Here is a 57,671-nt window from a genome sequence, read left to right as displayed (position 1 = left end):
TTTGATCATATGGTGCGACGATGCGGGCTTCATTGCTGCTAATCTTCGAAATTTTTTATGGGTCAGTTTTACAAGATGTAATCCATCACACGACATATATGGTATTGATAGTTTTATCTCTCATAAGCATTGGGGTTGTAATGGCCCGATTGTAATTGATGCCCGGATAAAACCACATCATGCACCACCTGTTGAGACCGATGCCGCAACTGAAAAAAAAATAGATCGAATATTTGCTAAGGGAGGAAGTCTTTCCGCCCTATGATTAAATCTACAATCTATTACTGCACAAATTCAACCGTTGGAATTCCTGTATAACCACAATTACGGACTACAAATAGTTTACCAGCGTGAGGCTGTTGAATTAATTCATTATCAGAGAGGCCCTCTTTCGAAGAACTAATATAAAGGTCAGTTAGGTCATCTCCCCCGAAGGTGCAGCAGGTTGGCCTGGCCACTGGCATCGGAATTTGAAGGAGTTTTTCACCTGTAAACGGATTCCATCTTGTTACTTGCCAGCCATCCCAATGAGCAATCCACAACATGCCTTCGTTATCGATTGTCATGCCATCGGGAGACCCATCTTCCTTAGGCACCATGATCACAATTTTTGGGTTTGAAATGTCGCCATTCGAATTATTATAATCATAAGCTGTTACAGTCATTGTGGGTGTATCAATAAAATAAAAACGGTCTTTCTCCCTGCTCCAGGCCATTCCATTTGAAATAGTAGTTTTTGATATTTTTAGTTTTGGGTAAAGTTCTTTATCCACCATATAAACTTCTCCAATTTCCTTTGTATCTGTCATGGACATGGTACCTGCCCAAAATCTGCCAGCAGGGTCACACTTTCCATCATTAAATCGAATTTCCTCCTCAAGGTTAAGCGTATCCTCAATCATTTTTACCTCGCCATTTGCTCTATCAACAAATGCGAGTCCTTTTTTTAAAGCGGCGATATAATTTCCGTTCCTGCAAATAGCCAAAGATCCTATCATCTGGTTAACCGGAATGGTTTTCATTGATCCGGTTTTCACGGATAATTCATGAATCTCCCCCTTTACAATATCAACCCATATGATTTGGCTAAGGGCTGTATTCCATACAGGACTTTCGCCCAATAAACAGCTATGATGAGATGCTACAGAGACATTTGCTTCTATTGCTCTAATTTTCATAAAAATAATTTAAAAAGGAGAAGGGCTTATGCAACTCCATCCTCCATCAACAACAATAGTTTGGCCGGTTATATGTTTCGCTCCATCAGAAACCATAAACAGTGCAATTCCAGCTATATCATTAACCGTTGCCGGCCTACCCATAGGTGTTAGCTTAGACCAGGTTTCTATATAATCCGGATCATTAAGTGTTCTCTCCGTTAGTGTAGCACCAGGTGCAATCGCATTTACATTTATCCCATAGGGAGAAAGTTCAATTACAAGGTTACGTGCCAGCATTTCCACCGCAGCTTTACTCATGCTATACGCTGCGAGATCTTTATGAGCCTGGTGCCCCGTAACAGAAGATGTAAATAAAATTGTTCCCCCATTTACCTGGTTACGCATTTGGAGTGCTGCAGCCTGGGTCAAAAAAAATGTGCCGCTGAGATTCACCGACATCACCCTATTGAAATCCTGTGATGAATAGGTAAAAAAATCGCCAAACAGAGTGATCCCCGCATTTGCAATAACGATATCTAATTGCTCAAACCGGGATATTGTTGTCTCTATCATTCTGGTTATAAAACCGGTATCACCGCAGTCACCGGGAAACGAAATACAAGAGCCAGGTAATTCCTTATTTATATTATTTGCTGCTTCTTCCGCAAGTACAGAGTCTATATCATTCAGAACTACGATTGCCCCCTGTGAAGCAAGCTGACTGCAAATCTCAAAACCGATCCCCTGCGCGGCACCGGTTACCAGAGCTACTTTATCCTTAAACTTCATATCAGTATTTTTTATCTCAATGAGAATCCCGGCTGAGCTTGCTCCCCGAGTTACCACGTAAAAAATCCAGGTCTGCTCCCAAATGAGCTTGCTGAACATGATTTATATAAAGGCTAACATAACCTCTTTCTGTAAGTGCTGGTGCGGGTTCAAAAGTACTTTTCCTTTCAGCGAGTTCTTCTTCAGTAAGGGCAACGGATAGGGCGCGGTTTGAGAGATCTAGTGTAATAATGTCGCCAGTTCGAATAACAGCGAAATTACCGCCCAATGCTGCTTCAGGTGACACGTGCAAAACCACTGTACCGAAGCCCGTGCCACTCATCCGCCCATCTGAAATGCGCACCATGTCCTTTATTCCTTTATCGAGCAATTTTTTTGGCAGGCCCATATTACCAACTTCTGGCATTCCAGGATATCCTTTAGGGCCTACATTCTTCAATACAAGTATAGACGACTCATCCACTTCCAGATCATCACTATCAATTCTTGCTTTATAATCTTCTATATTTTCAAATACAACCGCAGCACCCGTATGTTGCAACAGGTGGGCACTAGCAGCCGATGGTTTAATAACCGCGCCATTCTCACAGAGATTTCCTTTAAGTACTGCCAAGCCACTGGATAGATTAAAAGGACTATCAATCTTTGCAATAACTTCTTCATTATAACCTATTGCGTCATTATTATTTTCCTTCACTGTTTTACCGTTTGCAGTTATACAATGAGGATGAAGATGTTTCTCAAGAGCCTTCATTACTACTGGCAATCCACCCGCATAATAAAAGTCTTCCATGAAAAAATTGCCTGAGGGCTGGAGATTAACCAGCAGAGGGATGTTAGCCGAAAGTGGGTCTAACTCGGAGAGTTCAAGTGGTATACCCATTCGACCAGCTATTGCTAATAAATGAATTACAAAATTGGTTGAACCGCCAATAGCAGCATTAACCATTATTGCATTTTCAAATGCCTCTTTTGTAAGAATTGAAGAAAGTGTTAGATTTTCCTTAACCATTTCCACAATGCGAAGCCCTGATCTTTCAGCTAAAACCTTACGACGCGCATCTGCAGCTGGTATAGCAGCATTGCCAGGGAGAGATAATCCCAATGACTCAACCATGCATGCCATCGTGGATGCAGTTCCCATTACTGCACAACTTCCCCTACTCCTGCACATCGCCGATTCAATTTCCCTTAACTCTTTTTCCTCCATCCTATTTCCACGCAACTCATCATGGTAGCGCCACACATCACTGGTACCAATATGCTGACCTTTATAATTTCCGGTTAACATCGGCCCCCCGGAAACAACTATTGCTGGTATGTCAACACTGCAGGCTCCCATTACTAAGGAAGGAGTAGTTTTATCACAGCCGCATAGCAGTACTACTCCGTCAAGTGGATTAGCCCTGATAGATTCTTCCACATCCATACTCGCGAGATTCCTGTAGAGCATAGCCGTGGGTTTGATAAGTGTTTCGCCGAGCGACATAACAGGAAACTCTACGGGAAAACCACCTGCCTGCAGGATACCCCGCTTAACCGATTCGGCCAATTCGCGGAAGTGCGCATTACATGGCGTAAGCTCGCTCCAGGTATTACAAATACCTATGACGGGTCTATTATTAAAGGTTTCATCAGGTATGCCCTGGTTTTTCATCCAAGCCCTGTAAATGAACCCATCTTTACCCTCCCGGCCAAACCATTCTGCGCTTCTCAAGGTTATCTCTTTCATATGTTGCTTTAAATTAAGCATTCAGCAGCAACTCCCGACCAAATAATAGTATTGAAAAATTATTGCAACTTTGAAGTATGCTTCAAAAATCAACTGTCATTTACCTGAAATCATTAAAGAAAAACAACAATAAGCCCTGGTTCGATGAACATCGAAAGGAATATGAGCATGCTAAAAAAGATATGGAACAGCTGGTTCAGTCGGTTATTGATATGCATGGTAAAAAGGATCCTTTGATTGCCAACCTGAAAGCAAAGGAGTGTATGTTTCGTATCAACCGCGATGTTCGTTTCAGTAACGATAAATCCCCCTACAAAACAAATTTCGGAGCCAGTATAAATGGGGGTGGAAAAAAATCAGGTCTGGCTGGCTACTATATTCATATCGAACCAGGCCAAAGTTTTACAGGTGGCGGATTATATGTACCTATGCCTCCTGCACTTAAAAAAGTTAGGCAGGAGATCGATTATAACCTCGAGGAATTCACTAAAATCCTCCAATCCAAAAAATTCAAATCGGTATTCGGTTCTCTTTCTGAATGGGAAGGTGTTAAGCTCTCCCGAGTTCCGCAGGGTTTTGACAAAGACAGTTCTGCGGCACCCTACCTTTTGTTTAAAAGCTATATAGCTGACAAACCATTATCTGATGATGATCTGGTTGATAAAACACTCGTTAAAACAATTCTAGATTCTTTTGAAACTTTGCAGCCTCTTTTGCAGTTTCTGAACAGGGCTTTGGAAGACTGAGGCAGGTAAGAAGTAAGAGGTAAGAGGTAAGATTTAAGATCTATATGGTTAAATCTTAAATCTTACTTATTCCTTTTTAATTATAAAAGGTTTTTTCCGAGTAGATATTCTGCTATCTGAACCGCATTGGTAGCAGCACCTTTGCGCAAATTATCACTGACGATCCACATGTTTAATGTATTTGGTTGTGACTCATCACGACGAAGCCTGCCAACAAATACATCATCCTTTTCATGTGCATCTTTTGGCATAGGATATTGTGCATTTGCAGGATCATCTACCAAAATAACGCCCGGAGCCTCAGATAGGAGAGACCTGATTTCAGTGAGATCAAAATCCTTATTGAATTCCACGTTTACACTTTCGCTATGACCTCCCATTACTGGTATTCGTACCGTGGTAGCAGTAACTCTTATACTATCATCACGCATTATCTTTTTAGTTTCATTTACCATTTTCATTTCTTCTTTAGTGTAGCCATTATCCATGAAAACATCAATCTGAGGAATAACATTTAGATCGATAGGATATTTATATGCCATCTCCCCTCCGATGCCCTCGCGTTCGTTCATTAATTGAGTAACCGCTTTCACGCCTGTTCCGGTAACGCTTTGGTAGGTAGACACAACCAGTCTTCTGATACCATATTCTTTGTGAAGGGGGTTCAGTGCTACAACCATCTGAATGGTAGAACAATTGGGATTGGCAATAATCTTGTCCGCAGATGTCAAAACATCAGCATTGATTTCCGGTACAATAAGTGGTTTTGAGGGATCCATACGCCATGCGGAAGAATTGTCAATTACCGTTATCCCTGCTTCTGCAAATTTCGGTGCCCATTCCAGAGAGGTACTACCCCCTGCTGAAAACAATGCCACATCAGGTTTAGCTGCGATAGCATCTTCCATACTAACTACTTTGTATGATTTTCCCTTAAACACCACTTCTTTTCCAACTGACCTTTCAGAGGCCACGGGCACTAGATCGGTGAGGGGAAAATTCCGCTCTGCCAGAACCTGTAACATTTTGGTGCCAACAAGACCGGTGGCACCCACAACTGCGACTTTCATTTTTCGTTTTGCTTGCTTTTTTGTTTAAAAAAAAGCCTTCCCTGATGGGAAGGCTTGAGTCTATTTATACGAATATATACGACTATCAAACACCTTCCTGCTCTGGGAGCTGTTTCTTAATCTTCGTAGTATGTTTCATCATTGCCATGAATACGAAAATACAGTGAAGGGTTTTTTCACCCAAATATTATTTTGCTATTGCATATCATCCGGGCAAAAACGAGCTTTATGATATGTTTGGTAAATCTATTATAGCACTGTTCATTCTCTGTACTCAAACTCTTTATGGGCAAGGGTTAAAGGTAGTAATAACAGAAATTATGGCAGACCCGGTTCCGGCGGTGGCACTTCCTCCGAAGGAATACATAGAGTTAACAAATATTAGCGGTGAGCGAATTGATCTCTCGGGTTGGCGACTGGGAACCGGGCATAATCCGGCTATTATTGAGGATGGCGTTATACTCGAAAAAGACAGTATAATTATTATCTGTAGTAAAGAATCAGTATCTCATTTACAGGTATATGGAAGAGTTTGGGGTATCGAGCGGTTCCCCATCCTATTGAATGATAGCGATACCCTTTTTCTTTATGATAGAGATTCGGCAATACACCATGCAGTCAGTTATAATCCCATAATTATGCCTGCCAATAAAAGAGATGGTGGCTGGAGCTTGGAGCTTGTGGATTTAAAAGCAGCCTGTTCCATCCAATCTAATTGGATCGCTAGTAATAACCCTTTGGGTGGAAGTCCGGGCATACCAAATAATTCTCAAATTTCAATACCTGATTCCAAACACTTCAGCTTATTGCATGCATATACATTGGATTCCATGCATATAATATTGGTATTTAATGACGCTGTTGATACAGCTTCTGCAAGATTGAGTGAAAGATACTTTCTGGAGCCGCCAATAACGATTAATAATGTGGTTCCATTATCACCATTATACAATTTGATCCGCATAGAGTTAAACGATGCTATGGAGCCTGGTAAGATTTATAATATCACTGCCAGAGACCTGCAAAATTGTTTACAGCAACCATTAAGTACTTTCAATCAGACCAAAACCGGGATTCCCCAAACTCATCCGGAAAATATCATTATCAACGAAATCATGAATGACCCTCCGTCTGGAGGAAGTGATTATTTTGAGATATATAATAATGGCAATAAAATAATAGACCTAAACTATTTACTGGTAGGGAACCGCAATAGCAGAGCAGAGATCAGTTCAGTGAAGCCTCTCGGGGAGTCTACACGTTATCTTTTCCCAGGCGATCATATGGCGTTCACGACAGATCTTGCATGGGTTGGCAAGCAGTATCATCTTAAGGCTCCATCACAGGTGGTGCTGATTGCAGATCTTCCATCATGGCCTAATGAAACAGGAAATATAGTTCTGCTGGATACGGCTATGCAAGTTATTGACGAGCTGAAGTATCATGAAAACTGGCATTCTGAACTAGTGAGAATAAAAGATGGTGTATCACTGGAAAAGATCGATCCCCGCGCTGAAACACAAGACAAAAACAATTGGCACTCGGCCGCAATACATTCAGGATATGGCACTCCCGGATACCAAAATTCTCAACATTTAAATTACCAGATCCATGACGATAAAATATGGGCAGAACCCTCCCTATTTTCACCTGATGGTGATGGAATTGAAGAGGAGTGTAAAATTAAATATCGTTTTCAGGAAGCAGGAACAGTTGCTACCGTCCGCATCTTTAATCGGAATGGTCAGCTTCTCCGGCAATTGGCGAACAATGCTCTCTGTGGCAGGGAAGGGAATTACAGCTGGGACGGCCGGGATGACAAAGGCAAAATTTCAGGACCGGGAATCTATATTATTTCAACTGATGTATTCCATTTAACAGGAAAAACAAAGCGTTACCGATTTGCGGTAACGCTTGCCAATAAAAATTTCTGAAGCTCAAATATTATTCGTCAGTGTAATGTCGAAGTTTACAAGGTCAACAAATTGTTGTACACGTTGATCAATATCCGAAATAGTAATTTCTTTCATTCTGGTGGTGCCAAATTTCTCCACGCAAAAGGATGCAAGTGCAGAACCTTTTATTATTGCGGTTTTCATATTTTCAAAAGAGATGTCTTTAGTAGCAGCAAGATGACCAATGAAACCACCAGCAAAGGTATCCCCAGCTCCTGTTGGATCAAATACATCTTCGAGAGGCAAGGCAGGAGCAAAGAATACATTCTCCTCGTGGAATAATAGTGCACCGTGCTCACCCTTTTTTATAACAACATATTTAGGGCCCATCTTCCTGATCTCTTTTGCAGCCCTTACCAATGAGAATTGACCACTCAGCTGACGCGCTTCGCTATCATTCAACATCAAAACATCCACTTCCTTTAAAACTTCTTCCAGATCGGGCATAGCAATATCCATCCAGAAATTCATTGTATCCATTACTATTAACTTCGGACGTTGCTTTAATTGCTTTATCACACTCAGTTGGAGACTGGGCATCAGGTTTCCTAACATCAGAAATTCTGAACCCTGGTAACTGTCTGGTACAACAGGATTAAAATTGGCCAACACATTTAATTGGGTGTCTAACGTATCACGGGTATTCATATCCATGTGATATTTTCCCGCCCAGAAGAACGATTTCTCGTCCTGTTTTATTTGTACCCCTTCTAATTGTACTCCCCTGGCGGCCAGCGCATTAAGCTCCTCCTGAGGAAAATCATAGCCTATCACTGAAATCTGGTTAACCGGACGAACAAAATTGGAAGCACTCCAGGCTACATAAGTAGCGGACCCACCAACGATCTGGCCACTTTTTCCGAAAGGCGTTTCAATGGCATCAAAGGCCATGGTACCCACAACTATTAAAGACATATAAGAGGTTTGTTGTTTGAGATTTGAAGCTTACGGTTAAAAATGTAAATCCAGCCCTTAGAAATTGCTGCGGAACCGGTTTAAAACCATAAACCGGCGCAAAACTAGCCGATTTTTTCCAAAATATTGGGTTTGGGGGGAATAGGGACATGCAACTAACAGCTGTTCGTTTGTATATTTGGATGTTATGGCTAAGATCAAAAGCAAAACCAACGGTACCAAGAAAGAAGTGATTGTGGATGCTGCCACCAGACTCTTCCGGGAAAAAGGCTTTAAGGCCGCTTCCATGCGTGATCTCGCAGAAGCAGTAGGTGTTGAGGCCGCTAGTCTTTATAACCATATTCAGAGTAAAGAGGAACTATTGCAGGAGATATGTTTCAAGGTGGCCAACGCCTTCAATCAGAAATGTGATGAAATCGAAGCAAGCGGCATCGCTAATATCCGAAAGGTGGAGGCAATTCTGCGATTTCATATCCAACAAATGTTCAATCATTATGAAATGGTGATTGTGGCCGATCGTGAATGGCGACACCTTTCCGACCCATATCTTTCAAACTACCACAACCAACGCCGGGCATACAGAAAAAGGATTGCCGGAATCATTGAAGAAGGCATTGCTAACAAAGAGATCAAGGACGTGGATGCCCCTACCGTTGTACTAATAATGCTACATGCTGTGAATGGCATAGAAAGCTGGCATCGAAGCAAGGAAAAGATTAGCCCCAAACAACTTGAAGAGAATATGGTCCTCATCATGATCGAAGGCCTTAAAGCATAATCACCTTCACACAAGGTTATTCACGTTATTATTAGAACGATTGCAATGTCTATCCATTTCCACAAGCTTACTATCAGCGATATTCGAAAAGAAACCAATGAATGTGTTTCAATTGCCTTTGACATACCGGATAACCTAAAGGAGACCTTTCGATTCAGGGAGGGACAAAACATTACACTTCGTACCCACTTAAATGGTGAAGAGATCAGGCGTTCTTATTCCATTTGTTCTTCCCCGTTTGACAATGAACTCAGGGTGGCAGTTAAATCAGTAAAGGATGGTCGTTTTTCAAAATTTGCTAATGAAAAGCTTCGTAAGGGTGATAGTCTTGAAGTGCTTCCTCCCACTGGAAAATTTCATACTGACCTGGATGCCAATCACAAGAAAAGTTATCTGGCCTTCGCCGCAGGTAGCGGAATCACACCCATACTATCTATAATCCGCACAACCCTTGCTACTGAGCCTAAAAGCAATTTCACTCTTGTTTATGGAAACCGTAACCGAGGGTCCATCATTTTTAAGGAAGCCCTGGAAGCGTTGAAGAACCGATTCATCAACCGCTTCCGTGTGATCCATGTACTTAGTCGTGAACGCACCGATTCAGCTATTAATGCTGGCCGTATCAATGCAGAAAAAGTGGCCCAACTTTCAAAGAAGTTGGTGAATATTCCGGCAACTGATCAGTTCTTTATATGTGGACCGGAAGAAATGATATTTTCTGTTCGTGATTATTTATTGGATAACGGAGTTGCATCCCCTAAGATGCATTTCGAACTCTTTACAACTCCAGGACAAAAACTAAAAGATAACGCAGTAACGGCCGCGGATAAAACAAATAATGGACCAGTTGCCAGGGTCTCGGTAAGGCTCGATGGTGTTGGGTTTGATTTCGAACTTCCCTTTAATAGCATCTCCATTCTGGATGCAGCATTAAAGCAAGGCGCCGATCTGCCCTATGCTTGCAAAGGTGGAGTTTGTGCCACTTGCCGGGCAAAACTTGTTAGTGGAGAGGTGTCTATGGACATGAACTATGCACTTGAACCCGATGAGTTGGCGGCAGGGTTTATACTAACCTGCCAGAGTCATCCACGAACAGATTCTGTTGTGGTGGATTTCGATTCCAAATAATATCCGTCTGACATATGTCAGGACATACGTTCGAATTTAAGTCGCGACATAGGTCAGATGGGTACTAACAATTGTTAGTTTAATTTCCTAAATTTGAAGGATGGAAACAACGCAAATGAACCAAAGTCAGGAGCAATATTTTCAAGGTAAGATCGATGAGGAGATTAGGATTGAACCCCGCGACTGGATGCCGGAGAAATACCGCCAGACCCTTGTCAGGCAAATTTCACAACATGCCCACAGTGAAATAGTAGGCATGTTGCCTGAAGGAAACTGGATTACCCGCGCCCCTTCCCTCAGGAGAAAGGCAACACTTATTGCTAAAGTACAGGATGAAGCAGGGCATGGACTCTATTTGTATAGTGCCGCTGAAACGCTCGGTACAAGTCGCGCAGAAATGATCGACCAACTCCATTCTGGTAAAGCGAAATATTCCAGCATATTCAACTATCCAACATTATCATGGGCGGATATTGGTGCCATAGGGTGGCTTGTGGACGGTGCAGCTATAATGAACCAGGTTCCACTTACCCGCACTTCATACGGACCATATGCCAGGGCCATGGTTAGGGTATGTAAAGAAGAAAGTTTTCACCAGCGTCAGGGTTTCGAAATTTTATTAACCCTAAGCAGGGGTACTGAAGCGCAGCGTGCAATGTGCCAGGATGCCATAAATCGCTGGTGGTGGCCGAGTGTGATGATGTTTGGTCCCTCAGATGATGCATCGCCACATACCGCGCAGAGCATGAAATGGAAAATCAAAAGATTCACTAATGATGAACTGCGACAGAAATTTGTTGATGTATGTGCAGAGCAGGTAAAGATGCTGGGCATGAGCCTCCCTGATGATAATTTAAAGTGGAATGAGGAAAAGGGTCACTATGATTTCGGCACTATCGACTGGCAGGAGTTCTGGAATGTGGTTAGTGGTAACGGCCCATGCAACCGCGAAAGGCTTGCAGCACGCATAAAAGCTCATGAAGAGGGTGCCTGGGTAAGAGATGCTGCAATGGCATATGCAGAGAAGCAACGTATGAAAACAGAAAGATCAGTGGCCTGATAGCAACCATAAAATATAGAGCTATGAAATACTATATCAAAAATCAATTATATGGTGATTTTGGAGACCGGGAGGGGGTAAAATCATCAGGTACAGGTATGGGCGGTGGCTTTGAGGATTTAACCCGCGACTGGCCACTCTGGGAAGTTTTTATCAGGAGTAAGCAGGGGCTTGACCATAAACATGTAGGTAGCCTGCATGCAGCCGATGCACAAATGGCCATAGAAAATGCCCGTGACGTATATACTAGACGACAGGAAGGGGTAAGTATATGGGTGGTGGAAAGCAAATACATCCATGCTTCTAACCCGGATGACGCTGAAAGTTTATATGATCCTGCCAATGACAAAGTATACAGACATCCCACATTTTATGATTTGCCCGATGAATTGAAACATATGTAACAGAAGTAGATATAGTAATATTATGAATCGAGAACTTTTCCTGTATACACTTCATCTGGCAGACAATGCGCTTATACTTGGTCATCGCAATAGCGAATGGACTGGTCATGGGCCCAACCTCGAACAGGATATCGCCATTTCCAATATTGCGCTCGATCTTATTGGACAATCAAGAAATCTCTATCAATATGCAGCATTAGTATTCAATAAGAATAATGATGCATTATCATCGATCATTAACTCACCTGCTTTCCAAAAGGTTCCCGGTGAAATTGATGAAGATGACCTGGCCTATTTACGTGATGTAAATGAGTTCAGGAACTGTTTACTGGTTGAACAACTCAATGGTGATTGGGCCCGCACTGTAACCCGGCAGTTTTTATTCAGCGCGTACCAGGAACAACTTTACAGGGGGATGCAGAAAAGCTACGACTTGCAATTAGCTGCTATCGCGGAGAAATCTTTGAAAGAAGTTTTATACCATGTTCGTTGGAGTGGAGAATGGATAATCCGGCTGGGTGATGGTACCGATGAAAGCAGGCAACGTTTGATCAACGCAATAGAAAGCCTTTGGGCTTTCACGGGCGAATTATTTCATCCTGCCGACTATGAAAATGAAATTGCCTCAGCAGGAATAGCTCCTTTCGTAAGTGAAATGAAGCAGGCGTGGATGGAAAAGATCAGCAATACATTTAAAACAGCTACATTGGAATTGCCATCAAACACCTGGATGCAGCAGGGTGGTAAGAATGGTGTACATACGGAACATCTTGGATTTCTTCTTGCAGAGATGCAGTACCTCCAAAGAGCTTATCCCAATAGTGAATGGTAAATGGAAGCTATAAACGATAATAAGCAATCGGCTATTAATGATCCAGGAGCTTACACGGTATGGAAATTGCTGGAAGAAGTTCCTGATCCTGAAGTACCTGTGCTTTCGGTTATTGATCTTGGTATTATTCGTAATGTCATTGTGTCCGGCAAATCTGTTGAGGTAACAATTACGCCTACCTATACTGGTTGTCCGGCCATGGATGTAATCAGCATGAATATAAGAATGATATTGTTGGAAAACGGATTTGGTCCAGTGATTATAAAAACCGTTCTATCACCTGCCTGGACTACTGAATGGATGACAGAAGCTAGTAAGGAAAAGCTTCAGGCTTATGGTATTGCTCCACCAAATGCTAAACAACAGGTCTGCACGCCGGAGTATTTCCAAAGAGAAGAAGCAGTTCAATGCCCGCATTGCAGGTCATGGAATACCAGGATGATTAGTGAATTTGGTTCTACCGCATGCAAGTCTCTTTATAAATGTGGTGATTGCCAGGAGCCTTTCGATTATTTTAAATGCCATTGATTCAACATTGTTTCCAATACATCACTAATTTCAGATCATCATGTCATCCATACTATTTGAATCCCACAGTGGAATTGCCAGGATCGCCTTTAACAGACCTGACAAACTAAATTCATTCAATCGTGAAATGGCTTTAGAAATGCAGGATGTACTAAAGCAATGCCAATCTGACGAGATCCGCTGTGTGGTTATAACTGGTATGGGCAAGGCGTTTAGTGCAGGACAGGACCTTGCAGAAGTGGTGGATCCCCAGGGCCCAGGCATGGCAAGGATATTATCAGAACACTATAACCCCATAATTTTAGCCATCCGTGATCTACGCAAACCAGTTGTAGCTGCTGTGAACGGGGTAGCTGCAGGTGCAGGTGCTAATATTGCGCTTTGCTGTGATATTGTTTTAGCCTCACGTTCAGCATCATTCATACAGGCCTTTTCTAAAATCGGGCTGATACCTGACAGTGGTGGCACCTTCTTCCTGCCCCGTTTGGTGGGCCACCAGAAAGCAAGTGCTCTGATGATGCTGGGTGATAAAATAACCTCAGAAGAAGCAGAACGATTGGGAATGATATATAAATATTTTGATGATGAAAGCTTTGCCTCAGAGGTAGATAAAATAATATCTACACTGGCTTCCATGCCCACAGTTGGTTTAGCTCATACTAAAAAAGCTTTGCAATGGTCACAAACCCATACGCTCATAGAACAATTGCAGAATGAAGATAAACTTCAGCAGCGCGCGGCTACTTCAGATGATTTTAAAGAGGGTGTTCAGGCATTCTTAGAAAAGAGAGTGCCGGTTTTCAAAGGAAAATAATTTATGGATACTAATATAAGGTCTGAATTCCAGCAGGTGGTTGATCATATGATGGAGAATGATTTCTTCAGTCAATGGCTTGGAATTGAACTCCTTTCTGTCAGCGAAGGTTATAGTCTAATACGTATGACAGTTAGAAAAGAAATGGTGAATGGATTCGGCATAGCGCATGGTGGAATTGCTTTCAGTCTAGGAGACAGCGCCTTTGCATTTGCCTGCAATAACCGCAATAATCTTTCAGTAGCTCTGGATGTTACCACCAGTTTCATAAAAGCTGTAAATATTGGAGACACCCTCACTGCGGAAGCCAAAGAAATTCATAATGGAAGAAGTACCGGAGTGTACCTCGTAACCATAACTAACCAGCGCGGCCAGCAAGTTGCACTTTTCAAAGGCACATGTTTCAGAACAGGTAAAAAGCTAAGGAATTAATTGTACCTTATAGTATCCCCGTTAACACGAATTAACGCCGGATATTAATGCCAACCCATAAACCATGTTATATGAAAAGGATATCCCTGTGGGCAAAAAATCATGTGTATGCTGCTCGCGTTCTCATTACAATAATCCAGATTGCTTTATTCTTTCTGGTCGACAGGATGGCAAACATTCTGGGAAAAGCCGGCATCGAATTACCTGCCAGTCTGGTATTTATTTCTTTGGCTGTGATAGGACTCTGCGTTCTTCTTTACCCACGCTACAAAGCAAGGTTGAGCTACCAGAGCAGCTATTACAAGAGAAAGGGATTGGAAATAACTGTTGCCATCAGCAGTTGCATAATAATAGCTACATGCCTTAATAACAATGCAATTTTGGCAAATTCAAGACAAACTACAAACGCCGCAAATGTTACGGGAGATCAGCCAAAAGGGTCAGCGCTGGTATCAAACCCTTCTTCACAAAAAACAACAATCCTGTCAAAATCCTCTAAAAAGAAAGAACTACGTACCCAGTGGAAAGCTTTAAAAAAGGCAATTCGGGAAGGGAAAGATGATGAAGGAGTTCAGATATTTTTGATTATTCTGCTAGGACTTGGGCTTGCACTTTTATTGAGTGTATTAGTCTGTTCAATAGCCTGTAGTGGCGCCGATGCAATTGCTGTTTTAGTTGCGATAGCTGGAACGGCTGGAATTATATTCCTTTGTACCCGACTTATTCAAAACGCAACCGGAAAAAGGCCATTCAAAAAAAGGAAACAGGAATCAGCTCCTTCCACGGCAGCTGTATTTGAACCAAGTTTGTAGTTTTACAATATGTTCTATTCATTCAAGGGCTTTGTTCCCGTAGTGCACCCCTCCTCTTATGTACATCCACAAGCATGTGTAACCGGAAATGTGATAATAGGAAAGAACTGTTATATTGGCCCTGGTGCAGCACTTCGTGGCGACTGGGGTGGAATTATCCTGGAAGATGGTTGCAACGTGCAGGAGAACTGTACCATTCATATGTTCCCGGGTATTACAGTAAGGCTCAAAGAAGGTGCACATATTGGACATGGGGCCATAATTCATGGCGCACAGATCGGAAGAAACTGCCTCGTAGGGATGAATGCCGTGATCATGGACAATGTGGACCTGGGCGACGGTTCCATTGTTGGCGCTTTATCTTTTGTGAAGCAGGGAGAAAATATTCCGGAGAGAAGTCTGGTGGTTGGTAACCCGGCCAGAACCATCGGGGAGGTTAATGATGAAATGCTTGAATGGAAAACAAAGGGAACGGCTTTATATCAGGCTTTACCCGCTGAGATGCATGCGCAGAGTCAGCCATGCGAACCTCTTTCGGTTATACCAAATGACAGGCCATCCCAGGAAATACTCTACGAAACCTGGCAATCTTTAAAGCGGAACGATAGCTAAGCCAAGGTTCTGGGCTTAATAGAATTAGGTTTACCTTCGCAAATCAACAGCGAATAATCGTGTCAGAAAAATCAAATTTTGTAGACCAGATCAAGGTATTTTGCCGCAGTGGCCATGGCGGCGCGGGTAGTAAACATTTTATGCGCACCAAGTTCAACCCGAAGGCTGGTCCTGACGGTGGCGATGGTGGAAGGGGTGCACATATCATATTAAGGGGAAATAAAAATCTCTGGACTCTTCTACACCTTCGTTATCATAAGAATATTCTTGCCGAGAATGGCGAAAGTGGAAGTGGTAATAACTCTACCGGCCGCAGTGGAAAGGATATTTATATTGATGTGCCGTTAGGTACAATCGTAATGGATGATGAATCGGGTGAAAAAGAAGCGGAGATCCTGGAAGACGGCCAGGAAATCATCCTAATGAAAGGAGGGCGTGGCGGACTTGGGAATGCCCACTTTGCAACTGCCACAAATCAGGCACCAGAGTATTCCCAACCAGGTGAAGAAGGTGTTGAAGGTTTTAAGATACTTGAACTGAAAGTTCTGGCCGATGTTGGACTCGTTGGTTTTCCCAATGCCGGTAAATCCACTTTGCTCAGTGTTATAACAGCCGCAAAACCAAAAATTGCTGATTATGCTTTTACAACAATAAATCCACAGCTTGGAATGGTGGAATACAGGAATGGACGCTCATTCTGTATAGCAGACCTGCCTGGAATTATTGAAGGAGCTGCAGAGGGCAGAGGGCTGGGGCATAGATTCCTTCGGCATATTGAACGGAATTCAATTTTGCTCTTCCTGATTCCGGCCGACAGCAAAGATCACCGGAAAGAATTTGAGATCTTGCTGAATGAGCTTCGGGAATATAACCCGGAAATGTTACAGAAAGAATTCGTTATCGCAATCAGCAAAAGTGATATGCTTGATGATGAATTGAAAGTGGCCATCAGCAAGGAAATGCCAGCAGGTATTCCGCATGTATTCATATCTTCCCTAACGCAGCAGGGCTTAATAGAATTAAAAGACCTTCTCTGGAACGTTATGAATAAACCTGCGGAATAATAAGTTTTTACTGGATTCACAGTCGAACAGCCGTACCGCTTGCAATTACCATAAGCATGCTTCCGTTTGCTCCAATGGTTTCAAAATCGAGGTCTACTCCCACAACAGCACTTGCTCCAAGGCCTTGTGCTTTATGCATAAGTTCCTGCATAGCGGCATTCTTTGCTTCCTGTAACACCTTTTCATAAGTTGCTGAACGACCTCCAAAGAAATCGCGAAGTCCGGCAAAAATATCTTTTATAACATTGGCGCCTATAATGGTTTCCGCTGTTACTATGCCAAGGTACTGCTGAACGGGCCGACCTTCAATGCCGGGTGTGGTAGTCATGATCATGGGTTTTTTTCAATAGAGATTGAAAAACTCAATCGGAAGTTGCATTCTTAACAGGAGCGGCATCTTTCCAGTTCCAAAGGTGCAGGCAGGCGTATGTGCGGTATGGTGACCATTTTTTTGAAATCTTAAGCATCCTCTCCCTGAAATCCTTCTTGTTAGAATCATCCAGTTTATAAAGCTTTTTCATTGCTGTTTGTATTCCAAGGTCATCAACAGCAAACACATCTTCTCGCCCAAGGGCAAACATCAGCAGCATTTCAGTTGTCCACCTTCCAACCCCTTTGATTTGTATGAGGTGACTAACCACTTCTTCATCATTCATTTTCTTCAAAAGATCCCAATTCATCCCCTGCTCCATTGTGAAACGTGCAACATTCTGAACATAATTTGCTTTGGCATTCGATAGACCAATTCCTCTTAGCGTTTCATAAGGAATTGCAAGGATTTGTTCGGGGGTTGGACTATCATCCTCAAAAAGTGCGAGAAAGCGTTTCCAGATAACGGCAGCAACCTTAGTTGATAACTGTTGACTCATAATGGAACCACAGAGATGCAGGTAGACCAGTTTCTGCTTCTTTAATTTGTACGGTGTGCCATTGAGTATTGGCGCAAGTTTCTTGTCTTTGGAAAGATGTTCAAAATAGCCCATACCCGAAAGTAAATAATAACTTTACAGTATGGAAAGAATCCTTCGAACAACTGCAGATGGATCACATACCATTGCCATCCCTTCCATGCAGGTCACCTATCATTCCACCCATGGTGCAATACAAGAGTCAAAGCATGTTTTTATTGAATCCGGTCTTGATATCATTGCAACGAAACATAATAGCATAAATATTCTGGAAATGGGTTTCGGAACCGGACTGAATGCCTTACTGACAATGGCTGAAGCGGGTGATAGATCTATTCACTATGAAACAGTTGAAGCATATCCATTGGATATGGAAACAATATTCCGGATAAATTATTGTACTCTTTTAAAAAGGCATGAACTATCACAATTATTCCTTGAAATGCATACAGCTGAATGGAATAAGCAAATCAGGATCCATGAAAATTTTCAAATAATAAAACATCAATTGCCCTTATCGGAATTGCAAACAGAAACCCGTTTTCACCTTGTATATTTTGATGCTTTTGCTCCTAAGGTTCAGCCGGAGTTATGGACAGCTGATATTTTCCGTATGATTTTTGAAAAGATGGAGAATAATGGCATCTTGGTTACTTACAGCAGTAAGGGATCGGTGAGAAGAGCTATGAAATCGGTTGGATTTACTATTGAAAAAATACCTGGCCCACCGGGAAAATGGGAAATGGTGAGGGCACACAAAACAAGCTGAACTAACAGTGCGCCCAATTCCTGAAAGCCGACATCCTGTCTCGGCTAACTATAAATTCACCCGAGGAGAGCCCTGACCTCAATATAATTTTAAGCCGGCTATTAATATGAGGCTTCACATGCTCTATGGCCTGCGTATTAACAATAACGCTTCGGTTAATCCGGAAAAAATAACGAGGGTCCAGAATCTCTTCAAGATGTCCATTTTTTTGATTATGAATATAACGCGTACCATCAGGCGTAATTATAAAAACAATCTTATTATCCGCCTGAAAAAATGCAATGTCCCGGGGGTGCAAAATAAACTGTTTCTTTCCGATTGTTCCCGTTAATCTTGATTCATAAGCAACAAGTGAACACAATCGAGGCGTAATCCTTTCAAGAAGGTCAAGGGTCTCATCAATTGACCTTATACCCTCAGTTTGCTCTTTCGGTAAAAAACAATTGAGAAAGAACCGTCGTTATAAAGGAGTGAATCGTTAATTTGGAATAATGATCTTATGAAAGCAAATTTCACTACTAATTAATAATAAGAATGTTTGGTGTGCTTTTTTTTATTCTGGTTGTCATTGGGTTTGCCTGGTGGAAAAGTCGGCCAATAAACCCAAATCCCGATCTTCCAGTGTCGGATATAGAAACAATCCTCAATAAAGAAGTCCATTATTTTACTAAACTATCAGAACTGGATAAGTCCCGCTTTATAAAAGAGGTGATTTCTTTTCTGAATGGTACCCGCATCGAGGGAATAGGTACTGAAATTGACGATACAGATAAATTGCTGGTTGCAGCCAGTGCAGTTATTCCAATCTTTGGATTTCCGGAATGGCATTATCGTAACCTCACTGATGTTCTCATATATAAAAATCATTTCAATGAAGATTTCCAGGCCGAAGGACGAAATCGTCCCTATATGGGCATGGTAGGTAGTGGCTATATGAATGGAAAAATGTTATTGAGCAAAACCGCTTTACGTGAGGGTTTTACTAACAGAACTGACAAGAACAATACTGCAATTCATGAGTTCGTTCACCTTCTTGACAAAGCCGATGGTTCAATAGATGGAATTCCTGAAATTTTATTGGCAAAACAATATAGTATCCCCTGGATAGATCTTGTTCATAAAAAAATGCAGGAAATAATTGAGGACGATTCAGATATTAACCCCTATGCAGCTACTGATAAAACAGAATTCTTTGCAGTTGCAGCAGAGTATTTTTTTGAAAGACCGGACTTGCTTAAAATACATCATCCCAAATTATACGAAATGCTGGGTAAGATTTTCAGGCAAGAACACCTTGCGACGGATGAATCATAAATACAACTATCACGGAAGATGAAATGTTTCTTCAAGATGCAAGCCTTTTCATATTTCCAAATTACCAACCTTGTGCCAATATTTCATTAAATTACCATAAGATGAAATGTATAATATATGCGTTATTGGCTTTGACAGTTTGTTCAGGCTGTGTCGCCCCACAAAGAAGCACTGTAAAGTCCATTCAATTATTCAATGGTAAAAACCTCAATGGTTGGCATATTGATGTCCCCGATATGGATAAGGACCCCAGCCTAAAAAGTCCATTCCTTGTCCGTAATAAAGAACTGATTAGTATGGGCAAACCGGGTGGACATCTTATTACAGATTCCATTTACAAGGATTATACGCTCGAAGTGGAATATCGTTTTGTAAATACACCAGGCAATTGTGGCGTGCTGGTACATGCATCTACACCCAGGATACTGTATAAAATGTTTCCCAAATCTATTGAGGTGCAAATGATGCATGAAAATGCCGGTGATTTCTGGTGTATTGGAGAAGATATCACCGTACCTGATATGGAAGCAAGGAGAGGGCCCAAAGAAAATTGGGGAAGTACGGAGGGGAAGGAAAGGAGGATAAAAAATCTTACTGATGGCTCTGAAAAGCCATTGGGGGAATGGAACCACCTTAAAATTGAATGTAAAGGAAATACAATCAAAGTGTGGGTCAATTCCATTCCCGTCAATGAAGGATATGATTGCACAGTAAACTCAGGCCAAATTGCTCTGCAGGCAGAAGGTGCAGAAGTAGCATTCCGTAAAGTTCAATTGACCTATTAGGCTTATTTCAATTTATCAACCTGTTCCTTATAATATTTTGCTGTCTCTACAACGGCAGGAAGATTACTGGGCTTTCCTTCCACGTCCATTTCAATATATATATTCCCTTTAAAACCCTGCCGCTTTAACTCTTCGAAAACGCCAGGAAAATTAACTACTCCTTTCCCTACTGGAACATCCTGAATTTTTGTGTTATTGAATTCTGCGATATCCTTCAGGTGAATAGCAATGATATGCCCGGCCAGTTTCTTCACACCATCAACAGGATCAATGCCACTTTTAGGCCAATGTCCCAGATCAGCGCAAGCCCCGAAATTAGGGTGGCCCTCTATCGCAGCCAGAACAGAATCGGGGTGCCAATATGCACTCACTCCCTTCCAATGATCGTGAATCGCAACCTTCAATCCATAAGCTCCCGCCAGACTATCGATCTGGTCCCACATTTTAACTGGTGGTTCTGCCGTAACAAATTTTACGCCGAGGGCTTTAGCGATATCAAACTCCTTTTTCCAGGACTCAAAGGTATCACCACCCCCAACATAAATAGACTCGAGTTTCAGACCTTTGTCAGCGATCATCTTTTTTAGAGTCGCAACCCCTTCCGGTGAAAGTTGACCAACCATTGTATCCTTTAAAGTTGGGCCTGTTTTGTGAAATGTATTTGCTTCAATATATTCAATGCCAGCACTGTCAACCTTATCAAGCGACTCGGGAAAATTGAATGTGTGGAATGTCCAGAGGGCAACACCCAAATTCCATTCACTGGTTGAACTGACAGTATCAGTAGCATTTGAAGTTTGCTGTTCTGTGGTGGCCTGGTTATTACAAGCTATAAAACCCATCACAGTCATAAGTAGCACAGGCAAATAGATGATTGATCTTTTCATTAATGAATATTTAACGTTGATTGATTATTGCAATTGGAATTTGTTAAGACCGGAATTCAAAGGAATATGCTTTCCCTTCCAGATAAGTTTCCCTTTGGTTTCTGATGGCAATTTTACCTGAATAGTCCATTGCCCTTCCTGGTATATATACTGCGCTGATAATTCACCGTTAGGGTGAGGGATTGAACCCTGAATATTCTTTAGTGAACCAAGATGTGGCTGGATCCTTATAGTACTGAATCCTGGTGCATCACTTTCAATTCCAAGTATGGTTCGGAAAAACTCAATGTTTGGGCTCGATCCCCATGCGTGACAATCAGATCTGGATTTACTGACGTCCGACATCTCGGCCCAGGTACTCAGTCCGGATGATATATTTTCACGCCATTTGTCAAGCCAGTTCAGGTAGTCATTTCCTCTTCCCGCTTTAATCAATGCCTGGTGAAGATAATAGCGGAAATAGATGGAGGCTGCAGCCATAGTTGTATCCCTCAATAATTTCTCAGCAATCGAATTTGTTTCCGACTTGTTTGTTACACCTGTTAGAATGGCCAACGAATTTGCATGCTGTGAGTAGAGGTCTTTCTCTGGCCTGTCGGAGAAAAGTCCGCGGGTTTGATCCCAATATTTGTTTCGTATGGTCTTCTTCAATTTTGCCGCTTCCTCAAGATACTTATCCTTAAATGAACGCATCCCATTCCGGCCTTCCATATCCGCAGCCAGTTGGTATGCCCACAATAGTGTAAGGTCGAGGATAGAAGAACTTCCATCTTTGCCTCGCGGCGCAACGCCCGATTTCCATTCTGGTGCATTAACCCAATCCGTGAACATCCAGTTCGGAACGTTTTGTATGGATCCGTCTGAAGCCTGGTAATTATTGAAATATTGGAGGACCTGCCTGGTGCCGGGAATTTTCTTTATAACAAATGAGGTGTCTTTTGCATACATCCAATAATCATGTAGCATGCCTATATACCATAATGAAAAAGTTGGAATGATCTGTGGCGTAAAAGAGGGGTGGCGACTCAGGGTAACTCCTTCAGGCTGCCTCGAATGGTCCATAAGATTTAATGCATTACGCACCAACCTGTCATCACCACTATTATACAAGGATATCAAAGCCTGAATTCTCCCATCACCAATATATTGTAACTGCTCATAGTAGGGGCAATCCATATAGGTTTCCACAGCACATAATCTGGCTGTACGCCAGCCAATATCAATCATTGTCTTTATTTCCTGCAATGGTGCATCTAATTTAGCATTGAATTGAAAAGGATAGCCGGTGAAAGATGAACTTATATCATTTAATACAAGTGGATCTGCACCCGTTTTTATGTCTAGTTTAATATACCGGAAAGTCCTCCAGTTCAAAGATTCAAAAACCTGGTTTGCTTTTCCGTTAGAAATGATGCTATCCATCCGCCCAAGGAAATGTTTTCCGGCAACTTCATTCCTGTTCCCCTTATCCGGGAATTTTGTATATAGTGCTTCTGTATATCGCAAAGCTATAGTAGAACCTGCACCATTGCTAAACCGCATAATTGGATAAGCATTGGTTAGTTCACCCTGGTCAAGTAAAACGCTGGCAGTTGAATTAGCGGGAATATGGATGTCAGTAGTCTGAACAGGGAATGATTCGGGAATCTTGACCCCACTGGATTCACGCACTGCGCGAAATCTTTGAGGACTCATTTCCATGGCGGGAATAATTGATGGAACCAACATCCATCCATTGGATGTACCATAACCTCCCCTTATATCTTTGGGTATACCATGAAATATAGGCTGTGCATACTCCCACAATTCATCATTAAAGTTAACTGAACCAAAGTCGGTCATGTGATGACGCATATCGATAAATTCACCAGCACCCGAAACATAATAAAAGGGCCCGGTAAAAGGAATAGGTCCATAACTGCTATCCCTGCTACATTTCCAACTCTTGTCCGTATTCAATGATATATCCCCCGCACTACCCTGGAGAATAAAACCTGTTTGCAAAGAAATCTGCGCCTCGGGCCGGTATGCAGCTTCATTCCAGACCCTGGCAGAAATTATATTTTGCCCTGGCTGCAGGTATTGTGCAATATCCACTGTCTCAAAATTCCAGTGTGCAAGATCTCCACGTGCAGGACCTAAGGATACCAATTTTTGATTTACATATAATTTATACCGGTTATCAGCAGATAGATGAATCTGGAACCTGGAAGGAACAGTATCAAGGTTGATACGCTTACGAAATAGATATACTCCATATTCATAATCACTCTCCCCGGGCACTTTTATCCAGGAAGCTTTCCATTGCTCATGTATAATCTGTGATTCTGAAACCTGGCAATATGAAAATAATGAGACCAATAATAAGATGCTCAACAATGAACTTTGTTTCATCATTTTCATATCATTAATTTTTAAATCAGAATTTGACTGATACTGTTACGCCATATATTTCTGGCTCCCCTAAATGGATTGCTCCAAAATCATAGGCATATGCAATGAACTTTCTGTCGGTGAGGTTTCTGGCCCAGAAAAATAAGCCCAGATATTTGCCACTTACACCAACTCTGGCGTTTAGCTTCTGATAAGGTGCCTGTCTTATCTGGTTGGCAAGATCAAAATATTGTTGTCCGAGATAAATCCATTCACCTCTCAGCGTTAATTGCCATTCCTTATTTGCTGTAAGTGGAAGTCTATACTGGAGTGCAAGCATTGAGGTGATATCGGGGGTGAAAACCTGGCGCTTTCCTTCAAGATCTGTTTCATTGCCATACTGTGACAACTTCAGTGATTCATAACGGGCATGCGTATATCCAAAACTATAATCCATCTCGAAACCTCTAAATGGCCGGGTATTCATTTCCAGTTCAAACCCTTTGGAAACAAGCTCGCCCGTATTCCTTGTAATGGTAATAGCATCTGGCAGTACAAGGGTTGGCACCTGGGCATCAGTTATTTTTGCATAGAATGCCGTGAGGTTTAACCGAAGCTTGTCGTTAAAGAACATATTCTTTGTACCCAGCTCAAATGAGTTACTATATTCAGGCTTATAGGGATACAAAGGTGGCTGTGATGGATCTGATGATAACTGTGTCAAACCACCTGTACGAAATCCACGGCTATAATTAGCAAAGAGGATATTGTCCTCCGCCATTGAAAACTGAATTCCAAGTTTGGGAGAGAAGGCTTTAAATGAGGCTCTTGCAGATGTATCTGGTTGAGTTACCATAGCCTCTTCCCCATCGGGTTGAAATTCACCTTTAACCTCCAGATCTTTTGATTCATGATCGTAACGAAGCCCTCCAATTATTGAGAAGCGTGTAGTAATATCATAACTTATCTGACCAAATAATGCATATCCCTTATTAGTAGCGGTAGTAGTATTGATTGTTGCAAAATTCGCCATAGGTGCGCCAATCATCTCTGCATCCTTGCCAAAATGTGTGGCCTGCTTTACAGGGTTTGACTGATGGAACAAATAAGCTCCCCCCACCCATTTCACAGGTGAAAAACTCTTTGATGGTGTGCTGAATCTAAACTCCTGTGTAAACACCTTCACTTTGTTCCACTTATTGCCATAATCATTAATTATTGTAACTGCATCCAGTGGTGAAAAATCGCCATCAATAGGTGAATCATATATACGCTGGTTGCTCTGCCACGCCGTTTGGGAGATAAAATCAAAATACCTGGGAGAAGAATGATTTACGGTGAGAGAAGCATTGAGTGTATTATCAACCATTTTCCCCACTGCATCCTGGTTGAGTTTATATGGATTTTCAAACGCCTCTTCAAGACCATTCACCATAGGGAAAGCACCATTATTTCGATTGTTCTGATGTTTAAGATTCATTGTTATACCCCAGTTCTCAATAGGAATATATTTCAGGAAATAGTTGCCGGTGAGTGCCGCTTGCCGATCAAAGGAGCTATTATCAAAAGTATTGGTATAGTACCCATCACGTTTGTTGTAAACTCCAGAAGCCCCGAAGTAAAGTTTATCTTTTACAATGGGAGTCCGTATTCCCGCAGCATACCTTTGCAAACCGTTATTACCTATACTCAGTTCTGCGAATCCATTCGGAGTATTTCCTGGTTGCTTTGTAATGATATTGATAACTCCACCCATAGCATTCCTTCCGTAAAGAGTGCCCTGCGGACCACGAAGTACTTCTATTCTTTCCACATCAGACAGTTGAGGAATATAAGTATCCAGACTGAACTGGTTAACCCCGTCAACATATACTGCAACGGCAGGATCATAAGAAGTAGTTGTTATGCCCCTTATTGATATTACATTTCTTTCGTCACCGGAATTGTTGGCGAATAGTCCGGGTACTACTGCTGTGAGCTCACTACTGTTCCAAAGGCGAAGGTCCTGAACTTTGCGGGCAGAAATTACGCTCAGGCTCAAAGGTATCTTTTGAGACAATTCTTCTCGTTTCTGCGCGGTTACAAAAACATCTTCGAGTTGTACTGTATCATTGAGCGATGCAGGCTTCCGCAACTCCTGTGAAAAGCTGGCAGTTCCAAACATTATGATTAAGCCTGAGGATATTGAGAATTTTAAAAGCTTCATTTTACGGATCATTCAATTTTATTGTTAATTATTCTGAAACCAATCTGATCGATTGTAAGGCTATAGTACTTGATTCTTTTGGATCTGCACCTTTACTCACAATGTATAAGTCATGGAATTTACCATCAGTCACCGGTTCAATTTTAAAGGTCAGGATTGTACCACCGATGCCACCCTCTGCCGGAGAACTCAGCCCTCCTTTCAAAACTGCTTCACCAATCTTTTTCCCATCAGGCGAATCTAACCTGATTTCGAAACCGAAACCTGCTTTAGAAGCCATCTGCCATCCAATCGTTAGCATAAGCGTATTTACACCAGTCAGGTCGAGGCTGTCTATACTAAAAGAACCACTATCCTTAGGTACTATCAATAGATTCATACCATTATATGTCATCGAAGAATACTCCTTTAAATTTGTTGCCGCCGAAAAATTCAGATTGGGACTCCTTAACACTACGGCATCAGATCCTGTCATAGGTTTCACATTATTACCACCCTTATCCGTATACGTAGCAGAAATTACAAGCACTCCATTGTCAACAGGTTTCTTACCAAGTGTGGCATTTACAGTTCCACTCGCAGGAAGCGATTTTGCTGCCTTGTTATTACCAGTAAGTGTCTGAATCCAGGAAACTATCTGACGAGCTTCATCAGGCTTCATATCGGGGTGTGCAGGCATAGCAACTTCACCCCAAACACCAACACTTCCTTTGAGGATCTTATTGGTTAGATACGCTACCGCATCTTCTTTCTTTTCATATTTGCGCGCTACATCTAAATAAGCCGGGCCAATTGATTTTTCATTCTCCTTATGACATGATTTACAATCCAATGATTGCACAAGACTTTTGCCTATCATAGATTCGGATACCACCTGGTGACCGAGGTTGGCACCTGCCTTATCTGTACCCTCTATATAATCAGCGGATACATATAACCCGGACAGATCACTGGCAGCAGAAGGGTCGTCCCGATCATTTATCCCCACATTGTATCCTACCAATTTTCCAGGAAAGTAAAATGATCGGTTACCTGTAACAGTAACCAATACCTCAGGGGTTTCATTACCTGCATACACATTTACAGGATTACTTTTTACCGACTCCTTTTTATCATCTGAAACAACCACTGTGATATCAAAATCCCCTGTCTTCTCATAGATGTATTCAAGACGTGGCTCGGTGGTTTCTTTTTTTACTCCATTACCAAGATCCCAACTATAGGTGAGCTTATCATTTTCCGGATCTTTAGCCTCAATGCTTGCAACAACTTTGAATGGAACTGCACCGGAACGTTTATCAACACGAAGAGCGGTCAGTTTGGGCGCGCGGTTCCCGCCATTATAATCGATCCTGGCCAGTCCGGCATCCGGATTCTTACTGAACCAGCCACTACCATACTCAAGCAGATAGAGTTTACCATCCGGACCAACCTCCATATCAATCATGGAGTTGAACCTGGTATTTTCCATAAATGGTTCCATTTTATCAAAATCACCATTGGGTTTCATGGTTACCGCTTTTACCCATCCGCGAATCCAGTCATAGATGATCAGTTTCCCATTATAGTATTCTGGTAGCCTTGTTTCTTTAGGATACATATCAGTATAGTATACCGGGCCTGCCATTGCATTTCTTCCACCTGTTTTTACTTGTGGAAACTCAGTGGATGCCCCATAAGGATACCAAATAAAAGCCGGCTGTGCGGGTGGTAATTCCTGGATTCCGGAATTGTTGCGTGAACCATTTACTGGTTTTGCAGGATCGAAAAGCGGACCCGTTTTACCGGTTGCATAATCATATTGGTGATAGGGAATATTATTGGCTATGAAAAGCGGCCAACCGAAAAATCCTGCCTTCCTTGCCTGGTTAACCTCATCATATCCACGCGGCCCCCTGATACCCATGCTATCATTACTGGCATCGGGCCCCACTTCACCCCAATACAACCAGCTGTTCTTCTGGTCTACAGAAATACGATAAGGGTTTCTATTGCCCTGTACATAGATCTCCGGCCTTGTTCCTGCCTGGCCTTTTGGATAAAGGTTGCCATCCGGAACTTCATAAGTTCCATCTTCTCGAACACGTATCCGGAGGATTTTTCCCCTTAGGTCATTGGGATTGCCGGAAGTGCGGCGCGCATCATATTGCTCATGGCCCGGACGGTCATCCAATGGGGCATAACCGCGATTTACATACAATTGATTGGGTTCATCAAAGGGCGTTGAGTTATCTCCTGTTGAGAGATAAAGCAAGCCGTCTTTGTCAAATGCAATGGAGCCGCCAGTATGGCAACAGATCTCGCGCTGTGAATAGAATTCCAGTACAATTTTTTCAGCAGTTAAACTATCGCCATTAAATGTAAATCTTGAGAGCCTGTTTACGGATGTATCAATAGGTGAGTAAAAAATATAAACATGCTTATTCTTACTGAAGTTGGGATCTGCCTTGATGCCTAGCACGCCTTCTTCTGCATTCACCCCCGGCGTATTGGTCTTCCAATATACATTTAGAGAAAGGGCCTGGCTTACCGTTGAGTCTCCATTTTTGTAAAGAAGGATCTCTCCTCTTCGTTGTGCAATTAGGATATCAAGATTAGGTAAAATGGTCATTTCGGTAGGCTCAAAAAAATGCCCGGTTACTAACATCGTTTTTGTAAAACGGTCTTCGGCAGGAACATTAAGCGTCTTTGCCTTTGAATAATCCAGCTTATTGTTCTTACCAATTGCATATTGTATTCCTCCCAGCATATGTTGCAAAAAAGCTTCTTCCTTAAAGGATTCTGAGGTGTGGCCCAGTGCTGTATAAAATGCTCTCCCTCCATCAAACGCATGATACCACGACATGGGATGGTTATCGCCATTCTTTCCACCCTTATAGGTTGTTTCATCAATAGACATCAGCACCTTAACTTCCTTGCTGATATTTTTGAAACTATACCATTCATCTGTCCTCTTCCATTTTTCAGGCAAATGCTTTGTTGAACTATGTGTTCGATCCGTTACATTCAGTACTGCCTCCTGGATGGCCGGATGATCCAGGAAGTATGCCCCAACCATTCTGCCATACCATCCCCAATCATATTCTGTATCGGCTGCTGCATGTATTCCCACAAATCCCCCACCTGCCTGGATATACCTTTCAAAGGCAGCCTCCTGATAATTATTGAGCACATCGCCGGTTGTACTTAAAAAGATGACGGCTGCATATTTATCCAGGCTGTCTTCAGTGAACCATTCAGCATTGCGGGTAGTATCAACATCAAATCCATTTGCAGCTCCCAGTTGCTGAATGGCAACCATCCCATCAGGGATACTCTGATGGTAAAAACCTGCTGTTTTTGCAAACACAAGAACACGCGGTTTGCCCGAACGACCAGAACAAGCTGGCATACTGAAAATTACAAATGCAATCACGAGAAACATGACTGATGAGAGAACGGCTCTGATCATTGAGTATATTTTATTTTGCCTTTAATGCAGTTTGAATTGCTTTTTCTACCAGGGGTTCCATGATCTTGTATCCGGCAAGATTAGGATGAATACCATCATCTCCAAGTGAAGACTTCAGCCCATTCCTTTCATCCACCATAGCAGAAAAATAGTCTACATAAATACTGCCCGAACGCTGTGCGTAGGCCTTCAGCATTTTATTCAGTTCCACAACTTTCTGTGCAGGTTGAAGACCCGGCCTCCATGGGAAATCATATGCAGGAAGTACTGAAGATATTATCACGCGGATCTTTGCATCTTTGGCAAGCTCTGCCATCGAAACAATATTTCCATAAATTGACTCCAGTGTTGCGGCACCCGTATTGCCGGCTATATCGTTTATACCTGCCAGTATAACTACTACATCAGGTTTCAGATCTATTACATCCTGGCGGAAACGCAGCAGCATCTGGGGAGTGGTCTGTCCGCTGATTCCCCTGTTAATATATTGCTTGCCGGCAAAAAAAGCGCTGTCAATATTCTTCCATCCCTCTGTTATTGAATTACCCATGAATACAACGCGATCCTTTGGCACCACCTTCGCCCATAATTTATTATCAGCCTCAAAACGTTTAAGATTGGCCCAGTCATTATGAAAGGCCTCTTCACGGGCAACTTCATTCTTTTTCATCTGCTGGTAATTTGAGTTGGCCATCCAGCCCTTTGGATTTGAAGGCCATAGAAGGCCTCTTGCCCCAAGCCAATCCGCAAACCGCTCAATCCAGGTATCCGTTGGAATTTCCTGGGTACGCAATCCAAAACCATGACCACCTTTTGAATACATATGCAGTTCAGCATCCTGACCTGCCGCAATCCAATTATTATAAATGCCAACACTATGTGATGCCAATCCCAATTGGTCATCTGATGCTGCTACTATAAATGCAGGTATTTTTTCAGTCGGAATTTCTCCCCCGATCATTTCACCTACATAGGCATAAATGGGAGCAATAAAATCAGGTCGATTTGATTGATTGGAGTTTTGAGTCACAGCCATTGTTACGGTGCCTCCTGCCGAGAATCCCATGAAACCAATTCTGTTCGGATCAATTCCATATTTGGATGCATTGATTCGAACATAAGCTACCGCTTCAAGGCCATCCCTGATGGCCAATGGAAACACTGGCGCCACATCTGCCCCGAATTTTTCCGAGTTTCCCATCTTCTCCATTACTTCCTTTGCCGGTTCATCCGTGAGGCTCCTGACTACCCTATACTTAAGAACAAAACATGTGATCCCTTTTCCACTTAGCCACCTGGCTACATCAAATCCCTCACTGTTGATGGAGAGTGTATGAAAAGCACCACCTGGCGCAATAATCACAGCCGTTCCGGTATTATAAGATGATTTTGCAGGAACAACTGTGAGGGTTGGATCCACTACATTATAAACCACGGGAGTATTAAAAACATTGGTATCTTTTCTGCCTTCCTGCCATGTCCAGCTTTCTGAGCCGGGTGCCTTACCAGGATATAACCTTATTACCTGTTCCTGGGCAAAGGAGAGGATACCCAATAGCAATAAGGGTAAAATCAACACTTTTTTCATACAGCAAGAAATTTTAGAGCTATAAATATAACCATTGCAGGTTGCTCTTCTGTTATTTGATTACTGTAAGATTATAAATTCCGGAGCCTAGCAGCAACTCTGTGCGTCCTGCTTCGGTTGAAATAACTTTAATCGTGGAAGTGGAAAGAGGCTTGCCATTTTCAAATAATTTATCTCCCGGAGCCTCAGGCAGATAAACTTTAGCACTTGTATTTGCCGGTATTTCAAAGTTGTAAGTAGTGCCCTTTGCATCAACCTTCCATTCACTCGACAATTGACCATAATTTGTTTGCAACACTGCTTTGGCATAGTTTAACCCACCACCGATATGTGGCTTGATGCTAATTTTTTTATAGCCTGCAAATCCCTCCTCAGTATCAAGACCTGCAATGGTTCTGTACATCCAGTCTCCGATTGCACCATAGGCATAATGATTGAATGAATTCATGCCGGGTGTCTGAAAACTGCTATCCGGCTTCTGGCCATCCCACCTTTCCCATATGGTTGTAGCACCCATTTTAACCGGATATAGCCATGAAGGATAACTCTCCTGCATCAATAGTTTAAACGCTTGTTCAGTTTTACCAAACCTTGTAAGAACATGGCAGAGATAGGGAGTTCCCAGGAAACCGGTTGTGAGATGATCGCCATAATTACTAATATTCTCCGAAAGCCTGTCAGCAGCCTGTTGCCTTAAAGCTTCAGGTAACATATCAAAATGAAGGGCCAGCACGTAAGCTGTTTGGGATGAAGATACCAGCCTTCCTGATTGTGTTACATACTCCCTGTTAAAGGCTGCTTTAATTTTTTTTAGTAAAGCAGTATATTTTTCAACATCAGTATTCTTACCGAGCACTGAAGCTGCGTTTATCAGCAACTGTGTTGAGTTGGCATAAAAGCATTGTGCGATCAGGTACTTATCCGTAATGGCTGATCGGCCGTCATTATCATCATCAGGCCTGTAAAACAACCAATCCCCAAAATGAAATCCTTTATTCCAAAGATCATCCTTACTATTCGTATTCATAAAGCCCACCCATTTTTCCATGCTGGCATATTGCTCCAATAAGGTTTTCTTATCACCGTAGGCAAGATAATTCTGCCATGGAATGATAGTAGCTGCATCTGCCCAGCCTGCTGATCCGGATGCATCCTTTCCTAATACATTTGGTATTACAAAGGGCACTGAACCATTATCGAGCTGGTCAAGCGCCAGGTCTTTTAACCATTTGGAAAAGAAATTATTTACGCCAAAATTGAAAGATGCGGTTCGGTAGAAAACCTGCGCATCACCCGTCCACCCCAACCTTTCATCACGTTGCGGACAATCTGTTGGTACATCCAGAAAATTTCCTCTTTGGCCCCATTGGATATTATGCTGCAACTGATTTATCAACGTATTTGAGCTGGTAAATTCACCTGTAGGTTTCATATCACTATAAAGCGTGATCGCCGTAAAATTTTCTGGTTTTATTTCTCCGGGATACCCTTCAATTTTGATATACCTGAATCCCTGGAAAGTAAAATGCGGTTCAAATACTTCTTCAGCATCACCACTGAGGATATATATATTCTCCTGCCTGGCAGCGCGTAGATTGGTGGTATAAAAATTTCCTGACTTATCCAATATTTCTGCGTGATAGATCTTAATGCTATCGCCTTTATTTCCCCTAACCTTTACTTTTACCCAGCCCACCATATTCTGGCCGAAATCAATGATTTTCTCACCGGAAGGCGTGGTGATCATTTTTGCTGGTTTGAACTCTTCCTTCTTACGAATCGGTTCATTAAGAGTAGCTACCAGTGCATGTTCATAGGGCGCGGCAGAAATTGCCGGCTTCCAGCCAGCATCATCAAACCCAACCAATTCCCATCCATTTTGTTCTAACCTGTTGTCAATTATTTCACCATGATAGATCTCAGATGAACGGATTCGGCCGGTAGATGTTTTCCAGCTTTCATCTGATACAACAGTGGCCTTGCTACCATCTGTGTAAGTGATATCAAGCTGAAACAAAAGACCAATGTCCTTGCCATAATAATTCCTTTGTCCCTGGAAACCAATATTGCCCCTGTACCAACCATTTCCGAGTGTTACACCAATAGCATTTTCACCCTGCCGAAGCATATCTGTTATATCATATACCTGGTATTGAAGTCGCTTGTTATAGCTTGTCCAACCCGGACTTAAATAAGCATCTCCCACCCTCTTTCCGTTTACCTTTGCTTCATACATTCCCTTGGCGGTGATATAAGCTATTGCTGATCGGACTTTTTTGGCTGATTGGAATTCCTTTCTAAGGAGTGGGCTTGGCTGTTCTGAACTACTGTCTGCCGCTCCCCCTATCCATTTTGCTTTCCAATCGGATGCCTCGAATAACCCGGTATGCCAATTGCCAAACTCCGACCATTTAGACATCTTTCCTTTATTATCCCATACCCTTACATGCCAGAAATATTGGGTGCCGCTCTTTAAATTCCCTCCCTTATAGCTCACAAATACTGAACTGTCTGAATTTACTTTCCCTGAAGTCCAGGCTCTGACACCTTTTGGTGATCCGGAAAAAACCTCTATTTCATAGGCAGTTTGTTGTATGCCCCTTTCTTTGCCTTTCAACTGCCAGCTAAAGCGTGGCGCGGCAATATCAAGGCCAATTGGATTAGCAAGATTTTCGCATCGGGTATTCATTACAGTTACCTGTGCAAAAATCATCTGGCTGCAAAGCAGGAGCAGGAACATGGAAACAAATCCACGGGAGAAGTAATTCAACTTCATAAGCAAGCATTGTTAGTTTAGTATGGCTATTATTTACCGGCCCAGTAGTCAATGACCAGAACCTTATCAAGATGAGGCTTCAACACTTCTACAAAAGCCAGGTGTGCAGGATGTGGCAGATATACTTCACGTTCGGCTTCTGATTTGAAACTGACAAAAAAACAATGGGTGAAGCCCTGGTTAAGATTCTCCGGACTATTATTCTTTCCCCACTCAAAAGAATGGATTTCTTTGATGCGTTTGGGTAATGCGCGGAAAGCCTCTTCCACTTTCTTTACATCCCACTCACTGCTGTTATCAGTAAACTTGAATAACACCACGTGGCGTAGTAGTTTTTCACCATTGGTTTTCTTATCCTGGGCATGCCCCATGAAACTGAAAATGGTCATGGCCATGAACAGGCCGAGCAAGTTTTTCATCCGCTATATTTTAATTGTTAAGCAAAACTCACACTCACTCCGCCATCTTTCTCATCCTTCAACAGAATTCCGAGCTCCTGTAGCTGGTTGCGGATCTTATCTGATGTGGCGAAATCTTTGCGGCTTTTGGCATCCTTGCGGATATCAATAAGCAATTGCAATACGCCATCCAGTTTGTTATCCTCTCCACCTGCCATAGCCTGTTCATCCTGTAATCCGAAGATATCTTCAAGATATGATTTGAAAGCCACACGCATTTTTTCAATTGTGCCTTTAGATAAAGCATCGCCATCAATATGTTTGTCCCTGATACCATTTATGACGGGCACCATTTCAAACATACTAGCCAGCACTTTGGCAGTATTAAGGTCATCATTCATAAACTCATCAAGTTCCTCAACCAATTTAATGCATCGTGCATCCAGTTCTGCATCTCCGGCATCAGTACCACCGCCCTCCATCTCATTCAGCACTTTATAGGCATCCCATAATCTGCGCATTCCTTTCTGGGCCGCCTGAAGGGCTTCGTTGCCAAAATCGAGTGTACTCCTGTAATGCGTTTGCAGTATAAAAAAGCGAACGGTCATGGGATGATAGGCCTGTTCCAGCAATGGATGCGAGCCACTGAACAATTCCGTGAGCCTGATAACATTGTTGTAACTCTTACCCATCTTTTTCCCGTTGATGGTTATCATGTTATTGTGTAACCAGTATCGTGCGGGCACTTCATGATTACAGATAGTGCTCTGGGCGATCTCACTCTCATGATGGGGAAACTGTAGATCCATTCCTCCTCCATGAATATCAAAATGCTTTCCAAGATATTTAGTGGCCATTGCCGAACACTCAATATGCCATCCGGGGAAACCCTCTCCCCATGGACTATTCCAACGCATGATATGTTCGGGCGGCGCTGCTTTCCATAAAGCAAAATCCTGCTTGTTACGTTTTTCATCCTGCCCCTCCAATTCACGTGTGGTTTCGAGCAGATCATCCACTACCCTGCCACTCATCTTTCCATAGGGATATTCTTCTGCATATTTGCGAACATCAAAATAAACTGATCCATTCTTCTCGTACGCATAGCCCTTGTCAATAATGGTGCGGATCATATCTATCTGCTCCACAATGTGTCCGGTGGCAGTTGGTTCTATGCTGGGATCAAGATTATTAAATTGTTTCATAGCCCAATGAAAAAGGTTGGTATACTTCTGTACCATTTCCATTGGTTCGAGTTTCTCGATCTGTGCTTTCTTAGATATCTTATCTTCTGCTTCGCGTCCTTCCTCCTCAAAATGTCCTGCATCGGTTATATTCCTTACATATCGCACCTTATAACCGAGATGCATAAGATAACGGTATAACACATCGAAAGTAATAAAAGGCCTTGCATGGCCCAGATGGCTCTCACCGCTCACTGTTGGTCCACACACATACATCCCCGCATAACCCGGTACTATTGGTTCAAATATTTCTTTCTGCCTGGTATAGGAATTATAAACTTTCAGTTCGGACATATTAATATCGATTGCTTGCAAAAATAATAGGATAACGATCTTCTAAGATAATGATTTCAATCCGGCAACAGGAGGTCAGCTATAACAGGGAAATGATCACTCAGTGGAGGATGTGGATTACGACACTGCAATACCCCGATTTCCTTACTTGTCATTATATAATCGATCCTTAAAGTTGGACTCAGCGCCGAATAGGTGCGTCCAATTCCAAATCCTCTTCGGGTAAATGCATCCTTCCTGTTTCCCTTGATCCGATGGTACACAAATGAATTAGGAACATCATTGAAATCGCCGCAAATGATTGCCGGATGAGGGCTTGCATCCAGTTCCTTTCTTATCATTTCTGCCTGCTGTTGCCTGAAGCCATAGGCATTGCGGAATTTGAGGAAGATGTCTTTTGATTTTTCTATCGTTGAATCTCCTCCCTGCTTTATTTCCTCAAATTTCCTGAACTCAGCATTTGTAAATAATAATGATTGCAGGTGAGTGGTAAATACCCTCACCATTTTCCCGTTAACGGCAATGTCAACATAGATGAAACTTTCATCTGCCTTCTGTTCGCGTGGACCACCAAACTTTCGGCGATGTGTTTTGCGTATAGGGTATTTTGAAAATATGGCTATCCCATGTTCATAAACCCTGTCGGGCCTGCGATGATCCATTGCATAATAGAAATATCGGTAACCAAGGCTATCCCTGAAATAAGGAATATTCTCATCAAAGAGTTTGCTGTCATTGGTTTCTAGGAATTCCTGCATACAAATGATATCAGGATTTTCCTTCCTGATATATTCGAGGATCTGTTTCCGTTTTGATTTCCCTGAACGTGGCCTGCCCCTCATTTCATCAAAACGTGCAACATTCCATTGCATGACGCGCAGCGATGAGGGTTTTTTTTGCTGGCTCTGAAGGGTAAAGGGATGGAAAGCAATAAAAGCATTGATGGGCTTCCAGCCGATGGCCATAGCAGCCAATGGCAGCAGAAACCATTTGGAACGCAGCACGATCCAGAAGATCAGCATTGTACAGGTTGCAAAAAAGAGAAAGGCAAAACCAACACCTAATAATGCAATATACCAGTGCTTGCCAGGTTCAATAAACCACGCAGCACATGATAACAGGAAGAGAGCCGTTATCGCAAAAGTGAGCAGAACAAATAACCTTTTCGTAAGGCTGCGGAGCATGGAAGCCATTACCGAATTTACAACTCATCTTCATTTGCTGCCCGACGAAGGATGTCTTTTTCTTCATCGGTTAGCATATGGTAGCCTTCAACATTGATCTTATCAAGGATCTGGTCGATCCGTTGTTGGGTGATATTAGGATATTTCTTAAAGGGTGGCTGTCCGCTCACTTTATAAAAGAAACTATCCTTGTTGTTTTTCTTTCGGGATGGTTTCTCAGGATTGAAGAGATTGTCAAACCAGTCGAACAAATTATTAAGCCATAAACTCCAGTCGCGGCCACGCCTCATCTGGTAAATAAACATAAACCCAAGTGCTCCACCAGCAAAATGGGCAAGATACATGGCACCATTGCCAACGGAAATGGTAGCAAAATCAATGATAACATATAGTGATGTCAGAATCCATAAAGGGATTCCTCCATTGATCATTGGAAATATCCTGTAATCGGGAGAAACTGTTGTAGTGGCAACGGCAACGGCCATAACAGAGGCATTTGCGCCGAGGAGACTTGCAAAGGCAAGGTCGGCCTCTAACCGAGGGAAAATATAATGTGCAAGTACAAAAGCGAATGCCCCTGAAACACCTCCCCAAACATATACTGAAACCAGCTTTCGGTTGCCGGTAAGATCCTGCATGATATATCCGAATAACCAAAGCCACAGCATATTGGCAATAACATGCATCACCCTTTCATGGGTAAACATAAATGAGATGATTGTCCAGGGTCGGTATGCAAGTTTATCAATATCTGCAGGGAGAATGAACCAGCTAAATACACTGCTGTAAAAAGCATCAATATTAAGGTCACTCAACAGGTAGATTACATAAATGAACTTAATAAGTACAAATAATACTGCATTAACCACCACCAGGTTCACCAGTGCATTCCCATCGGCACCCAACAGAATACCGCTTCTACGCTTATCTTCTTGCACATTCATAGCCATATGATATCAATAAAACGTATTACGATTGGTTTTGTTCCACAAAAGTACCATTATAAAACCTGCCAGCGCGCCTCCAAGATGGGCCCAGTGAGCAATATTATCTCCCGGCACCCTGCCTATTGCACCAAAAAGATCGAGGGCCATCAATCCGGGAATGGCATATTTCGCTTTAATGGGAATGGGGATGAACATTAGATATAAGGGAGTGTTGGGAAACAGATAGGCAAAGGCTGCCAGTATACCCATAATTGCCCCCGAGGCGCCCACGGCAAGATCAAAATTAGGATCGAGTAGTAGCTGTGCGATGCCTGCCACTATACCACATATCATGTAAAAATTCAGAAACCGCTTTGGCCCCCACAGGTTCTCTAACATTGCGCCAAACATGTAAAGCGCGAACATATTGAAAAGTATATGAAAGAGTCCGGCATGCATGAACATATGCGTCACCAATTGCCAGATCCTAAAATGGGGACTCTGGTAAGGGAATAATGCTCCCCACTGCTCCAGAAATATTCCCTGCTTTTCAAATATAAACTGCGCGAAAAATATAACCACATTGGCTATAAGTATATTCTTTACTACTGGCGGTAATGATCTCATAGTTGTTTCCTCAATTTTAACTGTACCACGTTTTCAATATGGTGAGTATGCGGGAACATATCCACCGGTCTAACTCTTTTTACTTCATATTTAGTATCCAGCAGGTTCAGGTCCCTTGCCTGAGTGGCCGGATTACAGCTCACATACACTACTGTCGGGGCTTCCATATCCAGTATCTTCTGTACAAGCTTTTCATGCATGCCCGCCCTTGGCGGATCGGTAATGATAACATCCGGACGACCATGTGATGCAAAGAAAGCATCATTACAAATATCGATCACATCCCCTGCAAAGAATTCAGCATGCCCGATATTATTAAGGGCTGCATTCTCCCTGGCATCAGCAATTGCATCTTCAATCACTTCCACTCCTATAACTTTTGCAGCATTCCCACTAACGAAAATACCAATGCTTCCTGTTCCACAATACAGGTCATAAACAGTCTCCCTACCCGTTAGTTCAGCAAATTCGCGGGTAACCTGATAAAGACGTTCACCCTGGCGGGTATTGGTCTGGAAGAATGACTTGGGACTGATCTTAAACTGGAAATTCTCCAGCGTTTCCATCGCATACCCCTTTCCGTAATACACCATGGGTTCCTGGTCATACAGACTATCGTTCCATTTTGTATTGATGGTATATAAGAGTGTAGTTATGGATGGCACTTTCAGCAGAATGTGGTCAAGTAATGCCTTGCGGGCAGCCTTATCCTCTTTGCCAAAAGCAATATTCACCATTACCTCCCCGGTGGTGAGTACCCGAACAATGACCGTTCGTAAAAATCCATGGTGTTCGCGGATGTCATAATAACTAAGGCCATGTTCCAATGCATAATCACGTATAGTATTGCGAATGATATTAGCGGGCTCATGCATAAGGTGACAGGTATAAATATCAATTACCTTATCAAATATGCGGGGCACATGAAATCCGATTGCGTTCTCCTGCTTGATCGCCCCCCCTGCTTCCACTTCTTCAGCAAGAAGGTAACGCCTATTGCTGCAGGTATATTCAAGTTTGTTTCTATAAAATCTTGTTTCTGCACAACCAAGGATAGGTTCAATTACCGGAAGTGCAACCTTCCCGATCCTCCTCAGGTGCTGCTCCACTTCCTGTTGCTTATACTGCAACTGCTTTTCATAAGGAAGCATTTGCCATTTGCAGCCACCACAAATGCCAAAATGCTGGCAGAAAGGTTCCACGCGATCCTCAGAAAATTTATGGGTGCGGATCACCCTGCCCTCCGCCCAGTCTTTTTTATTTTTAGTGAGCCTTACATCCACAATATCACCGGGCACAGCACCCTCAATAAAAATCACTTTACCATCCACTCTCCCGATCGCCTTTCCCCCCGCGGCATAATCTTCCACCGCCAGGCGATCAACTGTAACATTCTTTTTACGCATCCGGCAAAAGTAAACACAATATTATTGCGGCCAATTCGTGAAATTAGCAGCTTAATCGGATCGATGAAAAACGCCTTTCTAATATTACTCCTTACCATATGCAATTTTTTGAGCCCAATCCTGATGGCACAATCGGCCGTTGAAAATGGATACAGACTCACTTTGAATACCAATGGCTATAAATCACAATATGTTTATCTCGCATACCACTATGGCAAGATCAAAGCCCTCGCTGATTCTGCGATGGTAAACCCCTCGGGCGCCGCAATTTTCACTGGAGCCGCCCCCCTGCCAGGTGGCATCTATTTTATGGTCTCCCCTAAAAAAGAGATCCTTTTTGAATTGCTGCTCGATAAGGACCAGGCATTTTCCATGAAGTTGGATACCGCCAACCCCTCCGCAGCAAAGTTTACCAATTCTCCTTTAAATAGCGATTTCCAGTCTTATACCCGCTTCGTAAATACCAAAGGGGCCGCTATCAGCAGGCTCCAGCAAAGCCTTGCCTCAGCAAAAAACAGCATCGACAGTACTTCCATTACCACTGAAATGCGTATCCTGAACCAGGAGATCATTGATTATCGAACCAGCTACAACAGAAGTTCATCCGTAAACTTTCTTAATGCATTGTTCGCAGCACTGCAGGAACCAGTTGTTCCTCCCGCCAATCAACATCCCCAAGGAGTATATGACAGCGTTTACGCATTCAATTATTTTAAATCACATTACTGGGATGGCGTTATGTTCAATGACGACCGACTCATCCGCACCCCGTTTTATGAAGCAAGAATAGACCGTTACCTGCGCGACATGGTATCGCCCGACCCCGATTCTATTAAAAAAGAAATTGATATAATACTCGGACAGGCAGTCAGCAGCAGGGAAAGCTTTAAATACCTGCTGACCCATTTCGTACAGAAATATATCAATCCTGAATACATGGGTCAGGATGCAGTTTTCGTACACCTCTTTGAAAAATATATTAACGGCAATCCGGAGGTTAACTGGTTCACCGAAAAGTACCAGAAATACATGACAGACAGGGCCTATTCACTTATGGCAAACCTGATCGGCAATCCTGCCTGGGATATCGTAATGACCGATACCAGTGGTAAGCTTTCAAACCTCTATGAAGTGAAAGCAGCCTATACGGTAATCTGTTTTTGGGATCCTACCTGCGGGCATTGCAAGGAAATGGTTCCTAAACTTGATTCCATTTACCAGGCCAAATGGAAAAAGAATGATATCAAAATTTTTGGTGTGATGACGGAAGGTGGAAGAGATAACTGGACCCGCTATATCAGGGAGAACAAATTAAGCGACTGGATCCATGTACACCAAACCGAAGCGCAACGCGAAGCTGAAAGTAACTCAGGAAAGCCTGGCTTCCGCCAGTTATATGATGTTTACCAGACGCCTGTATTATATCTGCTCGATAAGGATAAGCGAATCATCGCAAAAAAACTTACCTATCAGCAGCTTGATGATATCCTGGATCTGAAGCAGAAAAAAACTACCACTAAAAAATGATCATGTGTAAAAACTTAACTGCCGCCATTATTCTATTGCTGGCAATGGCTACCGTAAATGCGCAGCCGCTTTTCACGTATGGTCCACATAAGGTTAGTAAGGAAACCTTCTTACGCGCTTATGAAAAAAATAATTTAGGCGGAAAGGATGCCGCTGCTATGCAGCAATACCTCGAATTATATACCAGGTTTCGGCTCAAGGTGCAGGATGCTTATGATTTGAAACTCGACACAATGCCTTCCCAGAAAGCTGACCTGGAAAATTTCAGGAACCAGGTTATTGGAATGTACCTCACTGATGACAGTATGATGCTGGAACTGGTTAAAGTTTCCATGGCTAACAGCAAACGGGATATCAGGCTCTCCCATATATATATTCCATTTAATGGTACAGATACCCTGGCAGCATCTGATGCAATTAAAAATGCAGCTAAAGCTCTTCAGCAGGGAAAGTCTTTTGAAACTGTTGCAATGGAATTTTCAAAGGATCCATCTGTAAAGTTGAACAAGGGTGATATTGGGTGGATCAGCAGTTTCACTCTTCCCTATGCGATGGAATCGCTTGTTTATAATACACCCATTGGCTCCATCAGCTCCATTTACAAAAGCAGCACTGCCTATCATATCTTCCGTCCATCTGCCGATAGACCCGCTACAGGTAATATACATGTTGCACAGATCCTGCTGGAGCTTCCTGAAAATGCACCATCAAAAGAAGCAGACCGGGTAAAAAAACTGGCAGATTCCCTATATACCGTGATCGTTGCAGGAGGAGATTTTGGAAAGCTTGCCCTGGCCTTTAGCAACGATAATGCTTCTTTTAATAACCAGGGAGTGTTGCAGCCCTTCTCCCCCGGCACCCATGATCCATTATTTGAAGAACAGGCTGTAATGCTATCAGATAAAAATATTTACAGTAAGCCATTCCGATCCACTAATGGCTGGCATATTCTCCGCTTCCTGCGCAGATATCCCCGCCCTACTGATATAAATAATGCAGAAGATATTGCGGCCATGAAAACATTGATCCAAAATGATGATCGTAATTCGCTTATCAGGTTATCAGTGCTGCAGCGGGCGAGAAAGGCAACAGGATTACCACCCGAAACCAGTGAGGATGAGGTGCTTGAAAAATATATTGCCGGTCTAGAGCAATATGACAGTGAGTATGCCGCACAAATTAATGAATTTGCAGAAGGTAATCTACTCTTTGAAGCCATGCAGAGAAAGGTATGGGACAAATCGGCAGGCGATGAAAAAGGATTGCAGCAATACTATAAAAATAACAGTGGCAGGTATAAATGGAAAGAAAGTGTAAGTGGAGTATTATTTAGTAGTACTGATGCCTCTGTACTTCGGTCATTCCACAAAAAACTCACGGCCGAACCGGAAACCTGGAAGGGATTGATACTTCTTGAGAATGGTGCTGTACAATATGACAGTTCCCGTTTTGAGATTGACCAGCTTCCGCTGAAACTTCCTGAAACCAAATCCGGACTTATTACTGAACCCGTATATAATAAAACGGATGAGCTACACCAGTTCTTCTACGTACTTAAAACCTGGCCTGCTAATGTTACCCGTAGCTATGAAGAAGCAAAAGGTTTTGTTCTCAATGATTACCAGCAGGTGCTGGAAGATGCATGGATAAAGGAACTAAAGAAGAAATACCCTGTAAAGATCAACCAGGCAGTTTGGAAATCAATTAACAGGTAGTGGCATGATTTCTGCGTGTAGCCCTCTGCGTGAAAGATTTTGATACTAACCTAAAAAATCAAAAATGAAGAAAACAATGATCGTGATGATGGCAATAGGAGCCATCGCTTTTCAGGCCAATGCCCAGGACAGTAAATTGTATATCAAGGGCGGCTATAACCTTGCGAATATCTCCGTTACAAAAGATGGAGGCATAGAAGAATCAAATGCATTATCAAGTTTCCATGCCGGCTTTATGGCAGACCTGCCGGTAGGTGAGGGTGCACTTTCATTCCAGCCCGGATTACTTTTTTCAGGCAAGGGTGCTAAGTGGCAGAGTGGTAGTGAAACCGACCAGAACTATATCAAGGCTACTACCAGCCCCAAATACATTGAAATTCCACTCAACCTGGTAGTTAATATTCCATTGGTTGATAAAGAATCGAAGTTCTTTGTAGGTGGTGGTGGTTATGCTGCAATGGGTATTGCAGGAAAAAATAAAACTGAAGGGAAATTCATCGGTGTTGCTTTTGAATCAGAAGACAAGATCGAATTCAGCAATGATGATCCTACTACAACCGGTACCGAAGAAAATGGCGGACTTGGAATGATGAAGCGTTTCGATCTTGGACTGAATGGTACAGCAGGATTTGCTTTCAAAAATGTAATGGTATCAGTGAACTATGGCCATGGTCTTACCAAGATCAATTCCGGTGGCAATAATAGTTCTGATGACAAAAATAAGAACCGTGTTTGGAGCCTTAGCCTCGGCCTAAGCCTTTAGGCAGGTAAAAATGTAAGAGGTAAGAATTACTTTAGCGCAGTTCATCCACCAAAGTAATTCTTACCTCTTACATCTTACCTCTTAAATCTTACCTCTTACCTTTTACCTCTTACCTCAATTCTTGCTTCTTACTTCACACGAGGTTTTTCACCACATTCCAGATCACTTTTGGTTTTCCCAAAGTGTAGTAATGTAACACAGGAACGCCTGCCTTCTTTAATTCCCGGCTCTGGGTAAGCAACCATTCTGTTCCTACCAACTCAACATCAGCATCAGATTTACATTTCATGATCTCGCCTGAAAGATCAGTAGGCAGGTCAACATGAAAGATCCTTGGCAACAGGCTCATCTGCTTTTTGTTGGTAATGGGTTTTAATCCCGGAATAATGGGAACATTGATTCCCGCAGCCAGGCAGGATTCTACAAATTCAAAATATTTCTGGTTATCAAAGAACATCTGCGTAACCACATATTCTGCACCTGCATCCACTTTTGCTTTCAGGTAGGCGAGGTCGGTAGATTTATTAGGCGCTTCAAAATGCTTTTCGGGATAACCAGCCACACCAATACAAAATTGTGCATTGCCCGGATCCTTAACTTCCTCCTCCAGGTATAGGCCATGATTAAGATCAACCACTTGTTTCAGCAGGTCAATTGCATAGCGGTTACCACCCTGCTCAGGCTCAAAAAAAGTTTCATTTTTAGGCGCATCTCCTCTTAATACCAGCACATTATCTATTCCCAGAAAAGCCAGGTCTATAAGGGCGTTCTCTGTTTCTTCACGGGTAAAACCGCCACATATGAGGTGCGGAACAGGATCAACATTATAGTGTTGCATGATGGCCGCGCATATACCTACTGTTCCCGGTCGCTTCCTAACCTCGATCTTTGCAAAAGATCCGTCGGCCTGCTTCTTGAACATGGTCTCACTCCTGTGATAGGTCACATTTATGAATGATGGCTTGAACTCCATCAATGGATCCAGATGATTATAGATTGCATTGATTCCCTTCCCTTTCAACGGCGGCAGAATCTCAAATGAGATCAGCGTATCCTTTGCCTCTTTTATATGATCGATTACCTTCATATTTGCTTGCTTGCAGAATTTAACTATCTACAAACTTAGGACGCATGGCCCAATTAACAAGCCATTCCGGTATTTTTGCCCAAAGCCTTTGATTTTGAACCTAGTGATCCAAACAAACGAACTGGTAAAATCATACAGTAACAGAACTGTTGTGAACCATGTTTCCGTAAACGTACAGCAGGGAGAGATCGTGGGATTACTGGGACCTAATGGTGCTGGTAAGACCACAACATTCTATATGGTCGTTGGACTTATTAAGCCCGATGAAGGAAAAGTTTACCTCAATGACAGGGACATAACTGAATTGCCCATGTACAAGAGGGCTCAGCTCGGTATCGGCTATCTTCCCCAGGAAGCCTCTGTATTCCGGAGCTTATCTGTTGAAGATAATATCAGGGCGGTACTCGAAATGACTACACTTACCCGGCAGGAACAGAAGCATAAACTGGAAGAACTGCTCGACGAATTCAGGCTGCACCATGTAAGGAAAAACAATGGCGACAGTCTTAGTGGTGGTGAAAGAAGACGTACAGAAATAGCCCGCGCATTAGCGGTAGACCCCAAATTCATTCTCCTCGATGAACCCTTTGCAGGAGTGGATCCCATTGCTGTTGAAGATATACAAACCGTTGTGGCAAGGCTTAAGTATAAGAATATCGGCATTCTCATCACTGACCATAATGTGAATGAAACACTTTCCATCTGCGACCGTGCCTACCTTCTTATTGAAGGAAAGATCTTTAAACATGGCACAGCAGAAGAACTTGCGGCAGATGAACATGTGCGAAGACTATACCTGGGAAGGAATTTCGAACTCAAACGAAAAGACTACCTGCATGAGGAAGTAATGAAGGGCATGACTGATTTCCCCAAGATTTAACGGCTTTTTTCTGTATTTTGCCAGCGTAGCATGAAAATATTTTCGCCTGCCATATCCAGACTGGCCCGGCTTCGGCTCTGGCAAATAGAAGAATGGGTTAATGACCCCATCGCAGCCCAGCGCGAAGTGCTACAGGAACTGGTCACCTCAGCACAGTATACCGTCTTTGGAAGGCAATATGGTTTCAACCACCTCTTTAATATAAGAACCTTTAAACAAACTGTTCCGGTTCACGAATACGAAGATCTTAAGCCCTACATAGACAGGATGATGGGTGGTGAAGACCATGTTCTCTGGAACACCCCTATCCGCTGGTTCGCCAAAAGCAGCGGTACAACAACTGATAAAAGTAAATTCATCCCCGTTGGTGAAGAAAGCCTGGAAGAGAACCATTACCAGGGCGCAAAGGACGTGCTCACCTTGTATTATGGTTATAACCCTGATTCCGATCTCTTATCGGGAAAAGGATTGGTGATTGGGGGCAGCCACCAGGTAAGCCAGGTTAGTGAAGAGATAAATTTCGGAGACCTCAGCGCCGTACTATTACAAAATTCACCCTTCTGGGGAAGCTGGATAAGAACGCCGGAACTATCTATAGCGCTTATGGACGAATGGGAATCCAAGATCGAACAACTTGCTCTTGCTACTATTCCTGAAAACGTTACATCCATATCAGGGGTTCCCACCTGGACGCTGGTATTAATGAAGCGTATACTCGAAATGACTGGCAAATCCTCTATTTCAGAGATCTGGCCCAACCTCGAACTGTATATGCATGGCGGGGTTTCTTTTGTACCCTACCGCGAACAGTTCAGAAAAATTATCGGTAAGGATATCCACTTCCTTGAAATGTATAATGCCAGTGAAGGATTCTTTGCTGCGCAGGATAGTCCTGATTCGGACGGCATGTTACTCTTTACCCGTCATGGTATATTTTATGAATTCATGCCCATTGAAGAATATGGAAAGAAATTTCCGCATACTGTTGGATTGGGAAAAGTGGAAACAGGAAAAAACTACGCTGTCATAATCAGTACCTCCGGCGGCTTATGGCGATATATTATTGGTGACACTATCCAGTTTACAACACTTGCACCTTACCGCGTTAAGGTAAGCGGCCGGCTAAAACATTATATCAATGCTTTTGGGGAAGAGGTGATTGTTGACAACAGCGACAAAGCCGTGGCAGCCGCCGCCGAAAAAACCGGTGCCGCTGTTATTGATTATACTGCTGCACCCGTCTACTTCAGCGATGAGGGTAACGGCGCCCATGAATGGCTGATCGAATTTGAAAAAGAACCCGCCGATCTTTCTCTGTTCGCCTATGAACTGGATTCAGCACTTAAAAACCTGAACAGTGATTATGAAGCTAAGAGACATAAAGATATTGCCCTGCGCATGCCCGTTATACACGCGGTAAGAAAGGGACTCTTCAATGAATGGCTTCGCTTCAAAGGCAAACTGGGAGGGCAGCATAAAGTGCCAAGGCTCTCCAATGATCGAAGCATCATAGAAAATATCCTTTCAATGGCCTAGTTTTGCCACCACATAAAAACTCGATCACATGAAATTACTCGATAATAAAGTTGCCATCGTAACGGGTGCAGCCCGTGGCATAGGAGAAGGTATCGCTATTAAACTGGCGGAGCAGGGTGCGCATATCGCCTTCACCTATGTAAGTGAAGGCAGTGCAGCAAAAGCAGCGGCATTGGAAGAGAAATTGAAGTCGATGGGGGTTAATGCCAAAGCATACAGAAGCAATGCAGCGAACTTTGAAGAGTGTGAAACTTTCGTGAACGATGTTCTCAAAACCTTCGGATCTATTGATATATGCGTGAATAATGCCGGCATCTCTAAAGACAACCTCTTACTTCGCATGACGCCTGATCAGTGGGATGATGTTATGCTCACCAATCTTAAAAGTGTATACAATATGACCAAGCAGGTCATTCGCCCGATGATGAAAGCCAAATCAGGAAGTATCATCAATATGAGCTCAATCATTGGTATCAGGGGCAATGCAGGCCAGAGCAGCTATGCAGCATCTAAAGCTGGTATCATTGGGTTCACAAAATCAATTGCCCAGGAGCTGGGCAGCCGCAATATCCGATGCAATGCTATCGCTCCCGGCTTTGTTGAAACAGATATGACTCATTACCTGAAAGAAGGTGCTGGTGCTGATGAATTCCTTAAGAAGATTCCTCTTGGCAGATTTGGTACAACAGAAGAAATAGCCAATGTTACCCTTTTCCTTGCCAGCGATATGAGCTCTTATATGACAGGCCAGGTATTAAGTACATGCGGTGGACTGAATATTTAATACATCAGTTCCTTAACTTTTTCCTTGTCTTCTTTTTCTTTGTCGAGGTCAAACATAGTTCCAAAAACATGGTCCCAGATGGTTGTGCTTACGCCAAAACCCTGGTGATCATTTTTATAATGATGCAGGTGATGATTCCTCCACAATGGCTTCATCCATTTAAAAGGAGGATTCCATGCATGAATGGCATAATGCATACTGCCATACATTAAATAGCCCAACATAAATCCAGGGAAAAAAGAGAAGGCAAGCGATCCTATAACCAGGTATTGCAAAGAGAAAATTATAGATGCAATTATGAGACTTGGAACTGGTGGCATGAATAGCCTTTCTTTATCTCTGGGAAAATGATGATGGTTACCATGCAATACATAAATGATTCTTTGGGCACGTTCATTTTCTGCAACCATATGGAATATCCAGCGGTGCATGATATATTCAAAGAATGTCCAGAAAAACATACCTCCCACAAATAGAAGGCTCATTTGAAATATGCTGTAATTATCATGTTGTAAACCATACCAGGGAAACCCTATTATTATCGGAAGATACATCCCCCAGATCACCAGCGGATGGGTTTTGGTAAGCATCTCCAGATACTGGTTCCGGAACAATTGAGCCTGGCCCTTATTGTGTATCTTTTCAAATTTCATAGTATCCTAGTTCAGGGCAAAAATACGAAAATCCCTGCTCTTTCTTTTCCTTCCTGATTCATACTGGTAAACCATTTCCCCTATTTCCCTGAAATAACGGTAACCAACTCCCTCATATTCATATTTATCGTCATTAAGAACTCCGTCACTATTCACATAAATTACGCCACTCAAGATAAATTCAACACCCTTTTCTTTATCAACGATATAGGCTACCTCCGTCAAAAATCCATATGACCAGCCGGACTTATTATAGCTTCTGATGGATGCCGGTATAGGTTGCTTTCCATCCCGGAAAAAAAAGAATTTGGTATAACTGTTAAAAAACTCCGTTGTATCATAAACAGGAGAACTACTTTCCGATGGGAGTTGCTGCATGCAGGATCGAAGGAATTCACGGTCGTCTTCATCTATGCGGAAACGCTTATCGGACGCTACTGAATTTGGGAATAAAACCGACTGAAGTATCTGACGCAGATGATCTAACGGCATATTATTATGTGTCGTGAAATCCATTGGACGATGTATTAGTGAATCATTGCGGTCATAATGCACATTTCCTATTAAGATCTTCTTACTGAAATCAAATGGTTTCGGGTTATAGGCTGCTGGCTGGTGAAAAATCAATTTACCCTCAGCATCCAGGAAGCGGATCGCATTGGTATGGCGGTTCTCCTCTTCATTCATTGGTACGAAGCGACGCGTTATCCTGCTATGCCGGTAGCCCATCTCCTGCAACCTCCTATTGATCGTTTCCTGTCCTACAAACTCATAAAGCCTGTTATATGCATCATTATCACTCACTATAAAGATCTTTTTTATATAATGAGCTATTGAGGGTTTCCCATCAGCCGCACTGGTATCTGCAAGAACCTGGGTCTGCCGGCAACAGGAACTATCTGTCAACATAGTGCTGTTTCTATTTATCCCATATTTTTTCAGCGGGCTTAGCTTTTCAAGTGCAAGAATTGCTACAGGCAGTTTAACCATGGAGGCTGGATTGAAATATTCATTTGCATCCACACGCAGGTATTGTGAGCGGAACCTGGGTTGGTTAGCCCTGTTCCGATCAATACGTGTATATATTAATTGATACCGGTAGGTATCGGGATTGTCAAGGATCCCCTTCAGGAAGGGGCTGGCTCTTTCCCTTATAAATTTCTCTAAACCTCGGTTATGCCGTGTTTGAGCATGGCCGCTTAAACCCGGAAATAAAAAGACAATAAATAGTAAGACTATAGAGCGCATAGCGGAAAGATAAATATTCCCGCTATTTTTGACCACTCTAAAAATGCCTGCATATGAAGCTTGTTTCTTACCTGCGTGATGGTCATGATCAATTAGGAATTTATGTGGATGGTTACCTCTATGACATGGAGATGCTACACCCCGAATTGCCCGGCAACATGAATATGTTTCTGCAATATTGGGAAGAATCCTTTCCTGTTGCGCTTATGGCAGAACGAATGGTTAAAGAAGGAAGGATCACAAAAGAAAAAGGCTTCCCCATTGATGAGGCATACCTTCTGGCACCGGTTCCATTTCCTACTTCATGCCGCGATGGATATGCGTTCCGTCAACATGTTGAATCAGCAAGACGTAATCGCAGTGCTCCCATGATTCCTGAGTTTGACCAGTATCCCATTTTTTACTTTACCAATCATGGTAGTATACAGGGGCCCGGTGAGGTCATCTGCATGCCCGATCATTTTGAAAAACTTGATTTTGAACTGGAGGCTGCTGTGGTTATTTGTAAAGCCGGACGAAACATCAAAGCCTCTGAGGCAGATGAATATATTGGCGGACTCATGATCATGAATGATATCAGCGCGCGGAGATTGCAGATGGAGGAGATGCTGCTGAACCTTGGCCCCGCCAAAGGAAAAGACTTCTGTACTGTTATTGGTCCATGGCTTGTTACCCCCGATGAGTTGGAGCAATTTGAAATACCTGCAAAAGAAAACCATACAGGAAAGCGCTGGAACCTTCGCATGCAATGCCGGGTAAATGGTGTTCAGGTTAGCGATGGCAATCTTGGTGATATGGACTGGACCTTCGCGGAAATCATTGAACGCTGTTCTTATGGCGTTACCATGCATCCTGGTGATGTAATAGGAAGTGGAACGGTGGGTACTGGATGTTTTCTTGAGCTGAATGGCACGGGCAAACTCAATGATCCCAACTACACTGAACAATGGTTGAAAGAAGGTGATGTTGTTGAACTGGAGATTGATGGCCTCGGCATTCTGACAAATACTATCGTTGCCGAACCAACTGACCACTCCATACTCGCACTCAAGAAAACGATACAGCAATAAAATATTGATTATGCAGATCGATCTGAATGACCTGAACCCCATGATGAAGCAACAGTGGTTGCAGCATGCGGTAGCCCCAAGGCCCATCTGTTTCGCTTCCACCATCAGCCCTAAGGGAGAAGTGAACCTGAGCCCTTTTTCTTTCTTCAACCTCTTCTCTACCAATCCGCCGATATTGATCTTCTCTCCTTCCAGAAGAGTACGTGATAATAGTATCAAGCATACTCTTGAAAATGTTTATGAGATCCCTGAAGTAGTGATCAACATAGTGGATGAAGAAATGGTTCAACAGGTTTCACTGGCCAGTTGCGAATATCCCCGCGGCACCAATGAATTTATTAAGGCGGGTTTCACAGAAGAACCGGCAACAATTATACGGCCGCCAATGGTTCGCGAAAGCAAAGTGAAGATGGAATGCAGGGTGATCGAAATAAAATCTTTAGGCACAGAAGGTGGGGCTGGTAACCTGGTGATATGTGAAGTGCTTCGCATGCACGTAAACGATAGTATACTTAATGAAGACGGAAGTATGATTGACCAAAGAAAATTGCATCATATTGCCAGGCTGGGTGGAAACTGGTACAGCAAAGTAGATCCATCCAATCTTTTTGAAGTTGAGAAGCCCAATGTAAAACTTGGGATAGGCATAGATGTGCTACCAGAAACAATTCGTACCAGTTCAATTCTTACAGGCAATGAGCTGGCACAATTGGGAAATGTTCACGAAATGCCTGTAGTGGATCCTGCATTCAATGACGATAAACTAAAGAGCATTTTCCAGTACTATGCTGTTAGTCCCGATGATATGGAACGTGAGATCCAGCTGTATGCAAAAGAACTGCTGGCAAAGCATAAAATAGATGAGGCCTGGCAGGTATTGTTATCACTTCCTTAATGGCTAGCCGAACCTTTTGCAGTAATTACTAATGCCTCAGTAATTTTTAGGGGAAAATGCATAATAACGGGAAAAATACCCGGAAGAAACTACGATTTATTACCAAAGGCAAATCTTCTTTTGCCTATTGCCGCATTATTATCAAATAGTCAGTTAACAGTTCGTTTTATCAATTAGATAAGGCCTGGGGTCCTTGCTAGTTTTACACAAGCAATCACCTTAAACCTTATACCATGTTAACCCTCTTATTAATTCTGTATATCAGGAGATATGCCCGAAACCAGGGCGCTGTTCCATTTTTCAACCTGGTATCCGATTTTATACATCGCCGCGGCCGCCATCTTATTATACTTCTGCTTTTATTTTTATCTCCTACAGTCACCATGCAGGGCCAGCGTATCCAACGCACTTACCAGGCCCTGCATAATGGTAAAGAAGTTGGCGAAATGGTTTTCACCCAGGAAGCGAGAGATAATATGGTTAACTATAACCTTGTTTCCTCCATCGCCGCAACCATGTTATTCAGGATCACCGTTCAGTCCAATGAAGAAGCAAGTTTCGAAAATGAAAGCCTGGTGCAGTCATCCATTCATCGGAAAGTTAATGGCCAGGTAAAATTGAACCACGCAATAAGCCGCCGGAAGGATGGCTATTTTCTTCAGAAAAAATCATCCGCCGAAAAGCTTAACCTTCCAGAGATAAGTTTCAATATCCTGAAACTATATGCACAGGAACCATTCCGCATCAGGGAAGTATTCTCTGATACCTACAGCAGGATGATCAGTATATCACAGGTGGCCGCTGATTGCTATGCCATCAGACTTCCCAATGGAACCACCTGCAGGTATTATTACAAAGATGGCATCTGCACCCGTATGGTAACTGAAGGTTCTTTGTATACCATTTCCTTTAATCTTAAATAAGCCAAAAATGGAAGCCTATAATATTAGTGACATTATCAAAAAAGATAGTCGCGGTGACGGTTATGTCCAGTTGGTCATGAAACAAATTAAGGGGATAATACTCTTTTCACTCCCGGTCATTCTCTCCTGCCGCTACGCTGATCTTAGGAACATCTATCTTACTCTGCCTGCACTCAGTACCGGCAAATATACCCTGCCTATTGCCCTTGCCGGTGTAGCTGTAGTGGCCGGATATTTTGGTGCTATGCGTTTCCTGCGCGAAAGAAAAAACTGGACATTTCCCCTGCCAGGAAAGAAATCATTATCTATTTATTTTTTCCTGAGGGTAGTACATCTCATCTTGTACGAAGCCTTCTTCCGCGGACTATTGCTCTGGGTGTTTACCTCACTGTTTTCGCTATCTATTTCTATCGGTATCAATGTGCTGCTTTATATGATGGCACATTACGGAGCTAGCCGCAGGATGATCTTAGCCTGTATTCCTGCCGGTATAATTCTGTGTTTAACGAGTTGGCACTTTGGATCTGCAATGCCTGCCATGGTCATTCATGTACTGCTAAGTATCTCCTATGAATTCCTGATCACCTATCATTATTCAACTTATCCCAAAACTATAACCGTATGAAAATCTTTGTCACCGGCGCTACCGGCTATATCGGTAACCAGCTTGCTATCTCATTGGCTAATGAAGGAAATGAAGTTACTGCTTTGGTTAGATCTCCAGAAAAGGAAAATTCACTGCAACATCCTAATATCAGGCTCGTTAGGGGAGACATCACTAATTATGATGCCGTATATAATGCTATGAAACAGGCCCGCCAGGTTTTTCATGTAGCAGGCTATGCGCGCCTCTGGGCACCGGACTGTTCGATCTTTTATACGATTAATGTTGAAGGAACCAGGAATGTGCTGAAAGCGGCTAAAGAACTAGGCGTAACAAAAATGGTTCATACTTCCAGCACGGCTGTTTTTGGTCCCACCGGCAATCGTCCCGCAACAGAAGAATCACCCCGGATTGCTCCTTTCGATAATGATTACGACCTATCAAAGCATCTTGCAGAAAAAGAGGTCATAAAAGCTGCCATCGATGGTTTGGATGTGTGCATCGTGAGTCCATCAAGAGTGTATGGTTATGGAATAAACAGTCCAAGCAATGCCATGACCAATCTCCTTAAAAGAGCATTGTTGAAGGAATGGATCGTGTTGCCTTATGCCCCCAATGCAATCGGTAATTATACATATATCGATGATGTAGTAAGTGGACATATCAATGCCATGCGTTTCGGGAGGGCCGGCGAAAAATACCTGCTGGGTGGAGAAAATAAAATGGTGAGAGAAGTGCTCCACTGTATCAGGCAACTGGTTGAGCAGGTAAACTACATACCCCTCCCGCTGGGAGTACTAAAGGTTTTCAGCCAGCTCCTGCTGCAGTACAAAAAACTCATAAGAGAAGATGCCTTGTTCACGCCATCCTCTCTTGAAAGATATACTTCTAATGCCGCCTTCGATAGTTCTAAGGCATGCCGCGAACTCAACTATTCCATCACCCCTTTTGAATCCGGAATGGCTGAAACCCTTTCATCACTTAAAAAAGATCTGACATGGCTACCCCATATTTCACAATTATAACCGGCGCAAGTGAGGGGCTCGGGAAAGCATTCTCCCTCCATTGCGCTGAGAAAGGAATGAACATGCTTCTGGTTGCATTGCCCGGCAGAGAAATCCATCAGCTGGCAGCACATATCCGGCTGAACTACCCGGTTAAAGTGGTTGTGTTTGAAAAAGATCTCTGCAGCGAAACAGCATGCTGGTCTCTCTTTGAACAGATAATGTTTGGAGGATGGAAGGTTAATATGCTGATCAACAATGCTGGCATTGGTAATACTGTTCTGTTTGCCGATGGCAATATCAATGCCTACCAGCAACTGATCAGGTTGAATATTATGGCAACTACCTTACTCACCCGATTATTCCTTCCAATTCTAAAGGCAAATGGTCCTGCATATATACTCAACGTCAGCAGCCTGGCCTCCTTCTTTCCACTGGCCGACAAACAGGTATATGGAGGTACAAAATCTTATGTCCGTTATTTCTCTATGAGCCTTCGGAAAGAGCTCCGTCACTCAGGCATCAGCGTTACAGTGGTATGCCCCGGTGGAATCAATTCTAACCCTAATCAATATCTTTTATCTAAGTCCGCAAGCTGGCTTACCAAATTGGCCACCATGGATCCGGCGGAAGTTGCTGAAGAATCATTATATGCACTAATGAAAGGCAGGCCGATGATAATCCCAGGAAGGTTAAACCGCATCAGCCTTTGGTTAGATAAGATCATTCCCGACAAGCTGAAAGAAATATTCTCAGCCTACCTGGTAGCACGTAAACCATTACTGGTATCGCCCGTTCCATGCTTCTGTACAAAAAATAAAGATCATGAAAACCTTATACTTTGCCCGGCCGGACTCTGAAAAAGAATGTTACCCTATCATTAGTTCAGGGTATAAAAGATCCAGGCCAACTCTTCCCGAAGGATAATTATCGAAAAGGTTGCCGAGTATATCAGGAATATTATTGGAATAATTTTTAACAATGGTATTGCTTGATCCGATCCATTCAAGGAAAGAACCATGGAAATTATTATCAAGTGCAGGAACTACAGTTACACCCATCTTTTCTAAGGCAGCAGCATTACATTTTTGCTCATACTGTCCGCCAATAGGAATAACCATCAGCTTCTTACCGAGGTGCATTACTTCCGCAGGCGTCTCAAATCCTGCGCCGGTGATCACACCATAGGAGTTTATCATGCTTTCATTGAACAGCCTTTGGCTTACAGGCATCAATTTTACATTGCCAATTGTTACCGGTGTTTTCACATTTTTCGAAAACAATTCAAAATTAAAATTTGATAATCTTGCAAACTCTGCAGTTAATACTTCATCGCCATAAGCTGAAAGATAAACTGTTATATGTCCCTTATTACGCGGTTTTGATTCTAATATCTCCTTCTTAATTACCGGTTCATAGATGAAATCATCATATCGCTCAAAATGAAGTCCCATATACTGCGAAGCCCTTGCATAATTTTTTAAAAGGAACTCACCCATTATCTCTTTCTGGGCGGGCCGCGGTACCAGGTCTGAATAAAATGAAGCCTGGTGACCAAAATTGACGGATGGGATCTTTCTGAATGCACAAGCGATGGAAGTAATGCATTCAAAATCGTTTATGATAACATCGTAATTCTGTACAGGCAATTCACGCGCTGCTTTTATTATTCCCGGAAAATTTAATTGACTGACGATCTTACCATATTGAAGTCCTCCATTCTTTGAATAAAAAAGACTCAAACCCTTGCTCCTGTATTTTACTGGCAGATCATGCTTCAGCTGGCTATTTGCACCACTCAGGAAAACATCAACAAGTCCATATCGTTGCAGATACGGAACTAACTCCGTGGCTCTAGAAATATGCCCGTTGCCGGTTGCCTGAACAGAATAAAGGATCTTCATGGCTAATTACTTATTTCTTTATCAAGTGTGTTATCCCACTAATGAATTCACATAAAAATTCACTTCGTCCGTTACAACATTTATTACAGGCTGAACATGTTCATGCCTGGTATCAGCAAATTCCTTTTCATCATACTGATAAATATGCCAATCGTTGTGTTGAAATTCAAGAGCGGTCATATGCTCCACCCAATCACCCGAATTGAGATACATAACGCTGCCTGTTTCTGTTTCTACCATTCTTTTCTGTGGCTGATGAATATGCCCGCAGATCACATAATCATATTTCTTTTCAATGGCTATCTCTGCCGCTGTCATCTCGAAATCATTGATACGGGTAACAGCACGGTTTACTCCCGCCATTACAGCTTTCGATAAGGAGATGCGTTCCCGTCCAATCATTTTCATCAGGAAATTGATAAACCTGTTCAGCAGTATCAGGAATCCATAACCGCTGCTTCCTAGCTTGGCCCAGAATTTTGCCGATCCTCTTGTTGTATTATCAAATACATCACCGTGGAAAATCCAGGTCATTTTACTATTTATCTCCACCACCAGTTTATCTGTAAGCTGAAAATTTCCCACCTGTATATCACAATATTTCCGCATTATCTCATCATGGTTACCGGTGATATAGATGACCCTCGTTCCATTACTCATCATGCAAAGGATCTCTTTCAAAACGGCCATATGTGCACTGGGGAAATAATGCCGGCTAAATTGCCATCCGTCAATAATATCACCGTTAAGGATCAGCATTTGTGGAGATATGCTCCTGAGATAGTTTAGCAGCTCCCTTGCCTTTGCACCATAAGTGCCAAGGTGGAGGTCTGAAATGACGGCTACATCAAGGCTGCGTTTTTTCATTGGGGATGTTTGGTAAATTTCATTTTATCCTGTTACCTCATTACTACCTAAAGGTTAAGAAATGATGATCATACGCTAAGAAATTGTTATCCCTCCAAATGCGTTATTTTTGCCCATCAAATTTTTGGAAGCATGCAATTATCAGAACAAGAACAGATCCGTAGAGAAAAACTGCAGCAACTGCAGGCGCTGGGAATAGACGCCTTCCCTGCCGCACTTTTTCCCGTTAATACCAATGCCTCCT

Annotated in this window: 55 protein-coding genes (2 of these 55 only partly in view); 30 read left to right on the top strand and 25 right to left on the bottom strand. The window is 42.7% G+C overall.

Annotated elements, in window-relative coordinates; all coding sequences use genetic code 11:
- On the top strand, positions 1 to 265 hold the 3' portion of the coding sequence (locus HY58_RS09275) for a UbiD family decarboxylase (RefSeq protein WP_039130811.1). 1,571 nt of this gene lie to the left of the window's left edge; the window shows 265 of its 1,836 coding nt (coding positions 1,572-1,836); the start codon falls outside the window, past its left edge; the stop codon is at positions 263 to 265.
- A gap of 16 nt (positions 266 to 281) precedes the next feature.
- Here the strand turns inward: HY58_RS09275 and HY58_RS09270 are convergent, their stop codons facing one another.
- The 3 genes from HY58_RS09270 to HY58_RS09260 are packed head-to-tail and all read right to left on the bottom strand — an operon-like array spanning position 282 to position 3,681.
- Positions 282 to 1,178 (bottom strand): SMP-30/gluconolactonase/LRE family protein, encoded by an 897-nt coding sequence (locus tag HY58_RS09270; RefSeq protein ID WP_039130809.1) that lies wholly within the window; start codon positions 1,176 to 1,178, stop codon positions 282 to 284.
- 9 nt (positions 1,179 to 1,187) lie between these two features.
- Positions 1,188 to 1,949, bottom strand: coding sequence for an SDR family NAD(P)-dependent oxidoreductase (locus HY58_RS09265; protein WP_039130805.1), 762 nt, complete (start codon positions 1,947 to 1,949; stop codon positions 1,188 to 1,190).
- Positions 1,950 to 1,965: 16 nt separating this feature from the next.
- Positions 1,966 to 3,681, bottom strand: a complete 1,716-nt coding sequence (locus tag HY58_RS09260; RefSeq protein WP_039131178.1) for an IlvD/Edd family dehydratase — start codon at positions 3,679 to 3,681, stop codon at positions 1,966 to 1,968.
- A gap of 77 nt (positions 3,682 to 3,758) precedes the next feature.
- Between HY58_RS09260 and HY58_RS09255 the strand changes: the two genes are divergently transcribed.
- Positions 3,759 to 4,427: a DUF2461 domain-containing protein gene (locus HY58_RS09255; RefSeq protein WP_039130803.1), complete on the top strand. Its 669-nt coding sequence runs from the start codon at positions 3,759 to 3,761 to the stop codon at positions 4,425 to 4,427.
- Positions 4,428 to 4,507: 80 nt separating this feature from the next.
- Here HY58_RS09255 and HY58_RS09250 read toward each other — a convergent pair whose 3' ends face one another.
- Positions 4,508 to 5,497 carry an aspartate-semialdehyde dehydrogenase gene (locus HY58_RS09250; RefSeq protein ID WP_039130800.1) on the bottom strand — a complete coding sequence of 330 codons (990 nt, stop codon included), beginning with the start codon at positions 5,495 to 5,497 and terminating at the stop codon, positions 4,508 to 4,510.
- A 233-nt stretch (positions 5,498 to 5,730) separates the two neighbouring features.
- On the opposite strand from HY58_RS09250, the gene HY58_RS09245 reads away from it, so the two are divergent.
- The gene (locus tag HY58_RS09245) at positions 5,731 to 7,431 is read left to right on the top strand and encodes a lamin tail domain-containing protein (protein WP_039130798.1); all 1,701 of its coding nucleotides are present in this window, start codon (positions 5,731 to 5,733) and stop codon (positions 7,429 to 7,431) included.
- 3 nt (positions 7,432 to 7,434) lie between these two features.
- Here HY58_RS09245 and HY58_RS09240 read toward each other — a convergent pair whose 3' ends face one another.
- The gene (locus HY58_RS09240) at positions 7,435 to 8,367 is read right to left on the bottom strand and encodes a PfkB family carbohydrate kinase (RefSeq protein WP_039130795.1); all 933 of its coding nucleotides are present in this window, start codon (positions 8,365 to 8,367) and stop codon (positions 7,435 to 7,437) included.
- Between the two features lie 187 nt (positions 8,368 to 8,554).
- Between HY58_RS09240 and HY58_RS09235 the strand changes: the two genes are divergently transcribed.
- The 11 genes from HY58_RS09235 (at position 8,555) to obgE (ending at position 16,831) form a co-directional block, all read left to right on the top strand.
- Positions 8,555 to 9,145 carry a TetR/AcrR family transcriptional regulator gene (locus tag HY58_RS09235; protein ID WP_039130793.1) on the top strand — a complete coding sequence of 197 codons (591 nt, stop codon included), beginning with the start codon at positions 8,555 to 8,557 and terminating at the stop codon, positions 9,143 to 9,145.
- 45 nt (positions 9,146 to 9,190) lie between these two features.
- Positions 9,191 to 10,273, top strand: a complete 1,083-nt coding sequence (gene paaE / locus HY58_RS09230; protein ID WP_039130792.1) for a 1,2-phenylacetyl-CoA epoxidase subunit PaaE — start codon at positions 9,191 to 9,193, stop codon at positions 10,271 to 10,273.
- A gap of 115 nt (positions 10,274 to 10,388) precedes the next feature.
- Complete coding sequence (gene paaA / locus HY58_RS09225) at positions 10,389 to 11,333, top strand: 1,2-phenylacetyl-CoA epoxidase subunit PaaA (protein ID WP_216593786.1); 945 nt, start codon at positions 10,389 to 10,391, stop codon at positions 11,331 to 11,333.
- Between the two features lie 23 nt (positions 11,334 to 11,356).
- Positions 11,357 to 11,737, top strand: coding sequence for a 1,2-phenylacetyl-CoA epoxidase subunit PaaB (paaB, locus tag HY58_RS09220; RefSeq protein ID WP_082022113.1), 381 nt, complete (start codon positions 11,357 to 11,359; stop codon positions 11,735 to 11,737).
- A gap of 22 nt (positions 11,738 to 11,759) precedes the next feature.
- A complete protein-coding gene (gene paaC, locus HY58_RS09215) occupies positions 11,760 to 12,569 on the top strand; it encodes a 1,2-phenylacetyl-CoA epoxidase subunit PaaC (RefSeq protein WP_039130789.1) in 810 nt (269 codons plus the stop codon).
- Positions 12,570 to 13,097, top strand: a complete 528-nt coding sequence (paaD, locus tag HY58_RS09210; RefSeq protein WP_082022112.1) for a 1,2-phenylacetyl-CoA epoxidase subunit PaaD — start codon at positions 12,570 to 12,572, stop codon at positions 13,095 to 13,097.
- 40 nt (positions 13,098 to 13,137) lie between these two features.
- Positions 13,138 to 13,911, top strand: coding sequence for an enoyl-CoA hydratase-related protein (locus HY58_RS09205; RefSeq protein ID WP_156123630.1), 774 nt, complete (start codon positions 13,138 to 13,140; stop codon positions 13,909 to 13,911).
- Positions 13,912 to 13,914: 3 nt separating this feature from the next.
- A complete protein-coding gene (gene paaI / locus HY58_RS09200) occupies positions 13,915 to 14,343 on the top strand; it encodes a hydroxyphenylacetyl-CoA thioesterase PaaI (RefSeq protein ID WP_039130785.1) in 429 nt (142 codons plus the stop codon).
- Between the two features lie 71 nt (positions 14,344 to 14,414).
- Positions 14,415 to 15,155: a hypothetical protein gene (locus HY58_RS09195; protein ID WP_039130782.1), complete on the top strand. Its 741-nt coding sequence runs from the start codon at positions 14,415 to 14,417 to the stop codon at positions 15,153 to 15,155.
- A gap of 9 nt (positions 15,156 to 15,164) precedes the next feature.
- Positions 15,165 to 15,767, top strand: coding sequence for a transferase hexapeptide repeat family protein (locus HY58_RS09190; protein ID WP_039130780.1), 603 nt, complete (start codon positions 15,165 to 15,167; stop codon positions 15,765 to 15,767).
- 59 nt (positions 15,768 to 15,826) lie between these two features.
- Positions 15,827 to 16,831 carry a GTPase ObgE gene (gene obgE / locus HY58_RS09185; RefSeq protein WP_039130777.1) on the top strand — a complete coding sequence of 335 codons (1,005 nt, stop codon included), beginning with the start codon at positions 15,827 to 15,829 and terminating at the stop codon, positions 16,829 to 16,831.
- A gap of 16 nt (positions 16,832 to 16,847) precedes the next feature.
- On the opposite strand, the gene HY58_RS09180 is transcribed toward obgE, so the two are convergent.
- Complete coding sequence (locus tag HY58_RS09180) at positions 16,848 to 17,159, bottom strand: YbjQ family protein (protein WP_371197902.1); 312 nt, start codon at positions 17,157 to 17,159, stop codon at positions 16,848 to 16,850.
- Between the two features lie 34 nt (positions 17,160 to 17,193).
- Positions 17,194 to 17,814 (bottom strand): DNA-3-methyladenine glycosylase, encoded by a 621-nt coding sequence (locus HY58_RS09175; RefSeq protein WP_039130771.1) that lies wholly within the window; start codon positions 17,812 to 17,814, stop codon positions 17,194 to 17,196.
- Between the two features lie 28 nt (positions 17,815 to 17,842).
- Between HY58_RS09175 and mnmD the strand changes: the two genes are divergently transcribed.
- Complete coding sequence (mnmD, locus tag HY58_RS09170; RefSeq protein WP_039130769.1) at positions 17,843 to 18,508, top strand: tRNA (5-methylaminomethyl-2-thiouridine)(34)-methyltransferase MnmD; 666 nt, start codon at positions 17,843 to 17,845, stop codon at positions 18,506 to 18,508.
- Between the two features lies 1 nt (position 18,509).
- Here mnmD and HY58_RS20015 read toward each other — a convergent pair whose 3' ends face one another.
- Positions 18,510 to 18,806, bottom strand: a complete 297-nt coding sequence (locus HY58_RS20015; protein WP_172644631.1) for a LytTR family DNA-binding domain-containing protein — start codon at positions 18,804 to 18,806, stop codon at positions 18,510 to 18,512.
- Between the two features lie 236 nt (positions 18,807 to 19,042).
- On the opposite strand from HY58_RS20015, the gene HY58_RS09160 reads away from it, so the two are divergent.
- On the top strand, positions 19,043 to 19,822 hold the full coding sequence (locus HY58_RS09160) for a zinc-dependent peptidase (RefSeq protein ID WP_039130767.1): 780 nt from the start codon (positions 19,043 to 19,045) through the stop codon (positions 19,820 to 19,822).
- A gap of 101 nt (positions 19,823 to 19,923) precedes the next feature.
- Positions 19,924 to 20,607 carry a DUF1080 domain-containing protein gene (locus HY58_RS09155; protein WP_039131167.1) on the top strand — a complete coding sequence of 228 codons (684 nt, stop codon included), beginning with the start codon at positions 19,924 to 19,926 and terminating at the stop codon, positions 20,605 to 20,607.
- Between the two features lie 2 nt (positions 20,608 to 20,609).
- Here the strand turns inward: HY58_RS09155 and HY58_RS09150 are convergent, their stop codons facing one another.
- The 12 genes from HY58_RS09150 to rlmD are packed head-to-tail and all read right to left on the bottom strand — an operon-like array spanning position 20,610 to position 39,967.
- Positions 20,610 to 21,494: a sugar phosphate isomerase/epimerase gene (locus HY58_RS09150; RefSeq protein ID WP_052323980.1), complete on the bottom strand. Its 885-nt coding sequence runs from the start codon at positions 21,492 to 21,494 to the stop codon at positions 20,610 to 20,612.
- Between the two features lie 24 nt (positions 21,495 to 21,518).
- Complete coding sequence (locus HY58_RS09145; RefSeq protein ID WP_253271535.1) at positions 21,519 to 23,897, bottom strand: family 78 glycoside hydrolase catalytic domain; 2,379 nt, start codon at positions 23,895 to 23,897, stop codon at positions 21,519 to 21,521.
- Between the two features lie 16 nt (positions 23,898 to 23,913).
- Positions 23,914 to 26,073, bottom strand: a complete 2,160-nt coding sequence (locus HY58_RS09140; RefSeq protein ID WP_172644630.1) for a TonB-dependent receptor — start codon at positions 26,071 to 26,073, stop codon at positions 23,914 to 23,916.
- Between the two features lie 28 nt (positions 26,074 to 26,101).
- The gene (locus HY58_RS09135; RefSeq protein ID WP_039130760.1) at positions 26,102 to 29,524 is read right to left on the bottom strand and encodes a ThuA domain-containing protein; all 3,423 of its coding nucleotides are present in this window, start codon (positions 29,522 to 29,524) and stop codon (positions 26,102 to 26,104) included.
- Positions 29,525 to 29,534: 10 nt separating this feature from the next.
- Positions 29,535 to 31,112 carry a GDSL-type esterase/lipase family protein gene (locus HY58_RS09130; RefSeq protein WP_039130757.1) on the bottom strand — a complete coding sequence of 526 codons (1,578 nt, stop codon included), beginning with the start codon at positions 31,110 to 31,112 and terminating at the stop codon, positions 29,535 to 29,537.
- A gap of 52 nt (positions 31,113 to 31,164) precedes the next feature.
- On the bottom strand, positions 31,165 to 33,888 hold the full coding sequence (locus tag HY58_RS09125) for an alpha-L-rhamnosidase (RefSeq protein ID WP_039130754.1): 2,724 nt from the start codon (positions 33,886 to 33,888) through the stop codon (positions 31,165 to 31,167).
- A 29-nt stretch (positions 33,889 to 33,917) separates the two neighbouring features.
- On the bottom strand, positions 33,918 to 34,307 hold the full coding sequence (locus HY58_RS09120; protein WP_039130752.1) for a Dabb family protein: 390 nt from the start codon (positions 34,305 to 34,307) through the stop codon (positions 33,918 to 33,920).
- 17 nt (positions 34,308 to 34,324) lie between these two features.
- A complete protein-coding gene (gene cysS, locus HY58_RS09115) occupies positions 34,325 to 35,824 on the bottom strand; it encodes a cysteine--tRNA ligase (protein ID WP_039130748.1) in 1,500 nt (499 codons plus the stop codon).
- Between the two features lie 56 nt (positions 35,825 to 35,880).
- The gene (locus tag HY58_RS09110) at positions 35,881 to 37,017 is read right to left on the bottom strand and encodes an endonuclease/exonuclease/phosphatase family protein (protein WP_082022110.1); all 1,137 of its coding nucleotides are present in this window, start codon (positions 37,015 to 37,017) and stop codon (positions 35,881 to 35,883) included.
- Positions 37,018 to 37,025: 8 nt separating this feature from the next.
- Positions 37,026 to 37,952: a rhomboid family intramembrane serine protease gene (locus HY58_RS09105; protein WP_039131161.1), complete on the bottom strand. Its 927-nt coding sequence runs from the start codon at positions 37,950 to 37,952 to the stop codon at positions 37,026 to 37,028.
- Positions 37,953 to 37,964: 12 nt separating this feature from the next.
- Positions 37,965 to 38,561, bottom strand: coding sequence for a rhomboid family intramembrane serine protease (locus tag HY58_RS09100; RefSeq protein ID WP_039130744.1), 597 nt, complete (start codon positions 38,559 to 38,561; stop codon positions 37,965 to 37,967).
- Positions 38,558 to 39,967: a 23S rRNA (uracil(1939)-C(5))-methyltransferase RlmD gene (gene rlmD, locus HY58_RS09095; RefSeq protein ID WP_039130741.1), complete on the bottom strand. Its 1,410-nt coding sequence runs from the start codon at positions 39,965 to 39,967 to the stop codon at positions 38,558 to 38,560. The genes HY58_RS09100 and rlmD overlap by 4 nt, the downstream gene beginning before the upstream one ends.
- 108 nt (positions 39,968 to 40,075) lie before the next feature.
- On the opposite strand from rlmD, the gene HY58_RS09090 reads away from it, so the two are divergent.
- The 3 genes from HY58_RS09090 (at position 40,076) to HY58_RS09080 (ending at position 43,972) form a co-directional block, all read left to right on the top strand.
- Positions 40,076 to 41,494 carry a TlpA family protein disulfide reductase gene (locus tag HY58_RS09090; RefSeq protein WP_172644629.1) on the top strand — a complete coding sequence of 473 codons (1,419 nt, stop codon included), beginning with the start codon at positions 40,076 to 40,078 and terminating at the stop codon, positions 41,492 to 41,494.
- 2 nt (positions 41,495 to 41,496) lie between these two features.
- Positions 41,497 to 43,209 carry a peptidylprolyl isomerase gene (locus tag HY58_RS09085; protein WP_172644628.1) on the top strand — a complete coding sequence of 571 codons (1,713 nt, stop codon included), beginning with the start codon at positions 41,497 to 41,499 and terminating at the stop codon, positions 43,207 to 43,209.
- A gap of 64 nt (positions 43,210 to 43,273) precedes the next feature.
- Positions 43,274 to 43,972 carry an outer membrane beta-barrel protein gene (locus HY58_RS09080; RefSeq protein WP_039130735.1) on the top strand — a complete coding sequence of 233 codons (699 nt, stop codon included), beginning with the start codon at positions 43,274 to 43,276 and terminating at the stop codon, positions 43,970 to 43,972.
- 133 nt (positions 43,973 to 44,105) lie between these two features.
- Here HY58_RS09080 and metF read toward each other — a convergent pair whose 3' ends face one another.
- Positions 44,106 to 45,059, bottom strand: a complete 954-nt coding sequence (metF, locus tag HY58_RS09075; RefSeq protein WP_039130731.1) for a methylenetetrahydrofolate reductase [NAD(P)H] — start codon at positions 45,057 to 45,059, stop codon at positions 44,106 to 44,108.
- Between the two features lie 94 nt (positions 45,060 to 45,153).
- Here metF and lptB point away from each other — a divergent pair, with 94 nt between their 5' ends.
- The 3 genes from lptB to fabG are packed head-to-tail and all read left to right on the top strand — an operon-like array spanning position 45,154 to position 48,259.
- Positions 45,154 to 45,939, top strand: a complete 786-nt coding sequence (gene lptB / locus HY58_RS09070; RefSeq protein ID WP_039130729.1) for an LPS export ABC transporter ATP-binding protein — start codon at positions 45,154 to 45,156, stop codon at positions 45,937 to 45,939.
- 30 nt (positions 45,940 to 45,969) lie between these two features.
- Positions 45,970 to 47,475: a GH3 auxin-responsive promoter family protein gene (locus HY58_RS09065; protein ID WP_039130727.1), complete on the top strand. Its 1,506-nt coding sequence runs from the start codon at positions 45,970 to 45,972 to the stop codon at positions 47,473 to 47,475.
- Between the two features lie 28 nt (positions 47,476 to 47,503).
- Entirely contained in the window at positions 47,504 to 48,259 is a 756-nt protein-coding gene (gene fabG / locus HY58_RS09060; protein WP_039130724.1) for a 3-oxoacyl-[acyl-carrier-protein] reductase, read from the top strand.
- Here the strand turns inward: fabG and HY58_RS09055 are convergent.
- A complete protein-coding gene (locus HY58_RS09055) occupies positions 48,256 to 48,912 on the bottom strand; it encodes a sterol desaturase family protein (protein ID WP_039130721.1) in 657 nt (218 codons plus the stop codon). The two genes, fabG and HY58_RS09055, sit on opposite strands and share 4 nt — an antisense overlap.
- 6 nt (positions 48,913 to 48,918) lie before the next feature.
- Entirely contained in the window at positions 48,919 to 50,160 is a 1,242-nt protein-coding gene (locus HY58_RS09050; RefSeq protein ID WP_039130718.1) for a serine hydrolase, read from the bottom strand.
- Between the two features lie 53 nt (positions 50,161 to 50,213).
- On the opposite strand from HY58_RS09050, the gene HY58_RS09045 reads away from it, so the two are divergent.
- The 6 genes from HY58_RS09045 to HY58_RS09020 all read left to right on the top strand — a co-directional run bounded on the left by HY58_RS09045 (position 50,214) and on the right by HY58_RS09020 (position 55,516).
- Positions 50,214 to 51,230 (top strand): fumarylacetoacetate hydrolase family protein, encoded by a 1,017-nt coding sequence (locus tag HY58_RS09045; protein WP_039130716.1) that lies wholly within the window; start codon positions 50,214 to 50,216, stop codon positions 51,228 to 51,230.
- Positions 51,231 to 51,240: 10 nt separating this feature from the next.
- Positions 51,241 to 52,125, top strand: coding sequence for a flavin reductase family protein (locus HY58_RS09040; RefSeq protein WP_082022107.1), 885 nt, complete (start codon positions 51,241 to 51,243; stop codon positions 52,123 to 52,125).
- 233 nt (positions 52,126 to 52,358) lie between these two features.
- The gene (locus tag HY58_RS09035; RefSeq protein ID WP_039130713.1) at positions 52,359 to 53,048 is read left to right on the top strand and encodes a DUF6134 family protein; all 690 of its coding nucleotides are present in this window, start codon (positions 52,359 to 52,361) and stop codon (positions 53,046 to 53,048) included.
- Between the two features lie 7 nt (positions 53,049 to 53,055).
- Positions 53,056 to 53,673: a CPBP family intramembrane glutamic endopeptidase gene (locus HY58_RS09030; protein ID WP_039130711.1), complete on the top strand. Its 618-nt coding sequence runs from the start codon at positions 53,056 to 53,058 to the stop codon at positions 53,671 to 53,673.
- Positions 53,670 to 54,677, top strand: coding sequence for an NAD-dependent epimerase/dehydratase family protein (locus HY58_RS09025; RefSeq protein WP_039130708.1), 1,008 nt, complete (start codon positions 53,670 to 53,672; stop codon positions 54,675 to 54,677). Before HY58_RS09030 ends, HY58_RS09025 begins: the two co-directional genes overlap by 4 nt.
- On the top strand, positions 54,650 to 55,516 hold the full coding sequence (locus HY58_RS09020; protein WP_052323978.1) for an SDR family oxidoreductase: 867 nt from the start codon (positions 54,650 to 54,652) through the stop codon (positions 55,514 to 55,516). Before HY58_RS09025 ends, HY58_RS09020 begins: the two co-directional genes overlap by 28 nt.
- Positions 55,517 to 55,525: 9 nt before the next feature.
- Here the strand turns inward: HY58_RS09020 and HY58_RS09015 are convergent, their stop codons facing one another.
- The gene (locus HY58_RS09015; RefSeq protein ID WP_039130704.1) at positions 55,526 to 56,560 is read right to left on the bottom strand and encodes a glycosyltransferase family protein; all 1,035 of its coding nucleotides are present in this window, start codon (positions 56,558 to 56,560) and stop codon (positions 55,526 to 55,528) included.
- 30 nt (positions 56,561 to 56,590) lie between these two features.
- On the bottom strand, positions 56,591 to 57,427 hold the full coding sequence (locus HY58_RS09010) for a UDP-2,3-diacylglucosamine diphosphatase (RefSeq protein ID WP_039130702.1): 837 nt from the start codon (positions 57,425 to 57,427) through the stop codon (positions 56,591 to 56,593).
- Between the two features lie 132 nt (positions 57,428 to 57,559).
- Between HY58_RS09010 and lysS the strand changes: the two genes are divergently transcribed.
- Positions 57,560 to 57,671: the beginning of a lysine--tRNA ligase gene (gene lysS, locus HY58_RS09005; protein ID WP_039130700.1), read on the top strand. It continues 1,406 nt past the right edge of the window; only the first 112 of its 1,518 coding nucleotides appear in the window; its start codon is at positions 57,560 to 57,562; its stop codon lies off the right edge, out of view.

The sequence above is a fragment of the Flavihumibacter sp. ZG627 genome (assembly GCF_000814325.1).
In the GTDB taxonomy this organism is placed as follows: domain Bacteria; phylum Bacteroidota; class Bacteroidia; order Chitinophagales; family Chitinophagaceae; genus Flavihumibacter.
The sequence above is the reverse complement of the archived record's forward strand: the minus strand, read 5'-3'. Positions and strand labels throughout refer to the sequence as shown.

Coding starts and splice junctions, on each gene's coding strand:
- rlmD (WP_039130741.1), bottom strand. CDS start 39,967: ATGCGTAAAAAGAATGTTACAGTTGATCGCCTGGCGGTGGAAGATTAT.
- fabG (WP_039130724.1), top strand. CDS start 47,504: ATGAAATTACTCGATAATAAAGTTGCCATCGTAACGGGTGCAGCCCGT.
- HY58_RS09205 (WP_156123630.1), top strand. CDS start 13,138: ATGTCATCCATACTATTTGAATCCCACAGTGGAATTGCCAGGATCGCC.
- HY58_RS09260 (WP_039131178.1), bottom strand. CDS start 3,681: ATGAAAGAGATAACCTTGAGAAGCGCAGAATGGTTTGGCCGGGAGGGT.
- HY58_RS09240 (WP_039130795.1), bottom strand. CDS start 8,367: ATGTCTTTAATAGTTGTGGGTACCATGGCCTTTGATGCCATTGAAACG.
- HY58_RS09145 (WP_253271535.1), bottom strand. CDS start 23,897: ATGAAAATGATGAAACAAAGTTCATTGTTGAGCATCTTATTATTGGTC.
- HY58_RS09110 (WP_082022110.1), bottom strand. CDS start 37,017: ATGGCTTCCATGCTCCGCAGCCTTACGAAAAGGTTATTTGTTCTGCTC.
- HY58_RS09035 (WP_039130713.1), top strand. CDS start 52,359: ATGTTAACCCTCTTATTAATTCTGTATATCAGGAGATATGCCCGAAAC.
- HY58_RS09120 (WP_039130752.1), bottom strand. CDS start 34,307: ATGAAAAACTTGCTCGGCCTGTTCATGGCCATGACCATTTTCAGTTTC.
- HY58_RS09065 (WP_039130727.1), top strand. CDS start 45,970: ATGAAAATATTTTCGCCTGCCATATCCAGACTGGCCCGGCTTCGGCTC.
- HY58_RS09270 (WP_039130809.1), bottom strand. CDS start 1,178: ATGAAAATTAGAGCAATAGAAGCAAATGTCTCTGTAGCATCTCATCAT.
- HY58_RS09125 (WP_039130754.1), bottom strand. CDS start 33,888: ATGAAGTTGAATTACTTCTCCCGTGGATTTGTTTCCATGTTCCTGCTC.
- HY58_RS09135 (WP_039130760.1), bottom strand. CDS start 29,524: ATGATCAGAGCCGTTCTCTCATCAGTCATGTTTCTCGTGATTGCATTT.
- paaE (WP_039130792.1), top strand. CDS start 9,191: ATGTCTATCCATTTCCACAAGCTTACTATCAGCGATATTCGAAAAGAA.
- HY58_RS09045 (WP_039130716.1), top strand. CDS start 50,214: ATGAAGCTTGTTTCTTACCTGCGTGATGGTCATGATCAATTAGGAATT.
- HY58_RS09105 (WP_039131161.1), bottom strand. CDS start 37,952: ATGAATGTGCAAGAAGATAAGCGTAGAAGCGGTATTCTGTTGGGTGCC.
- HY58_RS09250 (WP_039130800.1), bottom strand. CDS start 5,497: ATGAAAGTCGCAGTTGTGGGTGCCACCGGTCTTGTTGGCACCAAAATG.
- HY58_RS09010 (WP_039130702.1), bottom strand. CDS start 57,427: ATGAAAAAACGCAGCCTTGATGTAGCCGTCATTTCAGACCTCCACCTT.
- HY58_RS09160 (WP_039130767.1), top strand. CDS start 19,043: ATGTTTGGTGTGCTTTTTTTTATTCTGGTTGTCATTGGGTTTGCCTGG.
- paaB (WP_082022113.1), top strand. CDS start 11,357: ATGAAATACTATATCAAAAATCAATTATATGGTGATTTTGGAGACCGG.
- HY58_RS09255 (WP_039130803.1), top strand. CDS start 3,759: ATGCTTCAAAAATCAACTGTCATTTACCTGAAATCATTAAAGAAAAAC.
- paaA (WP_216593786.1), top strand. CDS start 10,389: ATGAACCAAAGTCAGGAGCAATATTTTCAAGGTAAGATCGATGAGGAG.
- HY58_RS09085 (WP_172644628.1), top strand. CDS start 41,497: ATGTGTAAAAACTTAACTGCCGCCATTATTCTATTGCTGGCAATGGCT.
- HY58_RS09025 (WP_039130708.1), top strand. CDS start 53,670: ATGAAAATCTTTGTCACCGGCGCTACCGGCTATATCGGTAACCAGCTT.
- HY58_RS09155 (WP_039131167.1), top strand. CDS start 19,924: ATGAAATGTATAATATATGCGTTATTGGCTTTGACAGTTTGTTCAGGC.
- HY58_RS09175 (WP_039130771.1), bottom strand. CDS start 17,814: ATGGGCTATTTTGAACATCTTTCCAAAGACAAGAAACTTGCGCCAATA.
- HY58_RS09190 (WP_039130780.1), top strand. CDS start 15,165: ATGTTCTATTCATTCAAGGGCTTTGTTCCCGTAGTGCACCCCTCCTCT.
- HY58_RS09245 (WP_039130798.1), top strand. CDS start 5,731: ATGTTTGGTAAATCTATTATAGCACTGTTCATTCTCTGTACTCAAACT.
- HY58_RS09080 (WP_039130735.1), top strand. CDS start 43,274: ATGAAGAAAACAATGATCGTGATGATGGCAATAGGAGCCATCGCTTTT.
- HY58_RS09195 (WP_039130782.1), top strand. CDS start 14,415: ATGAAAAGGATATCCCTGTGGGCAAAAAATCATGTGTATGCTGCTCGC.
- paaC (WP_039130789.1), top strand. CDS start 11,760: ATGAATCGAGAACTTTTCCTGTATACACTTCATCTGGCAGACAATGCG.
- HY58_RS09265 (WP_039130805.1), bottom strand. CDS start 1,949: ATGAAGTTTAAGGATAAAGTAGCTCTGGTAACCGGTGCCGCGCAGGGG.
- HY58_RS09030 (WP_039130711.1), top strand. CDS start 53,056: ATGGAAGCCTATAATATTAGTGACATTATCAAAAAAGATAGTCGCGGT.
- HY58_RS09140 (WP_172644630.1), bottom strand. CDS start 26,073: ATGAAGCTTTTAAAATTCTCAATATCCTCAGGCTTAATCATAATGTTT.
- paaD (WP_082022112.1), top strand. CDS start 12,570: ATGGAAGCTATAAACGATAATAAGCAATCGGCTATTAATGATCCAGGA.
- HY58_RS09055 (WP_039130721.1), bottom strand. CDS start 48,912: ATGAAATTTGAAAAGATACACAATAAGGGCCAGGCTCAATTGTTCCGG.
- paaI (WP_039130785.1), top strand. CDS start 13,915: ATGGATACTAATATAAGGTCTGAATTCCAGCAGGTGGTTGATCATATG.
- HY58_RS09235 (WP_039130793.1), top strand. CDS start 8,555: ATGGCTAAGATCAAAAGCAAAACCAACGGTACCAAGAAAGAAGTGATT.
- mnmD (WP_039130769.1), top strand. CDS start 17,843: ATGGAAAGAATCCTTCGAACAACTGCAGATGGATCACATACCATTGCC.
- cysS (WP_039130748.1), bottom strand. CDS start 35,824: ATGTCCGAACTGAAAGTTTATAATTCCTATACCAGGCAGAAAGAAATA.
- HY58_RS09015 (WP_039130704.1), bottom strand. CDS start 56,560: ATGAAGATCCTTTATTCTGTTCAGGCAACCGGCAACGGGCATATTTCT.
- HY58_RS09130 (WP_039130757.1), bottom strand. CDS start 31,112: ATGAAAAAAGTGTTGATTTTACCCTTATTGCTATTGGGTATCCTCTCC.
- HY58_RS09050 (WP_039130718.1), bottom strand. CDS start 50,160: ATGCGCTCTATAGTCTTACTATTTATTGTCTTTTTATTTCCGGGTTTA.
- HY58_RS09180 (WP_371197902.1), bottom strand. CDS start 17,159: ATGACTACCACACCCGGCATTGAAGGTCGGCCCGTTCAGCAGTACCTT.
- HY58_RS09020 (WP_052323978.1), top strand. CDS start 54,650: ATGGCTACCCCATATTTCACAATTATAACCGGCGCAAGTGAGGGGCTC.
- HY58_RS09040 (WP_082022107.1), top strand. CDS start 51,241: ATGCAGATCGATCTGAATGACCTGAACCCCATGATGAAGCAACAGTGG.
- HY58_RS09100 (WP_039130744.1), bottom strand. CDS start 38,561: ATGAGATCATTACCGCCAGTAGTAAAGAATATACTTATAGCCAATGTG.
- HY58_RS09150 (WP_052323980.1), bottom strand. CDS start 21,494: ATGAAAAGATCAATCATCTATTTGCCTGTGCTACTTATGACTGTGATG.
- metF (WP_039130731.1), bottom strand. CDS start 45,059: ATGAAGGTAATCGATCATATAAAAGAGGCAAAGGATACGCTGATCTCA.